Genomic DNA, 55,240 nt, shown 5'->3' with positions numbered 1-55,240 from the left:
CCGGCGCCTTCGGCCCGACGCCCAAGACCGCCAGCATCTCGCCCGACGTGAACGACCCGGGCGCGCGCAACGTGACCTTCGAAGAGCTGCGCGATTCCTACTACGAACAGGGCAAGGGCCTGCTGGAAGGCGGCGCCGACGTGTTCCTGGTCGAGACCATCTTCGACACGCTCAATGCCAAGGCGGCGCTGTTCGCCATCGACCAGCTGTTCGAGGACACCGGCGAACGCCTGCCGGTGATGATCTCCGGCACCGTGACCGATGCCTCGGGCCGGATCCTGTCGGGCCAGACCGTGGAAGCGTTCTGGAACAGCCTGCGCCACGCCCGGCCGATCACGATCGGTCTGAACTGCGCGCTTGGCGCGACGCTGATGCGCCCCTATATCGCCGAACTGGCCAAGGTGTGCGATGCCGCGGTGTCGTGCTACCCGAACGCGGGTTTGCCGAACCCGATGAGCGACACCGGCTTCGACGAAACGCCGGAAGTCACTTCGTCGCTAGTGGAAGAATTCGCCGCTTCCGGCCTGGTGAACCTGGTGGGCGGCTGCTGCGGCACCACCCCCGAGCATATCGCCGCCATCGCCGAGCGCGTGGCCGACAAGAAACCCCGCACCTGGCCCGGCCAGTACCGCGACGCCGCCTGAGCCGGAGCCTGACAACATGAGCGACAACCAACTGCCCCCGCGCCCGATGCGCCTGTCCGGCCTCGAGCCCTTCACCATCGACGACGACACGCTGTTCGTCAACGTCGGCGAGCGCACCAACGTGACCGGCTCCAAGGCCTTCGCGCGCATGATCCTGAACGGTCAGTTCGACGAGGCGCTGGCGGTGGCCCGCCAGCAGGTCGAGAACGGCGCGCAGATCATCGACATCAACATGGACGAGGCCATGCTGGACTCGAAGGCCGCCATGGTTCGCTTCCTGAACCTGATCGCCTCCGAGCCGGACATTGCGCGCGTGCCGATCATGATCGACTCGTCCAAGTGGGAAGTGATCGAGGCCGGCCTGCAGTGCGTGCAGGGCAAGCCCGTGGTCAACTCGATCTCGCTCAAGGAGGGCGAGGAACAGTTCCGCCACCACGCCGCGCTGATCCACCGCTATGGCGCCGCCTCGGTGGTGATGGCCTTCGACGAGAAAGGCCAGGCCGACACCTTCCAGCGCAAGACCGAGATCTGCAAGCGCAGCTACGACATCCTGGTCAATGAAGTCGGCTTCCCGCCGGAAGACATCATCTTCGACCCGAATATCTTCGCGGTCGCGACCGGCATCGAGGAGCACAATAACTACGCGGTGGACTTCATCGAGGCCACGCGCTGGATCAAGCAGAACCTGCCGTACGCCAAGGTCAGCGGCGGCGTGTCCAACGTGTCGTTCTCGTTCCGCGGCAACGACACGGTGCGCGAGGCGATCCACACCGTGTTCCTGTACCACGCCATCGGCGCGGGCATGGACATGGGCATCGTCAACGCCGGCCAGCTCGGCGTGTATGACCAGCTTGACCCAGAGCTGCGCGAGCGCGTGGAAGACGTGGTCCTGAACCGCCGCGAAGATTCCACCGACCGCCTGCTGGAGATCGCGGACCGCTTCAAGGGCGGCGGCGCGAAGAAGGAAGAAAACCTGGCCTGGCGCGGCACGCCCGAGCAGCCGGTGCCGGTGGGCGAGCGCCTGGCGCACGCACTGGTGCATGGCATCACCACCTTCATCGTCGAAGACACCGAAGAGGTCCGCCAGCAGGTCGAGGCGCGCGGCGGCCGCCCGATCGAGGTGATCGAAGGCCCGCTGATGGACGGCATGAACATCGTCGGCGACCTGTTCGGCGCGGGCAAGATGTTCCTGCCGCAGGTGGTCAAGAGCGCGCGCGTAATGAAGCAGGCGGTGGCGCACCTGCTGCCCTACATCGAGGAAGAGAAGCGCCTGCTGGCCGAGGCCGGCGGCGACGTCAAGGCGCGCGGCAAGATCGTGATCGCCACGGTGAAGGGCGACGTGCACGACATCGGCAAGAACATCGTGTCGGTGGTGCTCCAGTGCAATAACTTCGAAGTGGTCAACATGGGCGTGATGGTCCCGTGCAACGAGATCCTGGCCCGCGCCAAGGTCGAGGGCGCGGACATCGTCGGGCTGTCGGGCCTGATCACGCCGTCGCTCGAAGAGATGGCCTACGTGGCCTCGGAAATGCAGCGCGATGACTACTTCCGCGTGAAGAAGATCCCGCTGCTGATCGGCGGCGCCACCACCTCGCGTGTGCATACCGCGGTCAAGATCGCGCCCAACTACGAAGGCCCGGTGGTGTACGTGCCGGATGCCTCGCGCTCGGTCAGCGTGGCGTCGAGCCTGCTGTCGGATGAAGGCGCAACCAGGTACCTGGACGAGCTGAAGACCGACTACGACCGCATCCGCACCCAGCACGCCAACAAGAAGGCCACGCCGATGGTGACGCTGGCGCAGGCGCGCGCCAACAAGACCCCGATCGACTGGAGCAGCTACGTGCCGCCCAGGCCCAAGTTCATCGGCCGGCGCGTGTTCCGCAACTACGACCTGGCGGAACTGGCCAACTACATCGACTGGGGCCCGTTCTTCCAGACCTGGGACCTCGCCGGCAAATTCCCCGACATCCTCAACGACGAGATCGTCGGCGAGTCGGCGCGCAAGGTGTTCTCGGACGGCAAGGCCATGCTGTCGCGCCTGATCCAGGGCCGCTGGCTGACCGCCAACGGCGTGATCGCGCTGCTGCCGGCCAATACCGTCAACGATGACGATATCGAGATCTACACCGACGAGACCCGCAGCAAGGTCGCGCTGACCTGGCACAACCTGCGCCAGCAGAGCGAGCGCCCGGTGGTGGACGGCGTGCGCCGCCCCAACCGCTGCCTGGCGGATTTCGTCGCGCCCAAGGACAGCGGCATCGCCGACTATGTCGGCCTGTTTGCGGTTACCGCGGGCCTGGGCGTGGAGAAGAAGGAAGCCCAGTTCGAAGCCGACCATGACGACTACAGCGCGATCATGCTCAAGGCGCTGGCCGACCGCTTCGCCGAAGGCTTTGCCGAGTGCCTGCACGAACGCGTGCGCAAGGACCTGTGGGGCTATGACGCCGGCGAGCAGCTCAGCAACGAGCAGCTGATCGCCGAGTCGTACCGCGGCATCCGCCCGGCGCCTGGCTACCCGGCGTGCCCGGAGCACACCGTCAAGGGCCCGATGTTCGAGTTCCTCGACGCGGCCGAGATCGGCATGGGCATCACCGAGTCGCTGGCGATGACGCCGGCCGCCTCGGTGAGCGGCTTCTACCTGGCGCATCCGCAGTCGACCTACTTCTCCATCGGCAAGATCGGCCAGGACCAGCTCGACGACATGGCGGCGCGCCGCCACGAGGACCGCGCCACGCTGGAGCGCGCGCTGGCGCCCAACCTGTAACCGGGTGCGACGGCAGGGCGGCGGGGGCGGCGGCATGGCCCCGCCGCCAGCCCATTGATGCAGCAGGGAAAACCGCTGCAGGCGGGCGGCAAAGCCGTGCCGGGGCGGCGTGGCAGGCGCCTCACAACTCCTTACAGAGCCTTTCAACTCCTCACAGACCGGCGCAGCCCGGCTCCCTAGACTGAGGGCTCGATACACGCAATCACCAGCGTGATCACCGCGGCGAATGTTTCGCCGTGGGGCATCCTGAAAGGAGTCTGTCCATGAAGAAACTGCTGCTCTCCCTGTCCGCTCTGTCGATCGCTGCCGCTTCCTCGCTGGCCATGGCCCAAGGCACCGGCGTTTCCGTTGGCACGAAGGCCGATGTCGGCGCATCGGTGACCACACCCTCTCCCGCCGCTGCAGCGCAGGGTGGCCTGAACACTGCCGGCAGCGCCGCCACGGGTGCCGCAGGCGCGGCCGAAAAGGGTCTGTCGACCGCGGGCGCGGCCACCGAGAAGGGTCTGTCGGCAGCAGGCTCCGCCGCTGACAAGGGCCTGTCCACCGCCGGCGCGGCCGTCGACAAGGGGGTTGGCACCGCCGCCGACGCCACCGCCGGCGCCAAGGCAGACGCCGGCAGCAAGTCCAAGCGTGACAAGCATGACAAGCACGCCGCCAAGTCGACCAAGAAGGCCAAGGCCGACGCGAGCGTGGGCGTCAGCGCCGGCGCCGACGCGGGTGCCAAGGCGCAGTAACGTGCCGCGCTGGTCCACAGTCACTGGCCACTAGCGACTAGCCTCAGCCTCATGCCGGTGCCGGCGGCGCCAGCGCCCTCCAGGAAGTTTCAGCACTGACGCGCCGCAGCAAAGCGGGACGGATCACCTCCGTCCCGCTTTGCGTTTGTGCGCGGCGAGCCGGCGCGCCATGTGCCGTGCACGCGTTCTGTCCGCGCATCATGTCAGCCTGACACCGACAGCCCGCGCCCGCGCGCGGCACTACAATGACAATCAACGCAAGCGGTTCCGCCTGCACCCGACTGCACCGGGCATGTGCCGGTCTGTTCAACCCAGTGGAGCCCACATGATCCGCATCCTGATCGCTGACGATCACGAGATTGTGCGTGCCGGGCTGCGCCAGTTCCTTTCCGAAGAGCCCGACATCCAGGTGACAGGCGAGGCCGGAAGCGGCGACCAGGTCATGGCGCAGCTGCGCGATGCCGAGTTCGATGTGCTGGTGCTGGACATCTCGATGCCCGACCGCAACGGCATCGACGTGCTCAAGCTGATCCGCCAGCGCAAGCCCGAATTGCCGGTCCTGATCCTGTCGACCTACCCGGAAGACCAGTACGCGATCAACCTGATCCGTGCCGGCGCTTCTGGCTACCTGACCAAGGAAAGCGCCCCGGACGACCTGGTCAAGGCCATCCGCACGGTGGCCCAGGGCCGCCGCTACGTGAGCGCCACCGTGGCCGACCTGCTGATCGGCGGGCTCGACAAGCCGACCGAGCAGCCGGTGCACCAGATGCTGTCGGAGCGCGAGTTCCAGATATTCTGCAAGCTGTCGCGGGGGCAGTCGGTGTCGGTGATTGCCGACGAACTGTTTCTCAGCGTCAAGACCGTCAGTACCTATCGTTCCCGTATTCTCGAGAAAATGGGCATGAAGACCAACGCTGACCTGACCTATTACGCCATCAAGAACGGCCTGGTCGAATGACAGCCCGCGATGGGCCGCACCGGACGAGGACCAGCAATACATAACATGTCGGAGCAGGCTTCGAACACTTCCTACCGGGCGCTGAGCATACTGCTGATTGAAGACTCGGCGGTCCTGCGAGGCATGCTGCTCGAATACCTGAAGGATTTCCCTTTCATCGAGAACGTGGACTGGGCCGATACCGAAGCCATGGCCCTGCGGCTGCTCGCCGCCGGCAAGTACGATGTGGTCATCGTCGACCTGCAGCTGCGCCAGGGCAACGGCATCAATGTGCTGCGCGCGATGCAGCGCAACGGCACCGGCGCGGTGCGCATCGTCTACACCAACCACGCCCAGGTCAGCATGTACCGCCGCCAGTGCGCCGAGGCCGGCGCGGACTACTTCTTCGACAAGTCGCTCGAGCTCGAGCAGGTGTTCCGCGTGATCGAGGAGCACGCTGCGCCGGCGCCCTGAGCCGCGCCAGCCCATCACATTCCCTGCCTGCCGGTGCGCGTCAGGCGCGCGCCGGCTCCTGGTTTTCCGGCGCCTCTGCCGGCGCCAGCACCGCGTCCGTCAGCGGCACCTCGATGCGGATGCGCACGCCCGCCTGTGCCAGGGAATCGATCTGCATGCTGCCGCCCAGCGCGGTGACGCGCTGCTCCATGCCCAGCAGCCCGTGGTGGCCGGCGGTGCTGCCGGCGTCGAAGTCCGCCGGCAGGCCCTTGCCGTCGTCGCGCACGGTCAGCGTCAGCAGGTTGTCCTGGCAGGCCAGGCTGACATCGATGTGCCTGGCTTCAGAGTACTTGCTGGCATTGGTCAGCGATTCCTGCACGATCCGGTACAGCGCGATCGCGGCCTCGTCGCGCAGCGGCGGCAGGTCTTCCGGCACGCTGACATTGGTCTCCCAGTCATTGCGCGCCCCCACTTCCTCGACCAGCTGGCACACCGCCGCGCGCAGGCCCAGGTTCAGCAGCACCGTGGGGCGCAGGTCCTCGATCAGGCGGCGCTTGATCTGGATGCCCTGGTCCACGTGCAGCATCACACGCGTGAGGCGCTCGGCCGCCACCGGATGGTCCTCCTGCACCTTGCGGCGCACCCAGTGCAGGTCCAGCTTGATCGCGGTCAGGATGGCGCCCAGTTCGTCGTGCAGTTCGCGCGCCAGGCGTGTCTTTTCGTCCTCGGTCACGCGCTGCAGGTGGGCGGCCAGCGCCGACAGCTGGCGCGTGCGTGCGCGCACCTTGCGGTCCAGCCGCACGCTTTCCTCTTCCAGCTGGGTGCGCACCGCCTCGGCCATCGACAGGCGCTTGGCGTGGCCGACGCCCACCGCCATCATCAGGATGATGTTGATGGCGGTGAGCAGGCCGATGCCGTAGCGCGACAGCTGCACGTCGTTCTCGGCGCCTTCCAGCCGGTGCGAGACCGCGCCGGCCTCGCGCGCCTGCAACTGGTCCAGGCCGCGGCGCGCGTTGTCCATGGTCTCTTTGCCGTAGTCGGTGCGGATCAGGTCCAGCGCCACTTCCAGGTCGCGCTTGCCGTAGACCAGCGTCAGCGCCATCTCATTGAGCTTGCTGTTGATCAGCTTGGAGGTGTCGCTGAACTGTTTCAGGCCTTCGGGATCGTTGGCATAGCCGGCGCGGATCTGCGCCATCAGTTCGGCGATGCGCGGCAGGGCCTTGTAGTACGGCTCCAGGTAGCTTTCCTTGCCGGTCAGCAGGAAGCCGCGCTGGCCGGCCTCGGCATTGACCAGCTCGCCGTTGAGCGCGGCCAGCTCGGTCTGCACGCGCTGCGAGCGGATCACGTCGGTATAGCTTTCGCGCAGGCGGATATTGCCGGTTTCCGACGCCACCAGCACCGCCAGCGTCAGCAGGATGCCGCCCGCCAGCAGCAGCGTGTGGGGGAGAAAGGACTGCTTGAACATGGGCAATTCCTGTTTAGTGAAGGCGCGCCGCTCGCCCGCCGCAGCGCCAGGGAGCGCCCATGGAATCACGTCGATCGCCATGGGTCAACCTTGAAGCGGGCCCGCGCGGGCCTTGTCCGGGTGCTTGTAGGACTCGGCTGACAGCGGAATCGGCTCGCTGTCAGTATTGGTGCGCGGGCTGGCTTTCTACGATGAGGCTATGAGCTTGCACCCCTTGGCGCAAGCCCTCACATGGGCCCAGCCAGTGCGCCTGGCCTGGTCCGATTGCTTCGGGAGCCTAGCCATGCTGCAATATGCACTCGTATTTTTCGTCATCGCCCTGATCGCCGCGATCTTCGGTTTCGGCGGAATTGCCGCCGGCGCCGTGGAAATCGCCAAGATCCTGTTCTTCATCTTCCTGGTCGTGGCGCTGGTCGCCGCGGTGATGGGCCTGGTCCGCAGGGGGCGATGACACCGGCCGCGAGCCGTTTCCCGCCACCGCCGACCGAAACTGAGGAGACCGTATGCTGACGCAGAACCCGAAAGTCAGGAAGGAACTGAACCACCTGTCCGACAGTGCCGACAGTGCCATCCGCCACATCAGGCATGCTGCGCGCGACACGCGCGATGCGGCAGCGCCGGTATCCGGCGAGGTCAAGGCGCTGATCGCCCAGCTGGAGCACACCATCGAAGTACTGGCGCGCGAGGGCTCTGCCGAGAGCGTGCGCGCCGGGCAGCGCCTGCGCGAGCGGGCCACCGACATGGCCCATCGGCTGCGCGCCCAGACCACCGACGGCATGATGCGCGCCCGCGAGCGCATGGATGGTGCGGTAGAGCACGCCCAGCACCGCGTGGCCGAGTCGCCGTTGAAGGCTGTGGCGATCGCGGCGGCCGTGGGGGCGCTGATCGGGCTGCTGCTGGCCAATGGCCGGCGCCATTCAGAGGAGGAGTAGGCCCGCCCCTAGCCACCAGACCGATACCAGGATCCGCCTGCCACACCTGGCGGGTCCTGCAAGGGATTCCCCCCTTTCCGGAACCCTCGTCCGGAAGCCCGGCAGCCCACTGCGGTGCCGGGCGTTTTTTTGGGCGCGCGGCGATCCGTGCCGCACGCAACTGTGCCTGGTTCCGTCACACCCCCCACATCACATTGGCGCCCTCACGCTGGGAGGCACGCAGCATGTCCAGGAACGGGTAGGCGCGCTGGCCCAGGTGCAGCGGTTCTTCCTCGTCTTCGTCGTTGCCGGTGTCCGCTTCGACGGCCGAGCTGGCGGGATGGGTCTTGGCATCGGCGACCGCGGCTTCCAGCTTGTGGATCGCGGTTGGAAGCTCTTCTACGGTGATCACCCCTCGTTCCCCGAGGCGCTTGCCGATGATGCCCAGCAGCGTCATCGCCAGATCCTTCATCATGATCAGGTCCTGCGCGGCGTGGGATTTGAAGGTGATCAGCATGATGTGTTTTCCTTTCACGGAGAGGCGGGGGGCGTTCCCGGGGGCGGGAAGTCTCGCTGATTTTGGGCCCGGATTGTGGCCCGGGGCCATCCTCGCGCATGATGTCAGCATAGCACCTGATAAAATTCGGCGTTCCCGATTCCAATGCCTGTCACGCGGCGCGGCGCGGCGTTCACTGTTCCTTTGCCGTCACTTGCCGCCTTCCGGGCGACGGCGCCGCCCAAGGCGGTGCCTGAATACCTTGCCCACAGGGCTTCCGACATCCATGCTGCCTGTTCAGACCTCCAATCTTGCCGCCGCGTTCACTGATGCGGTGCGCGCGCTCGCCCCGGCCGATGCCACCCTGCCCGCCGTCACCTTCGAGCGGCCCAAGGTGGCCGCCCACGGCGACCTTGCCTGCAACGTCGCCATGCAGGTCGCGCGCGCGCTCAAGAGCAACCCGCGCGAGCTGGCCCAGCGCATCGTCGATGCCGTGCAGGCCGACGCGCGCGCGCAGGGCCTGGTCCAGGCCATGGAGATTGCCGGCCCCGGCTTCATCAACCTGCGCCTGACCCCGGCCGCCAAGGCCGACGTGCTGCGCGCGGTGCTGGCCGAGGGCGACCACTACGGCGCGCGCGAGCGCGGCGTGCACGGCCAGGTGCTGGTGGAGTTCGTCTCGGCCAACCCGACCGGCCCGCTGCACGTCGGCCATGGCCGCCAGGCGGCACTGGGCGACGCGCTGGCCAACCTGCTGTCGTGGCAGGGCTGGCACGTGCACCGCGAGTTCTACTACAACGACGCCGGCGTGCAGATCCAGACCCTGGCGCTGTCGGTGCAGGCGCGCGCGCGCGGCCTCAAGCCCGGCGACGCCAGCTGGCCCGAGGCCGCCTACAACGGCGACTACATCGCCGACATCGCCGCCGACTTCCTGGCCGGCAAGACCGTCAGCGCTTCTGACGGCGAGCCCGTGACCGCGTCGGGCAACGTCGAGGACATCGACTCGATCCGCAAGTTTGCCGTCACCTACCTGCGCAACGAGCAGGACATCGACCTGCAGGCCTTCGGCGTCAAGTTCGACCGCTATTACCTGGAGTCGTCGCTGTACAGCGACGGCCGCGTCGAAGCCGCGGTGCAGTCGCTTACGGCCAAGGGCAAGACCTACGAGAGCGAGGGCGCGCTGTGGCTGCGCACCACCGACGACGGCGACGACAAGGACCGCGTGATGAAGAAGAGCGACGGCACCTATACGTACTTCGTGCCGGACGTCGCTTACCACACCACCAAGTGGGAGCGCGGCTTCACCAAGGTCATCAACGTGCAGGGCAGCGACCACCACGGCACCATCGCACGCGTGCGCGCCGGCCTGCAGGGCCTGGACATGGGCATCCCGCAGGGCTACCCCGACTACGTGCTGCACAAGATGGTCACCGTGATGAAGAACGGCGAGGAGGTCAAGATCTCCAAGCGCGCCGGCTCCTATGTCACCGTGCGCGACCTGATCGAATGGTCCAACGGCGGCGACGAGACCATCCGCGGCTGCCTGGATACCGGCGTGGCCGACTGGCCGCAGCACTTCACCCGCGGCCGCGACGCGGTGCGCTTCTTCCTGCTGTCGCGCAAGGCCGATACCGAGTTCGTGTTCGATGTCGACCTGGCGCTCAAGCAGAACGACGAGAACCCGGTGTACTACGTGCAGTACGCCCACGCCCGCATCTGCTCGATCTTCGAGTCGTGGGGCGGCGCGGACTGGGAAGCCCGCCTGGCCGAGCTGGCCGGCGCCGACCTGTCCGCCGTGACCGGACCCGAAGCCAGCGCCCAGGCGCAGGCGCTGGGCCGCCGTCTGGCCGAGTTCCCGGACATGCTGTCGGGCGCCGCCGCCGAGCTGGCGCCGCATGCGGTCGCCTTCTACCTGCGCGACCTGGCCGGCGACTTCCACGCCTTCTACAACGCCGACCGTGTGCTGGTTGACGACGAGGCCGTCAAGCGCGCCCGGCTGGCGCTGCTGGCCGCCACGCGCCAGGTGCTGCGCAATGGCCTGGCGGTGATCGGCGTGTCCGCCCCGCGCCGCATGTAAGCAGGCGTCCGGCGCCCCCGCGCGGGGGTACGGGGCCATCCGGCCCCGGGGACGATGCCAGTGCTGCCGTTGGCGGCGCTGGCCCTATAATCCCGGCATCACCGAAGAGGACTTCATGCAACAGCAACGCAAGCGCGAGTCGCGCCATGTCCGCCGCAACCAGCAACGCGGCGGTACGTTCCTGGGCCTGGTGCTCGGGCTGATCGTCGGGCTGGCCATCGCCGTGGTGGTCGCCCTGTACATCACCAAGTCGCCGACCCCGTTCCAGCAGAAGAGTGCCCCGCGCCCGAGCGAGCCGGGCAATGTCACCAGCCAGCTGCCGCCGCCGGCCCAGCGCGCCGACGAGGGCCCGAGCGACCCCAACAAGCCGCTGTGGAGCAAGACCCCGGCCAAGCCGGTGGGCCAGGCGCCCGAGCCGGAACCGAAGCAGAACGGCCAGCATGGCCAGAACGGCCAGAACGGCCAGCAACCCCCGGTGGCCGTCGCCCGTCCGGCCGAGAAGCCGGTGGAAAAGCCCGTGGAGAAGCCGGCTGACAAGCCTGTCGCCAGCAAGCCGGCCGAGAAGCCGGTGGCCGACCCGATCGCCGAGATCGCCCAGGCCGATGCCAACAAGGTGGGCTACCTGCTGCAGGTGGGCGCGTTCCGCTCGTCGGACGACGCCGACCGCCAGAAGGCCAACCTGGCGATGCAGGGCTTCGAAGCCCGGATCACCGAACGCGATGTCAACGGCGTCAAGATGTACCGGGTGCGCCTGGGGCCGTTCAACCGCATCGAAGACATGAACAAGGCACGCGACCGGCTGCAGTCGTCCGGCTTCGAGGCCTCGGTGATCCGCTTCACCAAGCAGTAAGCCGGACCGCAGGGTCAGGCGTTATTCCGGTCGTGTCCGGCGGCACTGGCAGTAATCGCCGGTAACCGCCGCAACACGTTGTCACCAGAAGCAGCCGGCGTTTCGCTGAACCGGACGCCGCCGCCGCTGTCATACGCTCATCGTCCAACCGCAAGGCCGCACCAAGATGAAAAAACTCGCCGCACTGTTCGCCATGTTCGCCGCCGTGGGCGGCCTGCTGATGTCCGCCCCGTCCCGGGCGGCGCCCGCCGAGGGCAAGGAATACCAGGTCCTGAAGGCGGCCCAGCCGGTCGCCGCGGGCAAGATCGAGGTGACCGAGTTCTTCTGGTACGGCTGCCCGCACTGCTACGATTTCGAGCCGGACCTGGAAGCCTGGGTCAAGAAGCAGGGCGGCAACGTGGTCTTCAAGCGCGTGCCGGTCGCGTTCCGTGACGACCTGCTGCCGCACACCAAGATCTTCTATGCGCTGGAAGCCATCGGCAAGCTCGACGCCATGCACAACAAGGTCTTCAACGCCATCCACGTGGACCGCAAGCGCATGACGGACCCCAACGAGATCGCCGAAGTCATGGCCAGGAACGGCGTGGACCGCAAGGCCTTCCTGGATGCCTACAACTCGTTCACGGTGACCACCAACTCGCAGCGCGCCAACAAGATCGCCGACGCCTACAAGATCGACGGCGTGCCGACCGTGGTGGTGCAGGGCAAGTACGTGACCTCGCCGTCGATTGCCGGCAACAAGCAGGGCGCGATCCAGACCATGGATTACCTGGTGGATCAGGTTAAGGCGAAGAAGATGTAATCTGCTGGCGACCTTCGCAAGCCGAGGGTTATCCAACACCTGTAGCAAGCCAAACGGCTGGTATCCTGTACCAGCCGTTTTTTATTTCAGACTGCAACCCTGCCTTCATGCGTCCCCTCAAAGTCTTCCTCACCGGCGCCTCCAGCGGCCTGGGCCAGGCTCTCGCGCGCGAATACGCGTCGCAAGGCGCCATCCTCGGGCTGGTGGCGCGCCGCGAGGACGCGCTGCGCGAGTTTGTCGCCACGCTGCCCAACCCGGGCGCGGTGCGCGTCTACGGCGCCGATGTGCGCGATGCCGACGCCATGGCGCGTGCCGCTGAAGACTTCGTCGGCCATTTCGGCTGCCCGGACGTGGTGATCGCCAATGCCGGGGTCTCGGTCGGCACCGTCGCCAGCGAGCGCGAGGACCTCGACGCCTTCCGCCAGGTGATGGATACCAACTGGTTTGGCGTGCTGACCACCTTCCAGCCGTTCATGCATGCGATGCAGGCGCGCGAGCCCGGCCACTTCGGGCGCCGCGGCACGCTGGTGGGCATTGCCAGCGTCGCCGGCGTGCGCGGGCTGCCGGGCGCGGGCGCCTACAGCGCGTCCAAGTCGGCGGTGATCAAGCTGCTGGAAAGCCTGCGGCTGGAGCAGCGCGCGCACGGCATCCGCGTGGTCACGATCGCGCCCGGCTATATCCGCACGCCGATGACCGCGCACAACCCGTACCGCATGCCGTTCCTGACCGATGCCGACGTGTTCGCGCGCAAGGCCGTGCGGGTAATCGCGGCAGGACGGCGGTTCCGCGTGATTCCGTGGCCGATGGGCGTGGTGGCGGCGCTGCTGCACGTGATGCCGCGCTGGCTCTACGATGCGCTGGCCGCGGGCGCGCCGCGCAAGCCGCGGCGCGCCGACCCGCCGCAGGAGCCCTGACCATGTGGCGCGACGCCATCGGCCAGCAGCATGCCGCCGCCAGCGGGGTGGTGCGGATCGCGTCGCTGGTGCCGTCGGTGACGGAGTTGCTGTTCGCGCTCGGGATGGCCCGGCAGATGGTGGCGCGCACCGGCTTCTGCATCCACCCGGAGCCGGCCGTGCGCGCGGTGCCCAAGGTGGGCGGCACCAAGGACGTGAACGTGGCGCGGCTGCGCGAGCTGGCGCCCACGCACGTGGTGGTCAATATCGATGAGAACCGGCGCGAGACCGTGGACGAGATCCGCGCATTCGTGCCCAATGTGATCGTCACCCATCCGTGCGCGCCGGAAGACAACCTGGGGCTGTACCAGCTGCTGGGCGGGATCTTTGGCTGCCACGCCGAGGCCGAGGCGCTGTGCACGGCGCTGCAGGTGCAGCTGGACGCGATCCGCGTGCGCCCGTGGCCGGCGCGCCGCGTGCTGTATGCGATCTGGCAGGACCCGTGGATGACGGTGTCGCGCGATACCTATATCAGCCGCATGCTGGCATTGGCCAACTGGCACACCTGGCCCGAGGGCAGTGCCGCATTGCAGGCCTGCGTGGGCGGCGACTGCAGCCGCCCCAACGCGCCCGGCGAGCGCTATCCCACCTTCCGCTGGAGCGACGCGCTGGTGCGCGAGCTCGACCTGGTGCTGCTGTCGACCGAGCCCTACCGCTTCACCGAAGACCACGCCGACGCGCTCGAGCGCCAGCTTGGCAAGCCGGTGCTGCTGGTCGACGGCGAGATGCTGTCCTGGTATGGCAGCCGCGCCGTCGACGGGGTGCGCTACCTGGCGGCGCTGGCGGCCGCCAACTAAGCCAGTCAGGCCGCGCGGAAGCGGATCACGCCGTCATCGCCGGTTTCCCGCGCCAGCTCGCCGCGGTGCCACAGGCAGTGCAGGTGGGCCAGCGACTCGCCCATGGCGAAGGTCATCTGGTGGATGTCGAACTGGCGCTTGAAGATCACGCTGACGATGTCGTGCGCGCTGCAGGCCTTCTCGCCGCAGGCTTCGAGCGTTTCGGCGAGGCGGTCGGCATGGTGCTCGCGCAGCTGCATGATGCGGGTATGCAGGTTGCGGAAGGGGCGGCCATGCGAGGGCAGGATCAGCACGTCCTGCGGCAGCGGTTCGTACTTGCCGAGCGAATCCAGGTAGAGCTGCAGCGAATTGCCTTCGGGCTCCATGTCGAACACGCTGACATTGGTCGAGATGCGCGGCAGCACCATGTCGCCGGAGATCAGCACATTGGTGGCGGCGTTGTACAGCGCCACGTGCTCGGGCGAATGGCCGAAGCCGGTGATCACGCGCCAGGCCGAGGTCGCCGCATCGGTGCCGATCCGCACCGTGTCGCCCTCCATCATGCGGCGGTACTGCGCCGGCAGGTCCGGCACCAGCGACGGGTAGTAGGTCTTGCGCGCGCGCAGCTTTTCCTGGCTGTCGGCATCGGTCAGGCCGTGCAGCGCGAAGTGCGCGGCGGCGGCGTCGCCGCCCGCGCTGGAGCCGGCACCGGTGCCGCTGCCCATCACGCGCGCGCTCATGTAGTCGCCCAGGCTCATCCACAGCCGCACGCCGAAGCGCTTGCACAGCCAGTGCGCCAGGCCGACATGGTCGGGGTGGCTGTGCGTCACCAGCACGCGCACCACTGGCAGGCCTTCCAGCTCATTGGCGAAGATGGTTTCCCAGTGGCCCTTGATGATGTCGTTGGTGATGCCGCAGTCGATGATGGTCCAGCCGTCGCGGCCGTCCAGGCGGTCGCGCAGCAGCCACAGGTTGATATGGTCGAGCGCGAACGGCAGCGGCATGCGCAGCCAGTAGACGCCGGGGGCGACTTCCTGCTTGGAGCCGGGCTCGGGCATGGTATCGCCGAACGGGTATTGGAGCTGGTGTTCGAGTGCGTTCATGAGGAGTCTCGTGGTCGAAGCCTGGCGCGGGGCGCGGGCTTTCTCGTTCTGCCGGCACGCCAAGCATCGAGCAGGGGCGTGCAAGCACCGGTTGCCAGCCGATCTGGTTGACGCTAACGTAAACGTCAATCATACGGGTTCGTTTCCATCTTAAGCGAAAACTTGACTTCACAACGAACGACCGTTCACTTTCTTTGGGCAGGCTATGTCAGCGACGCCAGCGGCGGCTTCCGCCACCTACACCATCACCGACCTTGCGCGTGAATTCGACATCACGCCCCGGGCCATCCGTTTCTACGAGGACCAGGGCCTGCTGTCGCCGGAGCGCGAAGGGCCGGGCGGGCGCAAGCGTGTCTACAACGGCCGTGAACGGACCCGGCTGAAGCTGACGCTGCGCGGCAAGAGGTTGGGGCTTACTCTCAATGAGATCCGCGAGATCCTTGACCTCTACGAGTCACCACGCGACACAGCCCCGCAGCTGGAGCGCTTCCTGCACTCGCTCGCGGCGCACCGGCGCACACTGGAGCGGCAGATGGAAGACCTGCAGGCACAACTGGCCGAGATCGACCAGCATGAGCGCCAGTGCAGGGCCTTGCTGGCCGCCCAGACCGGCAAGCAGCAGCCGGCCACGGAAGGCGGCGATGCGCCGGCCCGGACCTCGGCCGCCTGAAGCGCCACTTCCACCGGCATCCGTGCCGGATGGGATTGACGTTTACGTAAACGTCAATAGAATACCCGGACAGCGCGCGCAGCCTGTTGCTGCCGGCGACCCAACGTTTTCACACCGGAACTCCGCCATGACGTCATCCAACGCCAGTGCCGTACCCGCTGAACCAGGATCGCTGTCCGCCGCGCGCGCCGACGCCATCGCCACCAGCTTTTCCCGCCAGGGGCTGATGACCACCTTTGGCGCGACCCTGCGGCGGGTGGAGCGCGGCGAGGTCGAGCTGGCGATGCCGTGGTCCGACGGCGTGACCCAGCAGCACGGCTTCTTCCACGGCGGCGTGGTGGGTGCGCTGGCGGACAGCGCCTGCGGCTATGCCGCGCTCACGATGGTGGGCGAAGATGAGGCGGGCCTGACCGCCGAGTACAAGATCAACCTGCTGTCCCCCGCCCAGGGCGAACGCCTGGTGGCGGTGGGGCGGGTCCTCAAGCCCGGGCGCACGCTGATCGTGGCGCAGGGCGATGTCTATGTCGAGCAGGACGGCCGCCGCAAGCAGGTGGCCACCATGCTGATGACGCTGTGCGTGGTCAAGACTCTGGGCCACGTCTGAACTGACGGCTCCGGCCATCCATCCGGAACCCGACACACATACCGATTCCAAACAGGAGACCATCATGACCGAACTGCCAGGCCTGAAATTCGATCTGGGCGAAGACATCGAGATGCTGCGCAACTCCGTGCGCGACTGGGCCCAGGCCGAGCTGGCCCCGCGCGCCGCCGAGATCGACCGCACCGACCAGTTCCCGATGGACGCCTGGAAGAAGATGGGCGACCTGGGCGTGCTGGGCATCACCGTGGCCGAGGAATACGGCGGCGCCAATATGGGCTACCTGGCGCACATGATCGCGATGGAAGAGATCAGCCGCGCCTCGGCGTCGGTGGGCCTGTCCTACGGCGCGCACTCCAACCTGTGCGTGAACCAGATCCACCGCAACGGCACCGCCGCGCAGAAGGCCAGGTACCTGCCCAAGCTGGTCTCGGGCGAATGGATCGGCGCGCTCGCCATGAGTGAGCCCAATGCCGGCTCCGACGTGGTCAGCATGAAGCTGCGCGCCGAGCTCAAGGGCGACCGCTACGTGCTCAACGGCACCAAGATGTGGATCACCAACGGCCCCGACTGCGATGTGCTGGTGGTCTACGCCAAGACCGAGCCCGAGCTGGGCGCGCGCGGCATGACCGCCTTTATCGTCGAGAAGGGCATGAAGGGCTTCTCGGTGGCGCAGAAGCTGGACAAGCTGGGCATGCGCGGCTCCCACACCGGCGAACTGGTGTTCCAGGACGTGGAAGTGCCGGTCGAGAACATCCTGGGCGCCGAGAACGGCGGCGCCAAGGTGCTGATGAGCGGGCTGGACTATGAGCGCGCGGTGCTGTCCGGCGGACCGGTCGGGATCATGCAGGCGTGCATGGACGTGGTCACCCCGTATATCCACGACCGCAAGCAGTTTGGCCAGAGCATCGGCGAATTCCAGCTGATCCAGGGCAAGGTGGCCGATATGTACACCACGCTGCAGGCGGCGCGCAGCTACCTGTACACGGTCGGCAAGAACCTGGACGCGCTGGGCAGCGGCCATGTGCGCCAGGTGCGCAAGGACTGCGCCGCGGTGATCCTGTACACCGCCGAGAAGGCCACCTGGATGGCGGGCGAGACCGTGCAGATCCTGGGCGGCAACGGCTATATCAACGAATACCCGGCCGGCCGCCTGTGGCGCGACGCCAAGCTGTACGAGATCGGCGCCGGCACCTCGGAAATCCGCCGCATGCTGATCGGCCGCGAGCTGTTCGCCGAGACCATGTAAAGCGCAAGGGGGGCGCCGAAATCACCCGGAGCCCCCGCCCGAACCCCATTACAATCTCAGTACCCGTCGCAAGACCTCTCGCCGCACTTTCTCCCCGGCCCCCGTCGACCCATGTCCCACTTCCCCAAACTGCTCTCTTCGCAGATTGCCTTCGATGTGGCGAGAACGATGCTCGACGGGTTCGACAAGCATTACCGCCTGTTCCGCGAGGTCAGCCACCAGGCCAAGCTGAAGTTCGAGGCCGGCGACTGGCACGGGCTGCAGCAGATCCAGCGCGACCGCATTGCGTTCTACAACGAGCGCGTGCGCGAATCGAGCGTGATCCTGGAAGACGAGTACGACGCCGAGAACATCGAGGACGAGATCTGGCAGCAGATCAAGCTGCACTACATCGGCCTCCTGACCAACCACCACCAGCCCGAGCTGGCCGAGACCTTCTTCAATTCGGTCTGCACGCGCATCCTGCACCGCTCGTACTTCAACAACGATTTCATCTTCGTGCGCCCGGCGATCTCGACCGAGTACATCGAGAACGAGGAATCGCCCACGCGCCCGACCTTCCGCGCCTACTACCCGGGCAGCCGCGAGGGTATGGCCGCGTGCTTCGAGCGTATCGTGCACAACTTCCAGCTGGAGTCCCCGTTCGAGGACCTGCAGCGCGACATCGGCTACGTGGTGCGAGCGGTCAGCGAGCATTTCGGCGACCTGCGCATCGCGCCGAATTTCCAGGTACATACGCTGTCGTCGCTGTTCTTCCGCAACAAGTCGGCCTTCATCATCGGCCGTATCCTGAACGGCGACCGCACTTTCCCGCTGGCGATCCCGATCGTGCATGGCCCCGGCGGCAAGCTGGCGCTGGACACGGTGCTGCTCAAGAAGGAACAGCTGCTGATCCTGTTCTCGTTCACGCACTCCTATTTCATGGTCGACATGGAGATCCCGTCGGCCTACGTGACCTTCCTGCGCGACATCATGCCGCGCAAGCCGCGCGCCGAGATCTATACCTCGCTGGGCCTGCAGAAGCAGGGCAAGAACCTGTTCTACCGCGACTTCCTGCACCACCTGCAGCATTCGTCGGACAAGTTCATCGTTGCACCCGGCATCCGCGGGCTGGTGATGCTGGTGTTCACGCTGCCGTCGTACCCCTACGTGTTCAAGGTCATCAAGGACTTTTTCCCGGCGCCCAAGGAAACCACGCGCGAGCTGGTCAAGTCCAAGTACCAGTTGGTCAAGCAGCACGACCGCGTCGGCCGCATGGCCGATACGCTGGAGTACTCCGACGTGGCCTTCCCGCTCTCGCGCTTCGACGAGGCGCTGGTGCGCGAGTTCGAGCAGCACGCGCCGTCGATGATCGAATACCAGCGCGGCAAGGACGGCGGCGAAGAGATCGTGGTGCGCCACGTCTATATCGAACGCCGCATGACGCCGCTGAACATCTACCTGACGGAGGGCACTGACGCGCAGGTCGAGCACGGCGTGATCGAATACGGCAACGCCGTCAAGGAGCTGATCGCAGCGAACATCTTCCCGGGAGACATGCTGTACAAGAACTTCGGCGTCACGCGCCACGGGCGCGTGGTGTTCTACGACTACGACGAGATCGAGTACCTGACCGACTGCAACATCCGCCACGTGCCGCAGCCGCGCAACGAGGAAGAGGAGATGTCGGGCGAGGTCTGGTACACGGTGCGTCCGCACGATATCTTTCCCGAGACCTTCCGCACCTTCCTGCTGGGCGACACGCGCGTGCGCGCGGCGTTCCTGCGCCATCATGCGGATTTTTTCGAACCTGCCATGTGGCAGAGCCATAAGGACCGGCTGCTGGCCGGACATGTTCATGACTTCTTTGCCTATCACAGTTCAGAGCGATTCATTTACCGCTACGGCGAAGCCGGCGGCGCGCAGGGCGCCGTTGCCGATCCTGGTCCCGCAAGGAGGGTCGCATGACTGACGCCATCGCCCAGCTGTTCCGCAACAACCGCGAGTGGGTTGACCGGGTCAACGCCGAAGACCCCACCTTTTTCATGCGCCTGGCCAACCAGCAGGCGCCCGAGTACCTGTGGATCGGCTGCTCCGATTCGCGCGTGCCGGCCAACCAGATCCTGGGCCTGGCCCCGGGCGAGGTGTTCGTCCACCGCAATATCGCCAACGTGATCGCGCACAGCGACCTGAACGCGCTGTCGGTGATCCAGTTCGCGGTAGAGGTGCTCAAGGTGCGCCATATCACCGTGGTGGGCCACTACGGCTGCGGCGGTGTCAAGGTCGCGCTCAAGCGCGAGCGCATCGGCCTGGCCGACAACTGGCTGCGCCATGTGCGCGACGTGGCTGACAAGCACGAGGCCTATCTCGGCACGCTGCTGCGCGAGGACGACGCCCATACCCGGCTGTGCGAGCTCAATGTGATCGAGCAGGTCAACAACGTCTGCCAGACCACCGTGATCCAGGACGCCTGGACCCGCGGCCAGGCCGTGACCGTGCATGGCTGGGTCTACGGCGTGTCCGACGGCCTGCTGCGCGACCTGGGCATGGCCGCCAGCAACAACGACGAACTGCATGAGCAGCTGGCCGCGGCCTACCGCCAGTACGGCGACCCGCCGCAGGCGTCGATCCGCTGACCGGACGCACCCGACACCGCTTCTTCATACACCGATCCAGGAGACCCGACATGGAAGAGATCGTCATCGTTTCAGCCGCCCGCACGCCGATGGCTGCGTTCCAGGGCGAATTCGCCAGCGTCACCGCGCCGCAGCTGGGCGCCGTGGCCATCCGCGCCGCCGTCGAGCGCGCAGGCCTGAAGCCCGAGCAGGTGGAAGAAGTGGTGTTCGGCTGCGTGCTGCCGGCCGGCCAGGGCCAGGCCCCGGCGCGCCAGGCCGCGCTGGGCGCGGGCCTGCCGCTGGGCGTGGGCTGCACCACCGTCAACAAGATGTGCGGCTCGGGCATGCGCGCGGCCATGACCGTCTACGACGGGCTGATCGCGGGCTCGTTCGATGTTGCCATTGCCGGCGGCATGGAGAGCATGACCAATGCGCCGTACCTGGTGCCGAAGGGCCGCGGCGGCTACCGCATCGGCCACGGCATGATCTACGACCACATGATGCTGGACGGCCTGGAAGACGCGTATGACAAGGGCCGCGCCATGGGCACCTTCGGCGAGGACTGCGCCGCCAAGTATGGCTTTACGCGCGAGCAGCAGGACGAATTCGCGATGGAAAGCGTGCGCCGCGCCCAGCAGGCCACCGAGAACGGCGACTTCCGCTGGGAGATCGCGCCGGTGACCGTGTCCGGCAGGGGGGGCGACACCGTGATCGACACCGACGAAGGCCCGCGCCGCATCAAGCTCGACAAGATCCCCTCGCTCAAGCCCGCCTTTGCCAAGGACGGCACCATCACGGCGGCCTCGTCGTCGTCCATCAACGACGGCGCCTCGGCGCTGGTGATGATGCGCGCCTCCACCGCGAAGCAGCTCGGCCTGCAGCCGATCGCGCGCATGCTCGGCCACACCACCCACGCGCAGGCGCCGGGCTGGTTCACCACCGCGCCGGTGGAAGCGATTTCCAAGCTGTACCGCAAGCTGGACTGGACCACCGACAGCGTCGACCTGTTCGAGATCAACGAGGCCTTCGCCGTGGTGCCGATGGCGGCCATGCACGACCTCAAGATCCCGCGCGACAAGGTCAATATCCATGGTGGCGCCTGCGCACTGGGGCACCCGATCGGCGCTTCGGGCGCGCGCATCATGACCACGCTGATCGGCGCATTGCGCAAGACCGGCGGCAAGCGTGGGGTGGCGAGCTTGTGTATCGGTGGGGGTGAGGCGACTGCGGTGGGGATCGAGATCCTGTAACGCGCTCCTTCCCGCTTGTTTTCTCCCCTCTCCCGCAAGCGGGAGAGGGAGCAAGACAGAGGCAGTTTGCTGAACCCGTGGCCGGGCGAGTCATTTCGCGCTCCGGCCAGCCCGACAAAGGAGCACAGCCTTGCCAACCGTCCTGATCCTCGGTGCCTCGCGCGGCATCGGCCTTGAATTCGTACGCCAGTACCGTGCCGACGGCTGGCGCGTCATTGCGGCGGCGCGTACGCCCGAAGGCGTCGGCGCATTGCAGGCGCTGGGCGCCGAAGCCCATCAGGTCGACCTGTCCGATGCCGGCGCGGTCGCGGGCCTGGGCTGGAAGCTCGACGGCGAAGCCCTCGACGTGGCGATCTACAACGCCGGCGTGCTGGGACCCCGCACCGAAGGCGCGCAACCGGTCACGCCGCAGGAATTCGACCGGGTGATGCATGTCAACGTGTTGGGCCCGATGATGGCGCTGCCGCTGCTGCTGCCCTATGTCGAAGCGGGCCAGTCCGGCCACGGCGGCGTGCTGGCGGTGCTGTCTTCGCGCATGGGCAGCATCACCGCGATGGAGCACAGCACCAGCTGGCTGTACCGCGTCAGCAAGGCCGGCGCCAATGCGGCGCTGCGCGCGGTGTCGCTCGATGCGCGCCACGCCACCTGCGTCGCGCTGCACCCGGGCTGGGTCAAGACCGACATGGGCGGCCAGGAAGCCGACCTGACCGTGCAGCAGAGCGTCAAGGGCATGCGCCAGGTGCTGGCCGGCGTCAAGCGGCGCGACAACGGCACCTTCCACAACTACGACGGCACGCCCATCCCCTGGTAAGCGCGCCCGCACACTGAGCATCGAACCGACATGCTGCTGACCCCCGAACAGGAAATGATCCGAGACGCCGTGCGCCAGTTCGCGCAGGAAGTGATCGCGCCGCAGGCCGCGCAGTGGGACCGCGACAAGACCTTCCCCAAGGACGTGCACCGCGAACTCGCGGCGCTGGGTGCCTACGGCGTGGCGGTTCCGGAGGAATATGGCGGCGCCGGACTGGACTACCTGTCGCTGGCGCTGATCCTGGAAGAGATCGCGGCCGGCGATGGCGGCACCTCCACCGTCATCAGCGTCAACAACTGCCCGGTGTGCAGCATGCTGATGTCGTTCGCCAGCGAGGCGCAGAAGCAGCAGTGGCTGGTGCCGCTGGCGCGCGGCGAGATGCTGGGCGCGTTCTGCCTGACCGAGCCGCACGTCGGCTCGGATGCGTCGGCGCTGCGCACCACTGCGGTACGCGATGGCGACCACTACGTGCTCAACGGCGTCAAGCAGTTCATCACCAGCGGCCAGAACGCCCACGTGGCGATCGTGCTGGCCGTGACCGACAAGGCCGCAGGCAAGCGCGGCATCAGCGCCTTCATCGTGCCGACTTCGACCCCGGGCTACGTGGTGGCGCGGCTGGAGGACAAGCTCGGCCAGCACTCGTCGGACACCGCGCAGATCCTGTTCGAGGACTGCCGCGTGCCGGCGGCCAACCTGCTCGGCGACGAGGGCGGCGGCTACAAGATGGCGCTGTCGGGACTGGAAGGCGGGCGCATCGGCATCGCCTCGCAGAGCATCGGCATGGCGCGCGCGGCGTTCGAGGCGGCGCTGGCCTATGCCAAGGAGCGCGAGAGCTTCGGCCAGCCGCTGTTCCAGCATCAGGCGGTGCAGTTCCGCCTGGCCGAGATGGCCACCCGCATCGACGTGGCGCGCCAGATGGTGTGGCACGCCGCCGCACTGCGCGACGCCGGCCGCCCGTGCCTGAAGGAAGCGGCCATGGCCAAGCTCTTTGCCAGCGAGATGGCAGAGCGGGTGTGCTCGGATGCGATCCAGGTGTTCGGCGGCTACGGCTACGTCAGCGACTTCCCGGTGGAGCGCATCTACCGCGACGTGCGCGTATGCCAGATCTATGAGGGCACCAGCGATATCCAGAAGATCCTGATCGCGCGCGCGCTGGCCTAGCGATGCGCGTACGATGGGGCGTGGGCCGCGAAGGCGGCACGCTTCCCTGATCCCAGTACCGGCAACCACAACAAGAAGGGCCCCGACATGACCGCAGCGATCGACTTCTACTTTGATTTCTCTTCGCCCTACGGCTACTTTGCCAGTACCCGCATCGACGACCTGGCGCAGAAGTACGGGCGCATCGTCGCCTGGCATCCCATCCTGCTGGGCGTGGTGTTCAAGACCACGGGCGCCTCGCCGCTGCCGCAGCTGCCGCTCAAGGGCGATTATTCGTGGCGCGATTTCGAGCGCACCGCGCGCTTCCACGGCATCGAATACAAGCGCCCCACGCATTTCCCGCTGCCCACCACGCACGCCGCGCGCGCCATGCTGTGGCTGCAGAACCACCACGGCGACGACATCGCCGCGGCCTTTGCCAAGTCGGTGTACCGCGCGCTGTTCGTCGACGACATCAATATCGCCGAGCCGGCCGAGATCATGAAGCTGGCCGAGCCGCTGGGCGTGGACGTGCAGGCGCTGGATGCCGGCGCCACCAGCTACCAGATCAAGGACCAGCTCAAGGCCGAGATCGACGTGGCGATGGCCAAGGGCGTGTTCGGCTCGCCCTTCGTCATCATCGACGGCGAGCCGTTCTGGGGCTTCGACCGCTTCGACCAGGTCGAGGCCCACCTGAAGAGCCGCCGCCAGACTGAACTCCGGGCCGTGCCGAGCCTGGACACCAAGGAAAAGAAACCCGCATGACTGCAGCAACCCGTGGCCATTCCGGCCGATTCGATTGCGTGATCTTCGACTGCGACGGCGTGCTCGTCGACAGCGAGCCCATCGTCAACCGCGTGCTCAACCAGATGCTGAACGAGCTTGGCATCGAGATCTCGCTGGAAGACTCCACGCGCCTGTTCCTCGGCCGCGCCGTGCGCGAAGAGCTGGAGATGATCGAGCGCATGCGCGGCGCGCCGCTGCCCGAGAACTGGCTGTCGACCTGGCTGGCGCGCCGCAATGCGGTGCTGGAAGCGGAAGTCGCCGCGGTCGCCCATGTGCGCGAGGCGATTGGCAAGATCGCCGCCACCGGCATGCCGGTGTGCGTGGCGTCGGGTGCGGACCGCGTCAAGGTCAAGCTGCAGCTGACCAGGACCGGCCTGGTCGAGCTGTTCCAGCAGGATGAGCGCGAGCATATCTTCTCCGCCACCGAAGTGGCGCGCAGCAAGCCCGCGCCCGATGTGTACCTGCTGGCCGCGCGCACCATGGGCGTTGAGCCGGGGCGCTGCGCCGTGGTGGAAGACAGCCCGACCGGCGTGACTGCGGGCGTTGCCGCCGGCATGACGGTGTTCGGCTACGCCGAGCGCAACGATGCCGCGCTGCTGCGCGAGGCCGGCGCGGGCACCATCTTCACCGATATGCGCGACCTGCCGGAGCTGGTGGGATGACGGCGAAAGCGGCAGGCCGCCTGCCCAAGGCCGGACCGGTGCCGTGCCCGTGTGGCAGCGCGGACTATGCCGCCTGCTGCGGCCGCTTCCATCGTGGCGAGGCACTGCCGCCCAATGCCGAGGCGCTGATGCGCTCGCGCTACAGCGCCTATGTGCTGAACGACATGGAATGGCTGCGGCAGACCTGGCATGCATCGACCTGCCCGGCCGACCTGTTGCCGGATACCGCCACGCGCTGGCTCGGGCTCACGGTGAAGGCGCATGCGCAGCAGGACGATGCGCATGCCGAAGTGGAATTCGTGGCGCGCTACAAGGTAGGCGGGCGCGCCATGCGGCTGCACGAACGCAGCCGCTTTGTACGCGAGCCGCGCGCGCCTGGCGAGGCACCGCGCTGGCTCTATGTGGATGGCGACATGATCGGGGAGACATCATGAGCATCGAGAAGCGGAACGAGCCTGAGTACCTGCTGTATTGCTTTGCCCAGTCCGGCAATGCCTACAAGGTGGCGCTGCTGCTGGAAACCGTCGGCGTGCAGCGCGGCCAGCAGCTGTGGCAGCCGCGCTTCGTCGATTTCTTCAACGGCGAGACCCGCACGCCCGAATACCGCGCCATCAACGTGATGGGCGAGGTGCCGGTACTGGAGTTCGGCGGCCAGCGCCTGTCGCAGTCCGGTGCCATCCTGGAAACGCTGGCCACGCGCCTCGATGCCTACGGCCCGCGCGACGAGGCCGAGCGCGCCGAGGTGCTGCGCTGGCTGCTGTTCGACAACCACAAGTTCACCTCCTACACCGCCACCTACCGTTTCATGCGCACCTTTGCCAGGTCGCCTGACCCGGCCGTGCTGGAGTTCTTCCGCGCGCGCTGCGAAGGCGCGTGGAACGTGCTCAATGCGCACCTGGCCGGGCGAGCGTTCCTGCTGGGCGAGCGCGTCACCATCGCGGACTTCTCGCTGGCGGGCTACGTCTTCTTCGACGACGAGATCGGCGTGCACTGGCGCAAGGAGTATCCGCATATCCACGCCTGGGCCGAGCGCATCCGTGCGCTGCCGGGCTGGAAGCACCCCTACGACCTGATGCCGGGGCACCCGCTGCCCAGGCACGCAGGCTGAGCCCGGCCGCTGGCAGGACGGCGAAAACCAATATCAAGCAGGAAGAGACACAGATGCCCACCCTGGAAACCAAACTCAACGCCCGCTCCGAATCCTTCAAGGCCAACGCCGAGTCGATGCAGGCCCTGGTGGCCGACCTCAAGGCCAGGATCGCGAAGCTGGCCGAAGGCGGCGGCGAAGACGCGCGCAACAAGCACCTGTCACGCGGCAAGCTGCTGCCGCGCGAGCGCGTGCAGCAACTGCTCGATCCCGGCACGCCGTTCCTGGAGCTGTCGCAGCTGGCCGCCTACGACATGTACGACGATGCCGCGCCGGGCGCGGGCATCATCACCGGCATCGGCCGCGTGGCCGGGCAGGAGTGCGTGATCGTCTGCAATGACGCCACCGTCAAGGGCGGCACCTACTACCCGATGACGGTCAAGAAGCATGTGCGCGCGCAGGAGATCGCCGAGGAGAACAACCTGCCGTGCATCTACCTGGTGGATTCCGGCGGCGCCAACCTGCCCAACCAGGACGACGTGTTCCCCGACCGCGACCACTTCGGCCGCATCTTCTACAACCAGGCCAACCTGTCCAAGCAGGGCATCCCGCAGATCGCGGTGGTGATGGGATCGTGCACCGCCGGCGGCGCCTACGTGCCGGCGATGAGCGACGAGTCCATCATCGTCAAGAACCAGGGCACCATCTTCCTGGGCGGCCCGCCGCTGGTGAAGGCCGCCACCGGCGAGGAGGTCAGCGCCGAGGACCTGGGCGGCGCCGACGTGCATACGCGCCTGTCGGGCGTGGCCGACTACTTTGCGCAGAACGACCATCACGCGCTGAGCCTGGCGCGCAATATCGTGCAGCACCTGAACCGCCGCAAGCCGGACCAGATCCGCCTGCACGAGCCGGTCGAGCCGCTCTACCCGGTGGAAGAACTGTACGGCGTGATCCCCACCGACACGCGCAAGCCCTACGACGTGCGCGAGGTGATCGCGCGCCTGGTCGACGGCTCCGAGTTCGACGAGTTCAAGGCGCGCTACGGCACCACGCTGGTGTGCGGCTTCGCGCGCATCTGGGGCTACCCGGTCGGCATCGTCGCCAACAACGGCATCCTGTTCTCCGAATCCGCCCTGAAGGGCGCGCACTTTATCGAGCTGTGCTGCCAGCGCAAGATCCCGCTGGTGTTCCTGCAGAACATCACCGGCTTCATGGTGGGCCGCAAGTACGAGAACGAAGGCATTGCCCGCAATGGCGCCAAGATGGTGACCGCGGTCGCCACCGCGCAGGTGCCCAAGTTCACGGTGATCATCGGCGGCTCGTTCGGCGCCGGCAACTACGGCATGTGCGGGCGCGCCTATTCGCCGCGCTTCCTGTGGATGTGGCCGAACGCGCGCATCTCGGTGATGGGCGGCGAGCAGGCCGCCAGCGTGCTGGCCACGGTGCGCCGCGACGGCATCGAAGGCAAGGGCGGCAAGTGGAGCGCGCAGGAGGAAGAGGCGTTCAAGCAGCCGATCCGCGACCAGTACGAGCACCAGGGCCATCCGTACTACGCCAGCGCGCGGCTGTGGGACGACGGCGTGATCGACCCGGCGCAGACCCGCACCGTGCTGGGCCTGGGTCTTTCCGCCAGCCTGAACGCACCGATCGACGAGATGAAGTTCGGCGTGTTCCGCATGTAATCCCGGCCACGCCGCTACTGACCCCATTACCGCCTTCCACCCCATGCGCAGCGTCGCCCGCCTGCTTCGCAGCCCAGCCCTGGTCACGGCGCTTGCCTTGCTGGCGCCGCTGTCCGGGCATGCGCAGAGCGCGAACGGCAACGGCAATCCTGCGCCGCGCATGCGCTTCCAGGAGCAGGTGGTGATGCTGCCTAAGGCGGCGATCCCGTCGCGCATCGACCTGGAGGCCACGGTATTCAAGCCGGCTGGCGACGGGCCGTTCCCGCTGGTGGTGATCAACCACGGCAAGGCGCCGGGCCGGCCCGCGATGCAGGGGCGCGCGCGCTTTCCGGCGCAGAGCCTGGAATTCCTGCGCCGCGGCTACGCCGTGGTGCTGCCGATGCGGCAGGGTTTTGCGCGCTCGGGTGGCGCCTATGTGGGCGGCAGCTGCGACATCGAGACCAACGGCATGATGCAGGCCGACGATGTCGTTGCCACGCTCGACTTCATGGCCACGCAGCCCTATGTGGACATGGACCGCATTGTCGTGATCGGCCAGTCGCACGGGGGCCTGACCACGATGGCGTTCAGCACCATCGGCTATCCGGGGGTGCTGGGCGTGGTCAATTTCGCGGGCGGGCTGCGCAACCTGAACTGCCCGGACTGGGAAGAGCGCCTGGTCGATGCCTTTGCCAGCTATGGCGGCCTGGCGCGCTACCCGTCGCTGTGGGTGTACGGCGACAACGACAGCTACTGGCCGGTGCCCTTGCCCGGCCGCATGTTCAACGCCTTCAAGGCGCGCGCCACCGGTCCCGCGGCCAGATCGCGGCTGGTGGACGTGGGCGAGTTCGGCAACGACTCGCATCGCGTCTTCAGCGCACGCGAAGGCATCCCGGTGTGGTTGCCTGAAGTCGGCAACTTCTTCCGCTCGCTGGGGCTGCCGTTCGACGCCGGCACCTGAACCGCACCAGACAACTTAATCCGCCAACGGAGCGAACCATGGAATTCACCGCCCTGACCGTCAATATCGCCAGCCACGTCGCCACCGTCACGCTGAACCGGCCCGATGTGCGCAACGCCTTCAACGAGACCGTGATCGCCGAGCTGACCGGCGCCTTCCGCGCGCTGGGCGACATGGACGAGGTGCGCGCCATCGTGCTGGCCGGCAACGGCCCGGCCTTCTGCGCCGGCGCCGACCTGAACTGGATGAAGAAGATGGCGGGCTATTCCGACGACCAGAATCGCGCCGATGCGCTGACCCTGGCGCAGATGCTGCACACCATCTGGTCGTGCCCGCGCCCGGTGATCGCGCGCATCCAGGGCGACACCTACGCCGGCGGCATGGGCCTGGTGGCCGCCTGCGATATCGCGGTGGCCGCCGAGCACGCGCACTTCTGCCTGTCCGAGGCGCGCCTGGGCCTGCTGCCCGCCACCATCAGCCCGTATGTGATCCGCGCGCTGGGCGAGCAGGCCGCACGCCGCTACTTCATCACCGCCGAGCGTTTCGATGCCGCCGAGGCGCTGCGGCTGGGCTTTGTGCATGCGGTGGTGCCGGCCGAGGCCCTGGACGCCAAGGTCGCTGAACTGGCGACCGCGCTGGTGGCCAACAGCCCGAACGCCGTGCGCGAAAGCAAGCGGCTGGTGCAGGACATCGCCGGGCGCGTGATCGACAACGACTTGCTGGCCGATACCGCGGACCGGATTGCGAAGATCCGGGCGTCGGAAGAGGGGCGTGAAGGGGTGAAGTCGTTCCTGGAGAAGCGCTCGCCGTCGTGGCGCCCCGCTTGAGTCACACATCCGGCCTGTCGCAGTGAAAAAAGACACCGGCAGGTTGCGTGGAGATCGCGGCACGCTAGCGACAAGAACAGCGCTTCACCCCGATAACGTTCGGCAAATCCGGCCAAAGCACTGCTAACGTAAAAATATCGCCTTCGTTGCCAAGCCCGAGAAGACATTCCTAACATGGCCCTCCCCAACCTGTCCGCCACCGTCGCACTGCCCGGCCTCGCCGGCAGCGGCGCGCGCGCGGACGGTCAACAAAGGAGGGCTATCTTGGATCACCTGTCCCTTTCCCCAGGCAGCGACGCGCAGGCACTCGGCCAGCGCAGCCGCAACGCCGTCTGGCATCCATGCACGCGGCTGCGCCCCGACGACGACGCGGTGCCGCTGGCGATCGTGCGCGGCGTTGGCCCGTGGCTGCATGATGCCGACGGCCGCCGCTATTTCGACGCCACCAGCTCCTGGTGGGTCAACCTGTTCGGCCACGCCAACCCGCGCATCAACGCCGCGCTGGCCAGCCAGCTGGAAACGCTTGAGCACGTGATGCTCGCCGGCTGCACCCACGCTCCGGCGGTGGAGCTGGCCGAGCGCCTGTCGGCGCTGACCGGCGGCGCGCTCGGCAATGTCTTCTACGCTTCGGACGGCGCTTCGGCGGTCGAGATCGCGCTGAAGATGAGCTTCCACTACTGGCGCAATACCGGCCTGCCGGCCAAGCGCGAGTTCGTCTGCCTGCGCCATGGCTACCACGGCGAGACCGTGGGCGCGCTCGCGGTGACCGACGTGGAAGTGTTCCGCGATGCCTATGATCCGCTGATCCGCCGCGCACACGTGGTGATGTCGCCCGACCCACGCCAGGCCGCACCCGGCGAGAGCGCTGCGGACGTGGCCGCCCGCGCCCTGGCGGAGCTGGAAACCCTGCTGCGCGAGCGCGCCGGCCAGATCGCCGCGCTGATCGTCGAGCCGCTGGTGCAGGGCGCCGCCGGCATGGCAATGTACGACCCGTCGTATCTGGATGGCGCGCGCGCACTGTGCGACCGCTACCGGATCCACCTGATCGCCGACGAGATCGCGGTGGGCTGCGGGCGCACCGGCACCTTTTTCGCGTGGGAACAGTCGCGCGCCGGGGAGGCGCCGCTGCCCGCGCACCTGTGGCCTGACTTCCTGTGCCTGTCCAAGGGCATCAGCGGCGGCTACCTGCCCCTGTCGCTGGTGCTTTCGCGCCCGGAGATCCAGCGCGCCTTCGTCGCCGACGAGCTGGCCCGCAGCTTCCTGCATTCGCACTCCTACACCGGCAACCCGCTGGCCTGCCGCGCCGCGCTGGCCACGCTGGACCTGTTCGCGCAGGACGACGTGCTCGCGCGCAACCGCGAGCGCGCGCACTGGCTTGCCGACGGCATGGCCGCGCTGGCCGCCGACGCGCGCCTGCGGCACGTGCGCCAGCGCGGGCTGATCTGGGCCGCCGATGTGCGCGATGACGTCGCCGGCGCCGACTTTGCCGCGCGCTTCCATCACGCCGCGCGCGAGCGCGAGCTGCTGGTGCGTCCGATCGGCAATACGGTGTACGTGATGCCGCCCTACGTCTTCGATGCCGCGCAGGCACGCTGGCTGGGCGAGCAGATGCTGGCCACGCTCGACGATGTAACCACCGATGTGACCACGAGCGGGGAGGTGCGCCATGCTGCTTGAACAACTGAGGCAGGCCGCCGAACAGCGCCACGCGCTGGCCCTGACGCGCCGCCGCCGCGTTGCCCACACTGCCTGCGCGCCGCATCAGGCCGTGGGCGAAGACGGGTCCGAGCCGGAATCGCTGCTGACCTTCTGCAGCAACGACTACATGGGGCTGGCCAACCACCCGGATGTGATCGCCGCGCTGGTGGAAGGCGCGCAGCGCTATGGCGCGGGCAGCGGGGCCTCGCACCTGGTCAGCGGGCATTCGCTGGCGCACACGCAGCTGGAAGCGGAACTGGCGCGCTGGCTCGCCCCGCATATCCCGCATGCGCGCACGCTGTATTTCTGCACCGGCTACATGGCCAACATGGCGGTGCTGACCGCGCTGGGCACGGCGGGCGCCACGCTGTTCTGCGAGTCGCTCAACCATGCCTCGCTGATCGATGGGGCGCGGCTCGCGCGCGCCGACGTGCAGCGCTACCCGCATTGCGACACCGCCGCGCTGGAAGCGCTGCTGGCGGCCAGCACCAGCGAGCGCAAGCTGATCGTGACCGACAGCGTGTTCAGCATGGACGGCAATGTCGCGCCGCTGCGCAAGCTGCTGGAACTGGCCGAGCGCCATGACGCCTGGATCATCGTCGATGACGCCCACGGCTTCGGCGTGCTGGGCGAGCAGGGCCACGGCGTGCTGGAAGCGCTCGGGCTGTCGTCCGAGCGGCTGATCTATATCGGCACGCTCGGCAAGGCCGCCGGCGTGGCGGGCGCCTTCGTTGCCGCGCACGAGACCATCATCGAACACCTGGTCAACACCGCGCGGCCGTATATCTACACCACGGCCGCGCCGCCGGCAGTCGCGCATGCGCTGCTGGCCAGCCTGGCGATCATCGAAGGAGAAGAGGGCACGCAACGCCGCGCGCAACTGACGCGCTGCATCGCCATGCTGCGCGAGGGGCTGGCCCAGCTGGCTGCCATCGCGGGCTGGACGCTGGGCGACAGCGAGACCGCGATCCAGCCGCTGATCGTCGGCGACAATGGCGCCGCGCTGGCGCTGTCGGCCACGCTCGAGGCGGATGGCATCCGCGTCGGCGCGATCCGGCCGCCGACCGTGCCGGAAGGCACCGCGCGGCTGCGCATCACGCTGTCGGCCGCGCACACCGAAGACGATGTGCGGCGCCTGCTGGATGCCCTGAGCGCCGCCGTGGCGCAGCGGGAGGTCGCATGAGCACGCGTGCGCCTTTCGCCTGCTTTATCACGGGCACCGATACCGGCATCGGCAAGACCCACGCCAGCGCCACGCTGCTGCATGCGCTCCATGCCGCCGGCTACCGCACCGCGGGCATGAAGCCCGTGGCCAGCGGCAGTGAGTGGCGCGACGGCCATTGGCACAACGACGACGTGGCGCAGCTGCGCGCCGCCAGCTCGGTGGCGGTGCCGCTGGGCCAGACCTGCCCGTTCCTGCTGCGCACCCCGTGCTCGCCGCACCTGGCCGCCGCGCACGAGGGCGTGCGCATCACGCGCGCGCCGGTCCGTGCCGCCTTCGACGCGCTGCGCCGGCAGGCCGATGCGGTGGTGGTTGAGGGCGTGGGCGGCTTCAACGTGCCGCTCGACGCAGGCGCGGTGCGCTGGAACACCGCCGACCTGGCGGTGATGCTGGCGGTCCCGGTAGTGATGGTGGTCGGCATCCGGCTCGGCTGCCTGAACCACGCCATGCTGACCGCCGAAGCCATCCGCGCGCGCGGCCTGCCGCTGGCGGGCTGGATCGCCAACCGGGTCGACCCGGACATGCTGCTGGCCGACGAGAACATCGCCACGCTGCACGCGTCGCTGGACGCGCCTTGCCTGGGTGAATTGCCCTGGCAACTGGCGCCCGCCGCGGCAGCTGGCCGGCTCGACCTTGCGCCGCTGTTCGCCGCCGCTACCCAATACCAAGCCGAGGCCGCCGGCCTTGCTGCCTGAACCAGAATTCGCATCGATCATGACTCAAGCTCACACCGCTACCACCGTTACTACCGTTTCCGTCGATTCCCTGCGCCAGAGCGCGCGCTCGCACGCACTGCCCGATGACGCCGCGTGGCGCGTCGATGACGTTGCCGCGCTGTTCGCGCTGCCGTTCAACGACCTGCTGTTCCGCGCCCAGCAAGTGCACCGCGAGCACTTCGACGCCAATACCGTGCAGCTGTCCACGCTGCTGTCGATCAAGACCGGCGGCTGCGAAGAGGATTGCGGCTACTGCCCGCAGAGCGCGCACCACGATGCCGGCGTGAAGGCCGAGAAGCTGATGGCGCTGGACGAGGTGCTGGACGCCGCGCGCGCGGCCAAGGCCAATGGCGCCACCCGCTTCTGCATGGGCGCCGCCTGGCGCAGCCCCAAGGACCGCCACCTGGAGCCGGTGATGGACATGGTGCGCGAAGTCAAGGCGATGGGCCTGGAGACCTGCGTCACGCTCGGCATGCTCAAGGCCGAGCAGGCGCAGCAGCTCAAGGAGGCGGGGCTGGACTACTACAACCACAACCTGGATACCTCGCCTGAGTTCTACGGCAAGATCATCACCACGCGCACCTACCAGGACCGGCTCGACACCATCGGCCATGTGCGCGACGCCGGCATCAATGTCTGCTGCGGCGGCATCGTCGGCATGGGCGAGGGGCGCGAAGCGCGCGCCGGCCTGATCGCGCAGCTGGCGAATATGGACCCGTATCCGGAGTCGGTGCCCATCAACAACCTGGTCCAGGTCGAGGGCACGCCGCTGGCGGGCACCGAGGCGCTGGACCCGTTCGAGTTCGTCCGCACCATTGCCGTGGCACGCATCACCATGCCGCGCGCCATGGTGCGCCTGTCCGCCGGCCGCGAGGCCATGGACGAAGCGTTGCAGGCGCTGTGCTTCATGGCCGGCGCCAATTCCATTTTTTACGGCGAAAAGCTGCTGACCACCGGCAACCCGCAGGCCGACCGCGATCGCGCCCTGCTGGCCCGCCTCGACATCCGCGCAGAGGGCTACGCGGGATGACGAGGTAAGGAAGCCCACCGGTAGTCAGCTGGCTCGCCGTCCTGTCGAAAAACTAGGAGGAGCCATGTTCAACAAGATCCTGATCGCCAACCGCGGTGAAATCGCCTGCCGCGTGGCCGCCACCTGCCGCCGGCTCGGCATCCGCACCGTCGCGGTGTACTCGGATGCCGACGCCGACGCGCGCCACGTCGCCTTCTGCGACGAGGCCGTGCATATCGGCGGCGCGGCCGCGCGCGACAGCTACCTGCGCGCCGACCACATCATCGAGATGGCGAAGGAAGCCGGCGCCCAGGCCATCCACCCGGGCTACGGCTTCCTGTCCGAGAACGAAGCCTTTGCCGAGGCCTGCGCCGCGGCGGGGCTGGTCTTCATCGGCCCGCCGGCGTCCGCCATCCGCGCGATGGGCAGCAAGAGCGCGGCCAAGCAATTGATGGAGAAGGCCGCGGTGCCGCTGGTGCCCGGCTACCACGGCGAGGACCAGGGTCCGGCGCTGCTGCGCCGCGAGGCCGACCGCATCGGCTACCCGGTGCTGCTCAAGGCCAGCGCCGGCGGCGGCGGCAAGGGCATGCGCGTGGTCGAGTCGGGCGACGCCTTCGAGGCCGCGCTGACCTCGGTCAAGCGCGAGGCGTCGGCCAGCTTCGGCGATGACAAGGTGCTGGTGGAGAAGTACCTGACGCGCCCGCGCCATATCGAGATCCAGGTGTTTGCCGATACCCACGGCAACTGCGTCTACCTGTTCGAGCGCGACTGCTCGGTGCAGCGCCGCCACCAGAAGGTGCTGGAAGAAGCCCCCGCGCCAGGCATGACCGAGGCGCGCCGCCGCGCCATGGGCGAAGCGGCGGTGGCCGCGGCCAAGGCGGTCGGCTATGTCGGCGCCGGCACGGTGGAGTTCATCGCCAACCAGGACGGTTCGTTCTACTTCATGGAGATGAACACGCGCCTGCAGGTGGAGCACCCCGTCACCGAGATGATCACCGGGCAGGACCTGGTCGAATGGCAGCTGCGCGTCGCCGCCGGTGAAGCGCTGCCGCTCACGCAGGACCAGCTGCGCATCGACGGCCACGCCCTGGAAGCACGCATCTACGCCGAGAACCCCGACAAGCAGTTCCTGCCGTCCACCGGCACGCTGCGCTTCCTGCGCACGCCGCCGGCGGTGCAGTTCATGCGCGGTGAGGATGTGCACGGCCCGGCCGGCATCCGCATCGACGCCGGCGTGCGCGAGGGCGACACCATCAGCCCGTTCTACGACCCGATGATCGCCAAGCTGATCGTCTGGGGCAAGGACCGCGACGAGGCACTCTCGCGCATGCGCCAGGCGCTGGCGGCCTACCACGTGGTGGGGTTGTCGACCAACGTGGCCTTCCTACAGCGGCTGGTGTCGTCCCAGGCGTTCCGCACGGCGGACCTCGACACCGGCCTGATCGAGCGCAACGAGAAGGTCCTGTTCCCGCCGCCGGCGCCGGTCGGCCTGGAAGTCATCGCGCTGGCGGTGGCGGCGCTGTTCGACCGCGAGGCCCGCGAGCGCCGCATCGACGCCGCCGACCAGCATTCGCCGTGGACCCATGGCGGCGCGTGGCGGCTGAACGGCGGCGTGTCGCGCACGCTGCGCTTCGGCTATGGCGAGCAGGTGCTGGAGGTGATGCTGAGCACCAACGAGCGCGGCAGCACGCTGATCTATGCGGACCAGGCGGCGCCCTTTGCCTGCACCTGCCAGGCCGACGATATCCGCATCAACCTCGGCACCCGGCGCGCGCACGGGCAGGTGCATGCCGATGGCGAGACCTTCCACGTCTTCTATGCCGGGCGGCATGTGAGCCTGGCCTGGCTCGATCCGCTGGCCCATGCCGGCGAGACCGAAAGCGAAGGCGGCAAGCTCACCGCGCCGATGCCCGGGAAGGTCATTGCGGTGATGGTCGAGGCTGGCAGCACCGTCACGCGCGGCACGCCGTTGCTGGTGATGGAGGCCATGAAGATGGAGCACACCATCAGCGCACCGGTGGACGGGGTGGTGAGTGAGGTGCTTTACGGGGTCGGGGAGCAGGTGGTGGAGGGGGCGCAGCTGCTGGCGTTCGAGGGGAAGTCGGGGGCTTGAAGCGCGACAGGGGGCAGGGGCGCGGTTACCGTTGCCCCAACCAACCCCAAGCCCGTTCCTCTGCCAAAATACGCCTTTAACCCCACCAGAATTCCCCTGGAGACAAAATGAAGTTGCAGTTGTACGTCCCCGATGGCCGCTACGACCCCTGGATCGCAGGCTTCGCCGAGGCACTGCCCGAAGCGCAATGCGTGACGTGGGAGGACAGCCGTGGCGAACCGGCCGACTACGCCGTGGTCTGGCGCCCGCCGGTGGAGATGCTGCGTGGCCGTACCGACCTGAAGGCGGTGTTCAACCTGGGCGCCGGCGTCGACGGCATCCTGCGCCTGCGCGATGAAGCCCCTGACGCCTTGCCCGCGGGCGTGCCGATCGTGCGGCTCGACGATGCCGGCATGGCCGCGCAGATGGCCGAGTACGTCACCCACGCTGTGCTGCGCTATTTCCGCAAGATGGACGCCTACGAGGCCCAGCAGCGCGCCGGCAACTGGAAATTCCTGAAGCCGCATCGCCGCGCGGACTTCACCGTCGGCGTGATGGGGGTGGGCACGCTCGGCACGCATATCGCCCGCACGCTGGCGGGCTTCGGCTTCCCGGTGCGAGGCTGGAGCCGCACCGCGCGCGCCATCGAAGGCGTGAGTGGCTTCTACGGCGATGCCGGGCAGGCGCCGTTCCTCGATGGCCTGCGCGTGCTGGTCAATGTGCTGCCGCTGACACCGCAGACCGAGAACATCCTCAACGCGGGGCTGTTCGCGCGGCTGGCGCAGGGCGCGTATGTGATCAACGTCGCGCGCGGGCAGCACCTGGTCGAGGAAGACCTGCTTGCCGCGGTGCAGTCGGGGCAGGTTGCGGGTGCCACGCTCGACGTGTTCCGCACCGAGCCGCTGCCTGCCGAACACCCGTTCTGGCAGGAGCCGCGCATCACCGTCACGCCGCATATCTCGGCGCTCACGTTGCGCGAAGACAGCATCGCGCAGATCGCCGGCAAGATCCGCGCGCTGCGCGCGGGCCAGCCGATCGCGGGCGTGGTCGACGTGCAGCGGGGCTACTGAGCGCCCGACCAATACGAATCAAAGACAGGAGACAGCCATGACCATGCCGAACTACGTGAAGATCGTTGAAGTCGGTCCGCGCGACGGCCTGCAGAACGAGAAGGCGATGGTGCCGACCGAGGTCAAGGTCGCGCTGATCAACCAGCTGACCGATGCCGGCTTCGTCAATATCGAGGCCGCGTCGTTCGTGTCGCCCAAGTGGGTGCCGCAGATGGCCGACGGTGCCGACGTGATGGCGCGCATCCAGCGCCGGCCCGGCACACTGTTTTCGGCGCTGACGCCGAACATGAAGGGGTTTGAAGGCGCGATCGAGGCCGGTGCCGACGAGGTCGTGATCTTCGGCGCCGCCAGCGAGGCGTTCTCGCAGAAGAACATCAACTGCTCGATCGCCGAGTCGATCGCGCGCTTTGCGCCGGTGGCAGCGGCAGCCAAGGAGAAGGGCGTGCGCCTGCGCGGCAGCATCTCGTGCGCGCTGGGCTGCCCGTACCAGGGCGAAGTACCGGTGCACGCGGTGGTCGACGTGGTGCGGCGCATGCGCGAACTGGGCTGCGACGAGATCGACATTGCCGACACCATCGGCGTGGGCACCCCCGTGCGCGTGCAGGAAGTGATGCGCGCCGCGGCGGCGGAGTTTGCGCTGGACCGCCTGTCGGGCCATTTCCACGATACCTACGGGCAGGCGCTGTCCAATATCCTGGCCAGCCTGGAAGTGGGCATCTCGATCTTCCATGCGTCGGTGGCGGGGCTGGGCGGATGCCCGTACGCCAAGGGCGCGACCGGCAACGTGGCGACCGAGGATGTGCTGTACATGCTGCACGGCATGGGCATCCACACCGGCATCGACCTGGAAGCGGTGGTGCGCACCGGCGACTATATCTCGCAGGCAATCGGCCGCGCCAACAGCTCGCGCGTGGGCCGTGCCTTGCTGACCAAGTGGGCCGCCGCCAGCGATGCGGCGCCTGCCTGCGCGTAAGTGCGGATCAGGCGCGGGCCACAGAACAAGGAGAAGTACGCATGACGGTGAATGACGAAGCGCTGCCCGAGTCCGCGCAGCGCGTGGCCGACCTGCTGGCCGGGCTTGGCCATGACCGGCCCGTGGTGATGCTGCCGGCCACCGGCAAGACCTCGGCCGAGGCCGCGGCGGGGCTGGGCTGCAGCGTGGCCGAGATCGCCAAGTCCATCATCTTCCGGCGCGTGGCCGACGACGCGCCGGTGCTGGTGATCGCCAGCGGCAGCAACCGCGTCGACGAGGCCAAGGTGGCCGCGCGCGTAGGCGCGCTGGGCAAGGCCGACGCGCGCTTCGTGCGCGAGAAGACCGGCTACGCCATCGGCGGCGTCTGCCCGATCGGCCATGCGGTGGCGCCGGTGATGCTGCTGGACCAGGACCTGTTCCGCTATGACAGCTTGTGGGCCGCGGCGGGGCATCCCCATGCGGTCTTCAACCTGACGCCGCACCAGTTGCAGCAGATGACGGGCGCCGAAGTGGCCGACGTCGCGGCAGGCTCGGTGGCATGAGTCCCGACCTGCGCCCCGGCCTGACCTTCAGCTGGCAATACACGGTGCCGCCCAAGGCCACCGTGCCGCGCCTGTACGACGATATCCCGGGCTGCCCCGAGATGCCCGACGTGCTGGCCACCGGCTATATGGTCGGCATCATGGAATGCGCCTGCCTGCAGATGCTGCGCGAGCACCTGGACTGGCCGCGCGAGCAGTCGCTCGGCACGCTGGTCAGCTTCTCGCACCTGGCGCCGACGCCGCCGGGCATGACGGTCACGGTCAAGGGCGAACTGGTCGAGGTGGACGGGCGCCGCCTGCGCTTCCAGCTGAGCGCCTGGGACGGCGAGGACAAGATCTCCGAGGGCGTGCATGAGCGCCACCTGATCGACGCCGGCCGCTTCAACGAAAAAGTGGCGGCCAAGGCCGCGCGCGCGGCGGGCTGAGTGGCGAGCGAGCGCAACGCCATGGCCCTCACACCTGCCGAGCTGGCCGCTCAGGCCGACGCCGCGCAGCGGGCCTCGCCGGTGTCGTCGCCATGCCGCAACGTCTGCCGCATGGATCCGGCCACCGGCTACTGCGCGGGCTGCCTGCGCACCATCGAAGAAATTGCCGGCTGGTCGTCCGCCGGCGATGAAGACAAGCGCCGCATCTGGGCGCAGCTGCCGCAGCGCGCCGCATGGCTGGCAGGCGAGGAGACATCCCCTTGAGCGAACGCCCGGTCCCGCAGTTGCCGGCCACCATGCGCGTGTTCGAGCGCGGCTGGCTGTCGGCAAACAATATCCTGTTCGTTGAGGGCGACGATACGGTGCTGGTCGATACCGGCTACGTCACCCACGCGCCGCAGACGGTGGCGCTGGTGGCGGCCGCCTTGCAGGGCCGGCCGCTCGCACGCGTGATCAATACCCATCTCCACTCCGACCACTGCGGCGGCAATGCCGCGCTGCAGGCACGCTGGCAGCCGCGCACCGCGATCCCCGCGGCCGAGGCCGCAGCCGTTGCCGCGTGGGATACGGAAGCGCTCAGCTACAAGGCCACCGGCCAGCAGTGCGACCGTTTCACCTTCGACAGCGTGCTGAACGACGGCGACACGCTGCGCCTGGGCGGCATCGACTGGCAAGTCGTGGCCGCCCCCGGCCATGACCCGCATGCGGTGATGCTGTTCGCGCCGGCCGAGCGCATCCTGGTTTCCGGCGATGCGCTGTGGGAGAACGGCTTCGGCGTGATCTTCCCCGAGCTGGATGGCGAGAGCGGCTTCGCCGAGCAGGCGGCGGTGCTGGAACGGATCGCGCAACTGGACGCGCGGCTGGTGATCCCGGGCCACGGCCGGATGTTTACCGATGTGGCGGCGGCGGTCGAACGCGCTCAGGGGCGCCTGGCCTACCTGAGCGCCGACCCGGCGCGCAATGCCAGCCATGCGGTCAAGGTGCTGGTGAAGTTCAAGTTGCTGGAGCAGCAGTGCATGGCCCAGGACGCGCTGGTGGCATGGATGGAAGCCGCGCCGCTGATGGTGCGCATCCGCCAGCGCTTCATGCCGGGGCTGGAGATGGCCGAGATCTGCGCGCAGACGGTGCGCGCGCTGGCGGGAGTGAAGGCGCTGGCGGTGGAGGGGGCGTGGGTGGTGAATCGGGATTGATTCACCACGCCTGCCTGCATCCTCAGAATGACGTCCTGAACCCCACCTTCACACTGCGCCCGGCCAGCGGCGCGATGTCCCGCAGGATCGACGCCGAGTTGCGCGCATCCTGGTTGGTCAGGTTGTCGCCGCGCAGGTACACCAGCGTCTGCGTGCCCGACACCTTGAACTTGTAGGTCAGCGCCAGGCTCAGCAGCGTATAGGCATCGGTCGGCGTGTCGTTGGTCGGCACGCGGGTCTGCTTGGCGGCGTAGGTCACGTCGACGCGCGCGCCCCACGGGCCCGCGCCATACACCAGTGCACCGCCCAGGCGCAGCGGTGCCAGCCGCGGCAGCGGTTCGCCGGTATCGCGGTTCTCGCCGCGCACGTAGTCGGCGCGGGCCTCGAAGTCCAGCGTGTCGCTGGTGGTCAGCATTTTCTGCAGCAAGCGCGTCTTGCCTTCCACCTCGAAGCCGTACAGCGTGGCCGGCACACCCAGGTACTGGAACTCCGGCAGCGCGTCCGGGCTGCCGGCGGCGACCACGTCGCCCGCCTCGTCACGCGTGCGGCCGGTGGCGTTCAGCGCCAGGTAGTTGGCGAAGCGGCTGTAGTAGCCCGACACGGCGGCGCTGTGCGCGCCGGACTTGAAGCGCACGCCCAGGTCGATAGAGGTGGCCCGTTCCTTGTTGGCATTGGGATCGCCCAGCTCCCACGCGCCGGTGGCCACGTGGGGGCCGTTGGCATACAGCTCGTAGAAGGTCGGCGCGCGCTCGGTGTATGACAGGTTGCTGGTCAGCGACCACAGCGGGTTGACCTTGTAGAGCAGGCCGGCCGACGCGCTGGTGGCGTTGAAGCTGCGGCTGGCATCGGTAAAGCGGTCGTTGCCGTTGGCGCTGGCCTTGATGCTGCTGTGGTCCAGGCGCCCGCCCAGGTTCAGCTTGAGGTCGCCGGAAGCGGTCAGCGGCAGTTCCTCGAACACGAACAGCGCCGCGTTATCCGTATTGGTGCTCGGCACGAATGCCTCTTCGCCCAGTGCCGAGAAGTCGGTATGGCCGAACTGCGTGCCGATCACGCCCGTCATGTTGCCGATCTTTGCGTGCCTGGCCTCCAGGCGCGCATCCCAGCCGCGGTTCTTGAAGATCGTGCCGGTCTCGCCGCCCTCGATCTCCTTGTGTTCGTAGTCGGTGTAGCCGAACTTGCCCTTGACCGATTCGAGCCAGCCGGCGGTGTTGCCGGCCAGGTTGCGTGCCTCGCCTTCCAGCGCAAAGCGGTCCTGCCGCATCTTCAGCCGCACGTCGTCCTCGGCGGGCGTGCCGTACTCATTGCGGTAGGCGCTGTAGTTGGCGCCGACGAAGCCATCGGCCCAGGTGTAGGAGCCGCCCATCGCGCCGCCTTCCTGCTGCGCGCTGGTGTTGGGCAGGCGGCCATAGGCTTCGGTCTCGCCTTCGGGCAGTGGATCGGCGGTGCGCAGACGGTCGCTGCGGGCGTAGCCGGGGATGCGCAGGTCGCTGGTCTTGCGCGCGAAGGCGTCGGCGTGGACGGCGAACTTGCCGTTGCCGGCCTCGATCAGCGCGCTGGCGTTGCGCGCCTGGTCGCCGCCCGCGGTGGCGCTGGCATCGACCGCGCCGCCGATGCCTTCGATCGGCTCCTTCGGAATCCGGTTGTCGATCACGTTGACCACGCCGCCGATGGCGTTGCCGCCGTACATCAGCGCCGCCGGGCCGCGCACGACCTCGATGCGCTCGGCCACGAGCGGGTCCACCGGCACGGCGTGGTCGTAGGACAGCGTGGAGGCGTCGACGGTGGTGCCGCCGTTCTGCAGCACCTTGATGCGGTCGCCGTCCAGGCCGCGGATCACCGGCCGGCTGGCATTGGGGCCGAAGTAGCTGGACGAGACCCCGGGCAGTTTGTCGAGCGTGTCGCCCAGCGTGCTGCCCTGGCGCACGGCCAGGGCGTCGCCGCCGAGCGTCGATACTGGCGCCACCATGTCGTTGAGGTCGCTTCCGAGCGGGTTGGCGGTGACCACGACTTCGCGCAGCGTGGTGCCGGCTGGCGCGGTGGCGGTGGCGGTGGCGGTGGCGGTGGCCGTGGCGGGTGCGCTGTCGGCGGCAGGTGCCGTGGCCTGTGCCAGCGCGGCGGGCGCGACGAAGGCGGTGGCCATGGTGGCGGTGAGGGAAGCGGCAAGGGCCGCCAGCGGGGTCAGGCGCGGTGCGCTGGTTGGTACGGTGTAACGATTCTTCGACATGGCGCGCGGAGCGAGGCAATGGCAATCGGCCCGGCTGGCACGGCAGCTGCCCGGCACCGCGCCGGCCACCCGCGATGGGCGTGGCCGCGCAGCCGCAATGGGCAGGCGTTCAGCTCGGAATTGGTCAGGCCGGGTGCGCGGCGAGGGCCGCTTCCCGGATCAGGCGAGGGCGATGGCCGGCGCCGGCGGCGCGCGCGATTGGAAGGGGTGGGTGGCGGGCAGGTCGGGCCAGCGCCAGGCCAGGTTGGCCGGCTTGACCGGCTTGCCAAAGGCAAGCTGCGGCAGCGGCAGCTTGCCGCACAGGGTGTCGGCAACCGTGGCGCCATCGAACAGCACGCACGAGTGGCCGCTGAATTTCTGCGCCAGCGGGTGCGGCTCGGGGTCGTTGGCCGAGGCGGCGTCGGCCGTTGTCACGGAGGCCGACGGCGCAAGCAGGCCGCCATGCACGATGCGGTGGGTCAGCCCGGCGTGCTGCGCCAGCAGCAGGCATAGCGCCAGCCACAGCGCGGACCAGAGGCCCGGGCCATGCGCGCGCAGGCGGGCGAACCAGTCAGTGCGCATGCGGATGGCCGGCGTGGTTGCCGTGGTGGTGGTCGGGATCGCCGCAGCCGCAATCATCGCCATGGCCATCGCCATGGTCATGATCGTGGTCGTCGTCGAAGTCGTCGACCCAGGCGGGGAAGGGATCCGCATAGCCCGCCCAGGCTTCCGCGCCCGCGGCCATCTCGGCATCGGTCAGCAGGCAGGCGTCGAGCCGGGCCTGCAGCGCCGCATGGTCCAGGTCCAGGCCGGTCAGCACCAGTTCCTGGCGGCGGTCGCCGAAGGCTGCCGGGGCACCATCGACCTGCATGTCGGCTTCGACTTCGGCGCGTTCGGCGCTGTCGGCCGGCCATTCCGCCGGATCCAGCGCGGCCCACCAGGCGCCGGCGCCGCCATGGCGGCAGACGCCGCCGGACTGGTTCCAGTCGCCCGCCGTATCCATGCGGCTGGCCAGCCAGAACAGGCCCCTGGAGCGCAGCACGCTGCCGTGCTCGCGCAGCCATTCGGTATGGATCAGGTCGGCGAAGCGCTGCGGGTGGAACGGGCGGCGGCGGCGGTAGACCAGCGTGGAGACGCCGCTGGCGTCGGCAGCCGGCAACTCGCCGCGCAGCGCGGCGAGCCAGCCCGGTGCGTCCGCGGCGGCTTCAAAGTCGAAGCGGCCGGTGCCTTGCACGCGCTCGGGCGCGACCTTGCCGAAGCTGGCTTCGACGATATCGGCATGCGGGTTCAGCGCCTGCAGCACGGCGCACAGCCGCGCCAGTTCAGCCGCGCTGGCGAGGTCGGCCTTGTTCAGCACGATCACGTCGCAGCATTCGACCTGCGCCACCAGCACTTCAGCCACGGTCCGGTCATCGTCCGTGGCCTGCGCCAGCCCGCGGTCGGCCAGGAACTCGGCCTCGTTGAGGTCGCGCAGGAAGGTGGCGGCATCGATCACCGTCACCAGCGTGTCGGGTTGCACCGCCGCGTCGGGCCCGGCGCCATGCTCGGCCTCGAACAGGAAGCCTTCGGCAATCGCGAGCGGCTCGTCCAGGCCGTCGGCTTCGATCAGCAGCGCGTCAAAGCGGCGCTCGGCGGCAAGCCGGGCGGCTTCGCCGAGCAGGGCGTCGCCCGCGGGCAGCACCGTGGCCTCGCAACCGGGCGGCAGCGGCGCCGGCGCCTGCCCATGCTGCGGCCCGCAGACCAGCACGGCCAGGCGCCGGCCCGCGCTGTGCGCAAGCAGGTGGTTCAGCAGCGTGGTCTTGCCGGCGCCGGGGAAGCCGGACAGCACGGTGACGGGCAGGCGATCAGCCATGGCAGGAGAGGTGGAAGTGACGAGGGACTACGCAGCCCAGGCGAGGGGCGCGTTGTTGCAACAAGGTTGCGAATTTACCAGAAAGGCCGGGGCGGCAACAGCCGGATGATTCTCAATGGTAGGCCGTGGCGACGGCACGACAAGGCGGACGCGGCCCGCCAAAGCAAACGGCCCGGGTAACCGGGCCGTCACGTTACGCCTGCCGCACCGGCCGTGCCGGCGCGTGGCGTATCAGTCGCCGAACAGCTTCTGGCGCAGTTCGCGGCGTTGCTGCGCTTCCAGCGACAGCGTGGCGGTGGGACGGGCCAGCAGGCGCGGCACGCCGATCGGCTCGCCGGTTTCCTCGCACCAGCCATAGTCGCCGGACTCGATGCGTTGCAGCGACTGCTCCACCTTCTTCAGCAGCTTGCGCTCGCGGTCGCGCGTGCGCAGTTCCAGCGCATGCTCTTCCTCGATGGTGGCACGGTCGGCCGGATCCGGCACGATGACCGTTTCGCGCAGGTGTTCCGTGGTCTGGTCAGCGTTCTTCAGGATTTCGTCGCGCAGCTGCTCAAGACGGTGCTTGAAGAAGGCGAGCTGCGCTTCGTTCATGTAATCCTTGTCGCTCATCTTCAGGATTTCAGCTTCAGTCAGAAGTTTGTTGCTGCTCATGGTTGCTGCTGATTCTCTTGTTGATGCGGCCGGCGGCGTCTGGGTCCGCTCGGGTGCGCTGTCCGCGCGCTTGCGCGCCACGGCTGTTTCACTCTGGCTGGCTGCAGTCTTGCTGCTTCGCGGGCCTCCCTTCGTTGCGCCCGCTTCGGCGTTCGCCGTACTGCCGCGGGGAGCGGGCGCGGCCTTCACAGGCTGCGCCTTGAGCGTCTCTGCCGCTGCAGTACCAGTCTTGCTGCGGCTTTCTTTGGTCTTCGTTGCGGCTGTCATGGGGACACCTCTCTCTCGCGTCAGTCAGTGACGGCGCGCGTCGGGGCACCCCAGGCGGAAAAAGGCGGTCTCCGCACGAAGCACTGCGACCGCACCTGCCGGCGGCCTGCCTCATGCTGACGACAACCGCCGCCCTGCAAGTCCACCAGATCCGATGGACCAAATGCCGGCAGCGGGAAAAAGGTGCGCCACCGGTATCAAATCCGGCCTATTGTACTTGAACAAATTTTTCCGAGATACGGGGAAAACCGGCTGGCGCTTCGGTATTTCCCCGGTACCCCGAACGGGGGGCGGCCGCGGAGCGGGGTTCGAGGGGGCGTCGCCGATGGGGCGACTGGTGCACTCAGGCCAGGCAGTTCTCCAGGCCCTTGAGGATGGCGTCGCGGGGCAGGTCCACGCCGATGAACACCATGCGCGTGCCCGGGGTCTCTTCCTCCCACTTGGCGCCGATGTCGCTGCCCATCAGCTGGTGGACCCCCTGGAACACCACCTTGCGGTCCACACCGTCCATATATAGTACGCCCTTGTAGCGCAGCAGTTTTTCCCCGTATACGGCCAGGATGCCGGACAGGAATTCCTCCAGCTTGCCGTAGTGGAAGGGCTTGTCGCTGCGGAAGACGAACGACGCAATGCGGTCGGTATGGTGGTGGTGATGGTGGTGGTCGTGCGCGTGGCCATGGCCGTGCGCATGGTCGTGCCCGTGGTCATGGCCGCAGTCGTCGCCGCAATGCTCGCCATGCTCATGGTCATGATCGTGGTCATGGTCGTCGGCGCGCAGGAATTCCGGGTCGATCTCCAGCTTGGCGTTCAGGTTGAAGCCGCGCAGGTCGAAGATGGTGTCGATCGGCGCCTCGCCGAAGTTGACCAGGCGGATCGGCGCGCGCGGGTTCATGTGCAGCAGGCGGTGGCGCAGCTCGGCCACGTCGGCTTCGGTCACCAGGTCGGACTTGGTGATGAAGATGGCGTCGGCAAAGCCAACCTGGCGCTGCGCCTCTTCCTGCTTGTCCAGCTGCAGGTGGGCATGCTTGGCGTCGACCAGCGTGATCACCGCGTCGAGCAGGTAGCGCGAGGCGATTTCCTCGTCCATGAAGAAGGTCTGCGCCACCGGGCCCGGGTTGGCCACGCCCGTGGTCTCGATCACCACGCGGTCGAAGTCGATCTCGCCGGCGTCGCGGCGCGTCAGCAGCGTCGACAGCGCCTGCACTAGGTCGCCGCGGATGGTGCAGCAGATGCAGCCGTTGCTCATCTGCACGATCTGCTCGCGGCCGTCCTGCACCAGGATCTCGTTGTCGATGTTCTCTTCGCCGAACTCGTTCTCGATCACGGCGATCTTCATGCCGTGCTGCTCGTTCAGGATGCGCTTGAGCAGGGTGGTCTTGCCGCTGCCGAGAAAGCCGGTCAGGATCGTGACCGGGGTCAGTTTGGACATTGTTGTTCTCCGGGTATGAGAGATTGCCGTTCAGTGCGAAGCGCCGCCTGGCGAGGCGGGCGCACGCTTGCCGCACTCGGCGCAGACGCCGTTCACGGTCAGTTCGACATGTTCGATGGCAAAGCCGCTGGGCACGCGCGGCGCGGCCGGCTGCACCGGTGCGCTGGCATCGTCCAGGCAGAAGGTGCGGTCGCAGCGGGTGCAGTGGAAATGGCTGTGCTGGCGGTGCTCCTGCGCGCGCGCGGCCTCGTGTTCGACCAGGCTGAAGCGGAACACGCGGTCGTTGCCGGCACGCTTCTGCGCCACGCCCTGTTCCACCAGCCAGTCCAGCACGCGGTAGACGGTGACGCGGTCTATGGTCTCGCCCGGTTCGGGCAGGCGGTCGATCACGGCCTGGTGCGTCAGCGCCTCTTCGCTGCCGATCAGGCAGGCCAGGATGCACAGCCGCGGCTGGGTCACGCGCGCGCCCAGCTGGCGCAGGCGCTCGTGGGCGGCTTCCAGGGACTCAGGGGTGGGGATCGCCGGTTCCGGTACAGCGGCCGGCCGGTCCGGACTGGGACGGGTCATGGGCGGATTTAACCATAGGCCCCCGGTTGATGCAATTCAGTTGCGTCAGCGGGCCGAATGGCGAAGCCGGCGCAGCCACGCCGATGAGGCGGTTTGCGCCTATGATCGGCACAGGACGACCCTTAGAAGCGGAGACGACCCATGCTGAATGACGCCAGCGCGCTGCTGTTCCCGAACTTCGAACCCTTCCGGCAGCGTGTCGGCGAGGTCGAGATCGCCGGCGTGCGCGGCGGTTCGGGACCGCCGCTGCTGCTGTTGCACGGGCACCCGCAGAGCCACCTGATCTGGCACCGGGTGGCGCCGGCGCTGGCCGATCACTTCACGGTGATCGCCACCGACCTGCGCGGCTACGGCAGCAGCTCGGCCCCGCCCGGCAATGCCGGCCACGAGCACTACAGCAAGCGCACCATGGCGCAGGACCAGGTGTCGCTGATGACGGCATTCGGTTTCGAGCGCTTTGCGCTGTGCGGCCACGACCGCGGTGCCCGCGTCGCGCACCGGCTGTGCATGGACCACCCGGACGCGGTCAGCCGCGCCATGCTGCTGGACATCGCGCCCACGCTGGCGATGTACGAGCGCACCAGCATGGCCTTTGCCGCCGCCTACTGGCACTGGTTCTTCCTGATCCAGCCGGCGCCGTTCCCCGAGACGCTGATCAACGCCGAGCCCGATTTCTACATCGAGAAGCTGATGGGCCTGCGCCACGCGGGCCTGACGCCCTTCGCCCCCGATGCCATGGCTGCCTACACCGCGGCGATGCGCGACCCGGCGCGCGTGCATGCCATGTGCGAGGACTACCGCGCCGCCGCCACCATCGACCTGGAGCACGACCGTGCCGACCGCGAGGCCGGGCGCCGGCTGGCGCTGCCGCTGCGCGTGCTGTGGGGCGAGCACGGCGTGGTGGCGCGCTGCTTCGAGCCGCTGGCGCTGTGGCAGGAGGTGGCCACCGACATCAGCGGCCAGGCGCTGCCGTGCGGGCACTACATCCCGGAAGAGGCCGCCGAACCGCTGCTTGAGGAAATGCTCGGTTTCTTCCGTTAGGCCGCACCGGGTGTCACAAACACATGCCTTTGCATCCGATCTCTGCCATATCTTTCCCATTTCCCGCCATATGCGGCTGATTGCAGGCGGGTTAGCCCCTATACCTGCATATTGTCTGTAGTTGCTAACATCAAGGCCCGCCCTTGCCGTTTACGGCAGGGCAGCCGAGCCAGCCGGCATGGTCCAAGAGCGCGGCCACAGCGACCGCGCCAGATGCGCCCCGCACAAGCAGGGGCCGGGCCGGCGGCAACGCATTGCAAGACGGGTATTGAAGGGAACCAGGAGAAGAGAGCATGAAACGAGTGGTAAAGATGGTCGCGGGCGCGCTGGCAGTCAGTGCGCTGGGTGTGGCGACGGGCGCGTACGCGCAGGAATTCCCGGGCGGCAAGCCGGTGTCGGCCGTGGTGCCGTTCTCTGCGGGCGGCCCGACCGACAAGGTCTCGCGCGAACTGACCGCGATCATGTCCAAGCACCTGGGCACGACCATCGTGATCGAAAACCTGGGCGGCGCCGGCGGCACCATCGGCGCCAAGAAGGTGGCCCAGGCCAAGAACGACGGCCACACCCTGCTGATCCACCATATCGGCATGGCCACGGCCCCGGCGCTGTACCGCAACCTGGGCTTCGATCCGCTCAAGGACTTCGAGATGATTGGCGAAATCGCCGACGTGCCGATGATCCTGGTCGGCAACAAGCAGCTGCCGCCGAACACCTTCAAGGACCTGCTGCCGTACATCAAGGCCAACGCCGGCAAGCTGTCGCTGGCCAATGCCGGCATCGGCTCGGCCTCGCACCTGTGCGGCCTGCTGTTCCAGAGCGCGATCCAGACCGAGCTGACCACCGTGCCGTACAAGGGCGCTGCGCCGGCACTGACCGATATCCTGGGCGGCCAGGTCAACCTGCTGTGCGACCAGACCACCAATCTTGCCGGCCATCTCAAGGCCCACTCGGTCAAGCCGTACGCGGCCATGCAGGCACGCCGCGTGGAAGCGTTCAAGGATGTCCCGACCGCGGCCGAGCAGGGCATGCCGGGCGTGGAAGTGAAGGTCTGGCACGCCATGTACGCGCCCAAGGGCACGCCCAAGCCGGTGATCGACAAGCTGTCGGCGGCGCTGCAGAAGGCCGTGGCCGACCCGGCTTTCCGCGCCAAGATGGCCGAGCTGGGCGCCGAAGCGGTGTCGGCGCAGCGCGCCACGCCGGATTCTCTGCGCAACTACCTGAGCGCCGAAATCAACAAGTGGACGCCGGTGATCAGGAAGGCCGGCGTATACGCCGACTGATCAGGCGGTGTGATACATAAGGCGCGCGGGCCCTGGCCCGCGCGTGCCGGACAAGGGCCATGCGGCAACGCATGGCCCTTCTTGTTTTCTGGCGGGGCGTCCGGCAGCCTGCCGGCAGGCATCCTATATTGGGTCAGACCGGGCGGCGCTTCCCGAAGCACGCCACAGGCCTTGAAACCGGCCGGGGGCGTCGCCAACTACGGTCCTGACATATTCACGGAAGCCACCATGGAACAGTATCACGGCACTACCATCGTCAGCGTCCGCCGCGGCAATCAGGTCGCACTCGGCGGTGATGGTCAGGTCACGCTCGGCAATATCGTGATGAAGGGCACCGCGCGCAAGGTGCGCCGCATCTACAACGGCAAGGTCCTGGTCGGGTTTGCCGGCAGCACCGCCGACGCCTTCTCGCTGCTGGACCGCTTCGAGGCCAAGCTGGAAAAGTACCAGGGCAACCTGACCCGTGCCGCGGTCGACCTGGCCAAGGACTGGCGTTCGGACCGCGCCCTGCGCCGGCTGGAAGCCATGCTGATCACCGCCGACCGCGACACCACGCTGGTCATCACCGGCAACGGCGACGTGCTCGACCCCGAGGGCGGCATCGCCGCGATCGGCTCGGGCGGCGCGTACGCGCAGTCTGCCGCCAAGGCGCTGGTCGAGAACACCGAAATGGCCCCCAAGGACGTGGTCGAGAAGGCGCTGACCATTGCCGGCGAGCTCTGCATCTACACCAACACCAACTTCGTCATCGAGACGCTGGAATAAGCGCAGGCCGGCCACCGCGCAGGCCGGCGCGCCCCCACTGAACGGATACCATGTCGCACACCATGACCCCGTCGGAAATCGTTTCCGAACTCGACAAGCACATCATCGGCCAGAACAAGGCCAAGAAGGCCGTGGCGGTGGCGCTGCGCAACCGCTGGCGCCGCCAGCAGGTGGCCGAGCCCCTGCGCCAGGAAATCACTCCTAAGAACATCCTGATGATCGGCCCGACCGGGGTCGGCAAGACCGAGATCGCGCGCCGCCTGGCCAAGCTGGCCGACGCGCCCTTCATCAAGATCGAGGCCACCAAGTTCACCGAGGTGGGCTATGTCGGCCGCGATGTCGACACCATCGTCCGCGACCTGGCCGAGATGGCGATCAAGCAGACGCGCGAGTCCGAGATGAAGAAGGTGCGCACCAAGGCCGAGGACGCGGCCGAGGACCGCCTGCTCGACGTGCTGCTGCCGCCGGCGCGCGATATCGGCTTCGCGCAGCCGGAAGAGAAGGATTCCAACACGCGCCAGGTGTTCCGCAAGAAGCTGCGCGAAGGCTCGCTCGACGACAAGGAAATCGAGCTGGAACTCTCCGCCGGCATGCCGAGCATGGACATCATGGGCCCGCCGGGCATGGAAGACATGACCGAGCAGATCCGCACCATGTTTGCCGGGCTGGGCCAGGGCAAGAAGGCGCGCCGCAAGATGAAGGTCAAGGAAGCCTTCAAGCTGCTGATCGACGAAGAGGCCGCCAAGCTCGTCAATGACGAGGAGCTCAAGCACAAGGCCATTGCCAATGTCGAGCAGAACGGCATCGTGTTCCTGGACGAGATCGACAAGATCGCCAGCCGCAGCGATGTCGGCGGCGGCGAGGTGTCGCGCCAGGGCGTGCAGCGCGACCTGCTGCCGCTGGTGGAAGGCACCACGGTGAACACCAAGTACGGCATGATCAAGACGGACCACATCCTGTTCATTGCTTCGGGCGCGTTCCACCTGTCCAAGCCGAGCGACCTGATTCCCGAGCTGCAGGGCCGCTTCCCGATCCGGGTCGAGCTGGAGTCGCTGTCCGTGCAGGACTTCGAGGCGATCCTGACGCAGACCGATGCCAGCCTGACCAAGCAGTACCAGGCGCTGCTGAACACCGAAGAGGTCAACCTGGTGTTCGCGCCGGACGGTATCCGCCGGCTGGCCGAGATCGCCTTCTCGGTCAACGAGAAGGTCGAGAACATCGGCGCGCGGCGCCTGTACACGGTGATGGAGCGGCTGCTGGAGGACCTGTCTTTCCACGCCACCAGGTCGTCGGGCGAGACTGTGACGATCGATGCGGCATATGTTGACGAGCGGCTTGGGGATCTGGCCGGGAACGAGGATCTGTCGCGTTACGTCCTGTAAAGGGGCCGGGATACGATGCAAGGCGCACCGTGGTGCGCCTTTTTTGTGGGTATTCGGGAGCTCGTGATTTTTGGATGGGTGCCAAGCGCGACACCCAACCGTAATGGCACCAAGCCAAAAACCACCGTGCGCGAAGGCCTCACATGCCCATCACCCGCACGGGACGTATTTCATGTCCATGCGTTTCCACCTGCCACACCCCGGTAACCATCGTAAGCATTGGTAAGCCCGCTGGCGCGCCCCTGCCGGCCGATGCGACCCTTGCGCACCTTGACGGTCGATTGACCGGTGCGGGAGCCACCGCATCCCCATCAACTCACTGGCAGGAGAAATCAGATGGTCAACTACAAGACCCGGCGCGTAGTGCTCGCCACGGGCGGACTGCTGGCCGCACTGGCGGCGGCAACCGCGTTCCTGTGTGTGCGTCCGGCCATTCCGGCTGCCGAAGCCGCGCAATCGGGCACGGTCGGTGCGGCCGCTGCCGCGGCGGCGGCGCTGGCGCTGGACTCGGGCGCGCTGTTCACGCTGGCAGACCGCCATGCCGGCGACGCCATGCGCATCGCACAAGGCAGCACGCCACAGGACAGCGCCGAGGGCCTGGACTGGGACTATGTCCAGCTGCGCCTGTAACCTGGATGGCGCTTGCCATTGGGCATGTGAAAGGCCGCGCACAGGCGCGGCCTTTTCGCTTATCGCCGCGGCAATTACCGCGACACCGGCCGCTTGCCCAGCTTGCGCTGCAAGGTGCGCCGGTGCATGTTCAGCGCCCGTGCCGTGGCGGAGATATTGCCGTCATGCTCGGCCAGCACGCGCTGGATATGCTCCCATTCCAGCCGCGCCACCGACAGCGGCACCGGCTCTTCCAGCGCGGCCTGCGCCGCATCTTCGGACACGCCCGCCATCAGCGCGGTCAGGATCGAATCGACATTGGCCGGCTTGGCCAGGTATTCGTCCGCGCCTTGCTTGACCGCCGCCACCGCGGTGGCGATGCTGGCGTAGCCGGTCAGGATCAGGATGCGTGCGTCCGGCAACGCCTGGCGCAGCGGCGACACCAGCTGCAGCCCCGATTCGGCGGGCACGGTGCTGCCGGCGTCCGGCGGCGGCTCCAGGTGCAGGTCCAGCGTGACATAGGCAAACTCGATGCGTGATGCCAGCGCCAGTGCGGTGCGGCCGTCGTGCGCCACCTGCACGGCATAGCCGCGTCGCGTGAGCGCGCGGGCCAGGGTGCCGGCAAAGACTTCGTCGTCGTCGATGACCAGGAAGGGCGTGCCAGCCGGTGCGGTGGCTTCGGGTACCGGGGTGAGGGTGTCGGTCATGGGGTTCGTGGTGCCGTGGCGGCGGCGGATGCGGAAAGGGTGGACAGCGCGGGCAGGCGCAGCTCGGCAACGGTGCCGCCGCCGGCGCGGTCATGCCAGGCCAGCTCGCCGCCCATCTGCCGGGCGGCGCTTTGCGCCAGGTACAGGCCGATGCCCTGGCCGCCGTGCTGGCTGGCCACCGGGGTTTCGCCCAGCTGGCCGCGCAGCATCTCGGGAATGCCGTCGCCGTGGTCGGCGATGCGGAACGACAGCCACGGCGCGGTATTGCCGGGCGCCATGGCGATCTGCAGCTGCAGCGGCTCCTGGCCGCGGCCGGCGGCTTGCTGGCTGCGCGCGGCGTTATCCAGCAGGATGGTCAGGATCTGGCCCACGCGCGCGGTTTCCACCGCCTGCGCGCCGGCGCCCGGCGTGGCGCTGGCCTGCAGGCTGGCGTTGGGGTGGCGCAGCTGCCAGCGCTCGGCAAAGGCCGGCAGCCAGCCGTCGATGCGCTGCGGCGCCAGCGTGGCCGGGTCTTCGCGCAGGCGCGCGAGCGTGGTGCGGCACAGCGCCAGCTGCTGCTCCATGGTCTGCAGGTCGGGCAGGTAGCTGTTGATTGCGGAGGTGCCGCGGCCCGCGTCGGAGGCATCGGCACGCAGCTCGCCGGCGATGACCGCCAGCGTGGCCAGCGGCGTGCCGATCTCATGCGCGACCGCGGCGGCCTGGCCGTTCAGGTCTTCCACGCGCGCCTCGCGCAGCAGCTGCTCGCGTGCCAGGTTCAGCTGCGCCTCGCGCTGGCGCAGCACGCCGGACAGGCGCGCCACGAACAGCGCGATCATCACCGCGCTGGCGACGAAGTTCAGCCACATGCCGGCCAGGTGGTAGTTCACCGCGTTGTCCGGGTTGTGCAGGTCCAGCGGCACATATTCGAACAGCAGCAGCGTGTAGCAGGCGAGCGCGTACAGCGCCAGCGCGATCACCTGGCGCCACGGCAGGATGGCGGCGGCAATGGCCAGCCCCGGCAGGTAGAACGAGACAAAGGGGTTGGTCGCGCCGCCGGTATAGAACAGGATGGCCGACAGCGCGGTCAGGTCCACCAGCAGCTGGCCCATCAGCTCGGCCTCGCCGGGGGCGCTGTTGCGCCGCGTGTGCTGGCGCAGGCGCAGGCCGGTCAGCAGGTTGAACAGCGCCTGCAGGCCGAACACCACCAGCAGCGGCCCGTAGGGCAGGCGGATGCCGGCGATGGGCTCGCAGCTCAGCACGGTCAGCGCCTGTCCCGCCAGCAATGCCCAGCGCAGCCAGAACAGCCGGCGCAGCGTCACCTGGCCATGGCGGGCGGAGGTGCCCGCCGGCAGTGGCGACAGGAAGGGGAGGTCGGGCAAGCGGGTCACGGCTGCGGCGGTGGTCATGGCGCGAGTGTATCAATGCGGCCGCGGGGCACCGGTGCGTGCGACACCTTGCCGCATTGGCGCCGCGCCGGTCGGGCTGCCAGACTAGCCGGCTGTGCGCCGCATGGCGGGGTTGCCTGGGGCATGCACGGGCGGGCATCGCCATGGTCTAATGTTTGCTTTCAGGAGAGCCTTTCATGCAAGCCAAATTCCGCTCGGCCACCCTGGCCGCATCGGTCGCCCTCGCCGCCGCGCTGGCGTCCGGCGCCGCGCTGGCCCAGGTCGATGTCAGCAACGCCTGGGTGCGCGGCACGGTGCCGACCCAGACTGCCTCCGGCGCCTTCATGGTGCTGCACGCGCACGACAACGCGAAGCTGGTCGGCGTGTCGTCGCCGGTGGCCGCGGCCGAGCTGCACGAGATGAAGATGGAAGGCAACGTGATGCGCATGCGCCAGGTCAAGTCGCTGGACCTGCCAATGATGAAGGACGTCGAGCTGAAGCCGGGCGGCTACCACGTGATGCTGATGGACCTGAAGTCGCAGCTCAAGAAGGGCGACACCGTGCCCATCACGCTGAAGATCGAGCAGGGCGGCAAGGTGATCGAGCAGAAGGTCACGGCCGAAGTGCGCGACATGGTGCCCGCTGCCGCCGGCGCGAGCGGCGGCCACGGCGAACACAAGCACTGAGCGCCTGACGGGGCCCGGCCTCGTCCATCCACCCATCCCGCCATCATGGCCAACAAGCAGCACGGCACCCGGCAGAAGCTGGTCTTTCGCGGGGACACGCGCCCCGCCAGGCCACCTGCTGTTCCCGCGCAGCGCCGTGATGCCCAGCCCCCGGCGCCAGCCTGTATAGACCGGGGACATAGGTAACACCTGTTCGGGGACATGGGTAACACAACTAGACTGGCTGGCAGTGTCTTTTG

55 protein-coding genes (1 of these 55 cut by a window edge) are annotated in these 55,240 nt (G+C 67.9%); 44 read left to right on the top strand and 11 right to left on the bottom strand.

The genetic code is table 11. The features are described from left to right. The 5 genes from AC3WVS_RS25060 to AC3WVS_RS25040 all read left to right on the top strand — a co-directional run. Positions 1-644, top strand: partial view of a homocysteine S-methyltransferase family protein gene (locus tag AC3WVS_RS25060; RefSeq protein ID WP_316152324.1) — the 3' portion only. It extends 418 nt beyond the left edge of the window; 644 of the gene's 1,062 nt are visible here — the last part of the coding sequence; the start codon falls outside the window, past its left edge; its stop codon occupies positions 642-644. A gap of 16 nt (positions 645-660) precedes the next feature. Further along, positions 661-3,408 (top strand): methionine synthase, encoded by a 2,748-nt coding sequence (gene metH, locus AC3WVS_RS25055; RefSeq protein WP_492320768.1) that lies wholly within the window; start codon positions 661-663, stop codon positions 3,406-3,408. Between the two features lie 263 nt (positions 3,409-3,671). After that, complete coding sequence (locus AC3WVS_RS25050; RefSeq protein WP_492320767.1) at positions 3,672-4,142, top strand: hypothetical protein; 471 nt, start codon at positions 3,672-3,674, stop codon at positions 4,140-4,142. Between the two features lie 325 nt (positions 4,143-4,467). Continuing rightward, positions 4,468-5,100 (top strand): response regulator, encoded by a 633-nt coding sequence (locus AC3WVS_RS25045; protein ID WP_010812886.1) that lies wholly within the window; start codon positions 4,468-4,470, stop codon positions 5,098-5,100. Positions 5,101-5,145: 45 nt separating this feature from the next. Next, on the top strand, positions 5,146-5,553 hold the full coding sequence (locus tag AC3WVS_RS25040; RefSeq protein WP_035820351.1) for a response regulator: 408 nt from the start codon (positions 5,146-5,148) through the stop codon (positions 5,551-5,553). A gap of 40 nt (positions 5,554-5,593) precedes the next feature. On the opposite strand, the gene AC3WVS_RS25035 is transcribed toward AC3WVS_RS25040, so the two are convergent. Further along, on the bottom strand, positions 5,594-6,997 hold the full coding sequence (locus AC3WVS_RS25035) for a sensor histidine kinase (protein ID WP_492320766.1): 1,404 nt from the start codon (positions 6,995-6,997) through the stop codon (positions 5,594-5,596). 283 nt (positions 6,998-7,280) lie between these two features. On the opposite strand from AC3WVS_RS25035, the gene AC3WVS_RS25030 reads away from it, so the two are divergent. Together AC3WVS_RS25030 and AC3WVS_RS25025 are read left to right on the top strand one after the other, a co-directional pair. Next, a complete protein-coding gene (locus AC3WVS_RS25030) occupies positions 7,281-7,448 on the top strand; it encodes a DUF1328 domain-containing protein (RefSeq protein ID WP_010812883.1) in 168 nt (55 codons plus the stop codon). A gap of 52 nt (positions 7,449-7,500) precedes the next feature. Beyond that, positions 7,501-7,929, top strand: a complete 429-nt coding sequence (locus tag AC3WVS_RS25025; protein ID WP_492320765.1) for a DUF883 family protein — start codon at positions 7,501-7,503, stop codon at positions 7,927-7,929. A gap of 175 nt (positions 7,930-8,104) precedes the next feature. On the opposite strand, the gene AC3WVS_RS25020 is transcribed toward AC3WVS_RS25025, so the two are convergent. Then, positions 8,105-8,425 (bottom strand): DUF1840 domain-containing protein, encoded by a 321-nt coding sequence (locus AC3WVS_RS25020; protein ID WP_035820355.1) that lies wholly within the window; start codon positions 8,423-8,425, stop codon positions 8,105-8,107. A gap of 265 nt (positions 8,426-8,690) precedes the next feature. Here AC3WVS_RS25020 and argS point away from each other — a divergent pair, with 265 nt between their 5' ends. The 5 genes from argS to AC3WVS_RS24995 all read left to right on the top strand — a co-directional run bounded on the left by argS (position 8,691) and on the right by AC3WVS_RS24995 (position 13,880). Further along, positions 8,691-10,478 (top strand): arginine--tRNA ligase, encoded by a 1,788-nt coding sequence (argS, locus tag AC3WVS_RS25015; protein WP_492320764.1) that lies wholly within the window; start codon positions 8,691-8,693, stop codon positions 10,476-10,478. Positions 10,479-10,593: 115 nt separating this feature from the next. Next, positions 10,594-11,328 carry an SPOR domain-containing protein gene (locus tag AC3WVS_RS25010; protein WP_492320763.1) on the top strand — a complete coding sequence of 245 codons (735 nt, stop codon included), beginning with the start codon at positions 10,594-10,596 and terminating at the stop codon, positions 11,326-11,328. A 166-nt stretch (positions 11,329-11,494) separates the two neighbouring features. Next, positions 11,495-12,130: a thiol:disulfide interchange protein DsbA/DsbL gene (locus tag AC3WVS_RS25005; RefSeq protein ID WP_492320762.1), complete on the top strand. Its 636-nt coding sequence runs from the start codon at positions 11,495-11,497 to the stop codon at positions 12,128-12,130. Positions 12,131-12,237: 107 nt separating this feature from the next. Next, positions 12,238-13,044, top strand: coding sequence for an SDR family oxidoreductase (locus AC3WVS_RS25000; protein WP_492320761.1), 807 nt, complete (start codon positions 12,238-12,240; stop codon positions 13,042-13,044). 2 nt (positions 13,045-13,046) lie between these two features. After that, entirely contained in the window at positions 13,047-13,880 is an 834-nt protein-coding gene (locus AC3WVS_RS24995) for a helical backbone metal receptor (RefSeq protein ID WP_492320760.1), read from the top strand. A 5-nt stretch (positions 13,881-13,885) separates the two neighbouring features. Here AC3WVS_RS24995 and AC3WVS_RS24990 read toward each other — a convergent pair whose 3' ends face one another. After that, entirely contained in the window at positions 13,886-14,962 is a 1,077-nt protein-coding gene (locus AC3WVS_RS24990; RefSeq protein ID WP_492320759.1) for an MBL fold metallo-hydrolase, read from the bottom strand. Positions 14,963-15,167: 205 nt separating this feature from the next. On the opposite strand from AC3WVS_RS24990, the gene AC3WVS_RS24985 reads away from it, so the two are divergent. The 26 genes from AC3WVS_RS24985 (at position 15,168) to AC3WVS_RS24860 (ending at position 40,198) form a co-directional block, all read left to right on the top strand. Beyond that, the gene (locus tag AC3WVS_RS24985; RefSeq protein WP_492320758.1) at positions 15,168-15,632 is read left to right on the top strand and encodes a MerR family transcriptional regulator; all 465 of its coding nucleotides are present in this window, start codon (positions 15,168-15,170) and stop codon (positions 15,630-15,632) included. 127 nt (positions 15,633-15,759) lie between these two features. Next, positions 15,760-16,236, top strand: coding sequence for a PaaI family thioesterase (locus tag AC3WVS_RS24980; protein WP_492320757.1), 477 nt, complete (start codon positions 15,760-15,762; stop codon positions 16,234-16,236). A 64-nt stretch (positions 16,237-16,300) separates the two neighbouring features. Further along, complete coding sequence (locus AC3WVS_RS24975; protein ID WP_492320756.1) at positions 16,301-17,482, top strand: isovaleryl-CoA dehydrogenase; 1,182 nt, start codon at positions 16,301-16,303, stop codon at positions 17,480-17,482. 111 nt (positions 17,483-17,593) lie between these two features. Continuing rightward, on the top strand, positions 17,594-19,429 hold the full coding sequence (gene aceK, locus AC3WVS_RS24970) for a bifunctional isocitrate dehydrogenase kinase/phosphatase (RefSeq protein ID WP_492320755.1): 1,836 nt from the start codon (positions 17,594-17,596) through the stop codon (positions 19,427-19,429). Then, entirely contained in the window at positions 19,426-20,097 is a 672-nt protein-coding gene (can, locus tag AC3WVS_RS24965) for a carbonate dehydratase (protein ID WP_492320754.1), read from the top strand. Before aceK ends, can begins: the two co-directional genes overlap by 4 nt. 50 nt (positions 20,098-20,147) lie before the next feature. Beyond that, positions 20,148-21,326: an acetyl-CoA C-acetyltransferase gene (locus tag AC3WVS_RS24960; protein WP_492320753.1), complete on the top strand. Its 1,179-nt coding sequence runs from the start codon at positions 20,148-20,150 to the stop codon at positions 21,324-21,326. 130 nt (positions 21,327-21,456) lie between these two features. Then, positions 21,457-22,137 (top strand): SDR family oxidoreductase, encoded by a 681-nt coding sequence (locus AC3WVS_RS24955; protein WP_492320752.1) that lies wholly within the window; start codon positions 21,457-21,459, stop codon positions 22,135-22,137. Between the two features lie 30 nt (positions 22,138-22,167). Beyond that, a complete protein-coding gene (locus tag AC3WVS_RS24950) occupies positions 22,168-23,298 on the top strand; it encodes an acyl-CoA dehydrogenase family protein (RefSeq protein WP_492320751.1) in 1,131 nt (376 codons plus the stop codon). A gap of 87 nt (positions 23,299-23,385) precedes the next feature. Next, positions 23,386-24,042, top strand: a complete 657-nt coding sequence (locus AC3WVS_RS24945) for a 2-hydroxychromene-2-carboxylate isomerase (protein WP_010813261.1) — start codon at positions 23,386-23,388, stop codon at positions 24,040-24,042. Further along, a complete protein-coding gene (locus AC3WVS_RS24940) occupies positions 24,039-24,725 on the top strand; it encodes an HAD family hydrolase (protein WP_492320750.1) in 687 nt (228 codons plus the stop codon). The genes AC3WVS_RS24945 and AC3WVS_RS24940 overlap by 4 nt, the downstream gene beginning before the upstream one ends. After that, positions 24,722-25,159 (top strand): YchJ family protein, encoded by a 438-nt coding sequence (locus AC3WVS_RS24935; RefSeq protein ID WP_010813263.1) that lies wholly within the window; start codon positions 24,722-24,724, stop codon positions 25,157-25,159. The genes AC3WVS_RS24940 and AC3WVS_RS24935 overlap by 4 nt, the downstream gene beginning before the upstream one ends. Continuing rightward, entirely contained in the window at positions 25,156-25,833 is a 678-nt protein-coding gene (locus tag AC3WVS_RS24930) for a glutathione S-transferase family protein (RefSeq protein WP_492320749.1), read from the top strand. Before AC3WVS_RS24935 ends, AC3WVS_RS24930 begins: the two co-directional genes overlap by 4 nt. Positions 25,834-25,886: 53 nt before the next feature. Further along, positions 25,887-27,494 carry a carboxyl transferase domain-containing protein gene (locus AC3WVS_RS24925; protein ID WP_492320748.1) on the top strand — a complete coding sequence of 536 codons (1,608 nt, stop codon included), beginning with the start codon at positions 25,887-25,889 and terminating at the stop codon, positions 27,492-27,494. A 43-nt stretch (positions 27,495-27,537) separates the two neighbouring features. Beyond that, positions 27,538-28,434 carry a dienelactone hydrolase family protein gene (locus AC3WVS_RS24920; RefSeq protein ID WP_492320747.1) on the top strand — a complete coding sequence of 299 codons (897 nt, stop codon included), beginning with the start codon at positions 27,538-27,540 and terminating at the stop codon, positions 28,432-28,434. A gap of 38 nt (positions 28,435-28,472) precedes the next feature. Further along, positions 28,473-29,261: an enoyl-CoA hydratase/isomerase family protein gene (locus AC3WVS_RS24915; RefSeq protein ID WP_492320746.1), complete on the top strand. Its 789-nt coding sequence runs from the start codon at positions 28,473-28,475 to the stop codon at positions 29,259-29,261. A gap of 264 nt (positions 29,262-29,525) precedes the next feature. After that, positions 29,526-30,938, top strand: a complete 1,413-nt coding sequence (gene bioA / locus AC3WVS_RS24910) for an adenosylmethionine--8-amino-7-oxononanoate transaminase (RefSeq protein ID WP_492320745.1) — start codon at positions 29,526-29,528, stop codon at positions 30,936-30,938. Continuing rightward, positions 30,928-32,142 carry an 8-amino-7-oxononanoate synthase gene (gene bioF / locus AC3WVS_RS24905; protein WP_492320744.1) on the top strand — a complete coding sequence of 405 codons (1,215 nt, stop codon included), beginning with the start codon at positions 30,928-30,930 and terminating at the stop codon, positions 32,140-32,142. The genes bioA and bioF overlap by 11 nt, the downstream gene beginning before the upstream one ends. Beyond that, entirely contained in the window at positions 32,139-32,876 is a 738-nt protein-coding gene (gene bioD, locus AC3WVS_RS24900; RefSeq protein WP_492320743.1) for a dethiobiotin synthase, read from the top strand. Before bioF ends, bioD begins: the two co-directional genes overlap by 4 nt. 19 nt (positions 32,877-32,895) lie before the next feature. Next, positions 32,896-33,927, top strand: a complete 1,032-nt coding sequence (gene bioB, locus AC3WVS_RS24895; protein ID WP_492320742.1) for a biotin synthase BioB — start codon at positions 32,896-32,898, stop codon at positions 33,925-33,927. 64 nt (positions 33,928-33,991) lie between these two features. Next, on the top strand, positions 33,992-36,019 hold the full coding sequence (locus tag AC3WVS_RS24890; RefSeq protein WP_492320741.1) for an acetyl/propionyl/methylcrotonyl-CoA carboxylase subunit alpha: 2,028 nt from the start codon (positions 33,992-33,994) through the stop codon (positions 36,017-36,019). Between the two features lie 107 nt (positions 36,020-36,126). Beyond that, complete coding sequence (locus AC3WVS_RS24885) at positions 36,127-37,068, top strand: 2-hydroxyacid dehydrogenase (protein WP_492320740.1); 942 nt, start codon at positions 36,127-36,129, stop codon at positions 37,066-37,068. 37 nt (positions 37,069-37,105) lie between these two features. Then, complete coding sequence (locus tag AC3WVS_RS24880) at positions 37,106-38,041, top strand: hydroxymethylglutaryl-CoA lyase (protein ID WP_010813274.1); 936 nt, start codon at positions 37,106-37,108, stop codon at positions 38,039-38,041. 41 nt (positions 38,042-38,082) lie between these two features. Next, entirely contained in the window at positions 38,083-38,583 is a 501-nt protein-coding gene (locus tag AC3WVS_RS24875; RefSeq protein WP_010813275.1) for a YbaK/EbsC family protein, read from the top strand. After that, positions 38,580-39,008: a thioesterase family protein gene (locus tag AC3WVS_RS24870; RefSeq protein ID WP_492320739.1), complete on the top strand. Its 429-nt coding sequence runs from the start codon at positions 38,580-38,582 to the stop codon at positions 39,006-39,008. Before AC3WVS_RS24875 ends, AC3WVS_RS24870 begins: the two co-directional genes overlap by 4 nt. 21 nt (positions 39,009-39,029) lie before the next feature. Beyond that, positions 39,030-39,272 carry a DUF1289 domain-containing protein gene (locus AC3WVS_RS24865; protein WP_492320738.1) on the top strand — a complete coding sequence of 81 codons (243 nt, stop codon included), beginning with the start codon at positions 39,030-39,032 and terminating at the stop codon, positions 39,270-39,272. Next, complete coding sequence (locus tag AC3WVS_RS24860; protein WP_492320737.1) at positions 39,242-40,198, top strand: MBL fold metallo-hydrolase; 957 nt, start codon at positions 39,242-39,244, stop codon at positions 40,196-40,198. Before AC3WVS_RS24865 ends, AC3WVS_RS24860 begins: the two co-directional genes overlap by 31 nt. A gap of 22 nt (positions 40,199-40,220) precedes the next feature. On the opposite strand, the gene AC3WVS_RS24855 is transcribed toward AC3WVS_RS24860, so the two are convergent. The 6 genes from AC3WVS_RS24855 to AC3WVS_RS24830 form a co-directional block, all read right to left on the bottom strand. Beyond that, entirely contained in the window at positions 40,221-42,422 is a 2,202-nt protein-coding gene (locus AC3WVS_RS24855) for a TonB-dependent receptor (RefSeq protein ID WP_492320736.1), read from the bottom strand. A 159-nt stretch (positions 42,423-42,581) separates the two neighbouring features. Next, the gene (locus AC3WVS_RS24850; RefSeq protein ID WP_492320816.1) at positions 42,582-43,040 is read right to left on the bottom strand and encodes a hypothetical protein; all 459 of its coding nucleotides are present in this window, start codon (positions 43,038-43,040) and stop codon (positions 42,582-42,584) included. Further along, positions 42,973-44,253 (bottom strand): GTP-binding protein, encoded by a 1,281-nt coding sequence (locus tag AC3WVS_RS24845; protein WP_492320735.1) that lies wholly within the window; start codon positions 44,251-44,253, stop codon positions 42,973-42,975. The genes AC3WVS_RS24850 and AC3WVS_RS24845 overlap by 68 nt, the downstream gene beginning before the upstream one ends. Positions 44,254-44,484: 231 nt before the next feature. Then, positions 44,485-44,904, bottom strand: a complete 420-nt coding sequence (gene dksA / locus AC3WVS_RS24840) for an RNA polymerase-binding protein DksA (RefSeq protein WP_010813282.1) — start codon at positions 44,902-44,904, stop codon at positions 44,485-44,487. A gap of 610 nt (positions 44,905-45,514) precedes the next feature. Beyond that, a complete protein-coding gene (locus AC3WVS_RS24835) occupies positions 45,515-46,600 on the bottom strand; it encodes a CobW family GTP-binding protein (RefSeq protein ID WP_492294151.1) in 1,086 nt (361 codons plus the stop codon). Between the two features lie 30 nt (positions 46,601-46,630). Then, entirely contained in the window at positions 46,631-47,167 is a 537-nt protein-coding gene (locus AC3WVS_RS24830; RefSeq protein WP_492320734.1) for a Fur family transcriptional regulator, read from the bottom strand. A 141-nt stretch (positions 47,168-47,308) separates the two neighbouring features. Between AC3WVS_RS24830 and AC3WVS_RS24825 the strand changes: the two genes are divergently transcribed. The 5 genes from AC3WVS_RS24825 (at position 47,309) to AC3WVS_RS24805 (ending at position 52,265) form a co-directional block, all read left to right on the top strand. Beyond that, on the top strand, positions 47,309-48,208 hold the full coding sequence (locus AC3WVS_RS24825; protein WP_010813285.1) for an alpha/beta fold hydrolase: 900 nt from the start codon (positions 47,309-47,311) through the stop codon (positions 48,206-48,208). A gap of 293 nt (positions 48,209-48,501) precedes the next feature. Next, on the top strand, positions 48,502-49,488 hold the full coding sequence (locus AC3WVS_RS24820) for a tripartite tricarboxylate transporter substrate-binding protein (RefSeq protein ID WP_492320733.1): 987 nt from the start codon (positions 48,502-48,504) through the stop codon (positions 49,486-49,488). Positions 49,489-49,716: 228 nt separating this feature from the next. Beyond that, the gene (gene hslV, locus AC3WVS_RS24815) at positions 49,717-50,253 is read left to right on the top strand and encodes an ATP-dependent protease subunit HslV (protein ID WP_010813287.1); all 537 of its coding nucleotides are present in this window, start codon (positions 49,717-49,719) and stop codon (positions 50,251-50,253) included. Positions 50,254-50,303: 50 nt separating this feature from the next. After that, entirely contained in the window at positions 50,304-51,635 is a 1,332-nt protein-coding gene (gene hslU / locus AC3WVS_RS24810) for an ATP-dependent protease ATPase subunit HslU (RefSeq protein WP_492320732.1), read from the top strand. Between the two features lie 336 nt (positions 51,636-51,971). Beyond that, complete coding sequence (locus tag AC3WVS_RS24805; RefSeq protein WP_436220631.1) at positions 51,972-52,265, top strand: hypothetical protein; 294 nt, start codon at positions 51,972-51,974, stop codon at positions 52,263-52,265. A 74-nt stretch (positions 52,266-52,339) separates the two neighbouring features. On the opposite strand, the gene AC3WVS_RS24800 is transcribed toward AC3WVS_RS24805, so the two are convergent. Together AC3WVS_RS24800 and AC3WVS_RS24795 are read right to left on the bottom strand one after the other, a co-directional pair. After that, positions 52,340-52,951, bottom strand: a complete 612-nt coding sequence (locus AC3WVS_RS24800; protein ID WP_011614398.1) for a response regulator transcription factor — start codon at positions 52,949-52,951, stop codon at positions 52,340-52,342. Then, complete coding sequence (locus AC3WVS_RS24795) at positions 52,948-54,336, bottom strand: ATP-binding protein (RefSeq protein WP_492320731.1); 1,389 nt, start codon at positions 54,334-54,336, stop codon at positions 52,948-52,950. Before AC3WVS_RS24795 ends, AC3WVS_RS24800 begins: the two co-directional genes overlap by 4 nt. Before the next feature lie 176 nt (positions 54,337-54,512). Here AC3WVS_RS24795 and AC3WVS_RS24790 point away from each other — a divergent pair, with 176 nt between their 5' ends. Next, entirely contained in the window at positions 54,513-55,001 is a 489-nt protein-coding gene (locus tag AC3WVS_RS24790) for a copper chaperone PCu(A)C (protein WP_492320730.1), read from the top strand. The last annotated feature ends 239 nt before the right edge of the window (positions 55,002-55,240 follow it).

Source organism: Cupriavidus sp. CPT47-8839-RL05A (genome assembly GCF_058792255.1).
This window is presented reverse-complemented; position numbering and strand designations above follow the sequence as displayed.

What these genes read in the sequence shown, in the direction of transcription:
- AC3WVS_RS25000 (WP_492320761.1), top strand. Translation starts at nt 12,238, where the DNA reads ATGCGTCCCCTCAAAGTCTTCCTCACCGGCGCCTCCAGCGGCCTGGGC.
- AC3WVS_RS25010 (WP_492320763.1), top strand. Translation starts at nt 10,594, where the DNA reads ATGCAACAGCAACGCAAGCGCGAGTCGCGCCATGTCCGCCGCAACCAG.
- AC3WVS_RS24790 (WP_492320730.1), top strand. Translation starts at nt 54,513, where the DNA reads ATGCAAGCCAAATTCCGCTCGGCCACCCTGGCCGCATCGGTCGCCCTC.
- argS (WP_492320764.1), top strand. Translation starts at nt 8,691, where the DNA reads ATGCTGCCTGTTCAGACCTCCAATCTTGCCGCCGCGTTCACTGATGCG.
- AC3WVS_RS25050 (WP_492320767.1), top strand. Translation starts at nt 3,672, where the DNA reads ATGAAGAAACTGCTGCTCTCCCTGTCCGCTCTGTCGATCGCTGCCGCT.
- AC3WVS_RS24855 (WP_492320736.1), bottom strand. Translation starts at nt 42,422, where the DNA reads ATGTCGAAGAATCGTTACACCGTACCAACCAGCGCACCGCGCCTGACC.
- AC3WVS_RS24850 (WP_492320816.1), bottom strand. Translation starts at nt 43,040, where the DNA reads ATGATTGCGGCTGCGGCGATCCCGACCACCACCACGGCAACCACGCCG.
- AC3WVS_RS24930 (WP_492320749.1), top strand. Translation starts at nt 25,156, where the DNA reads ATGAGCATCGAGAAGCGGAACGAGCCTGAGTACCTGCTGTATTGCTTT.
- AC3WVS_RS25020 (WP_035820355.1), bottom strand. Translation starts at nt 8,425, where the DNA reads ATGCTGATCACCTTCAAATCCCACGCCGCGCAGGACCTGATCATGATG.
- AC3WVS_RS25025 (WP_492320765.1), top strand. Translation starts at nt 7,501, where the DNA reads ATGCTGACGCAGAACCCGAAAGTCAGGAAGGAACTGAACCACCTGTCC.
- AC3WVS_RS24980 (WP_492320757.1), top strand. Translation starts at nt 15,760, where the DNA reads ATGACGTCATCCAACGCCAGTGCCGTACCCGCTGAACCAGGATCGCTG.
- AC3WVS_RS24865 (WP_492320738.1), top strand. Translation starts at nt 39,030, where the DNA reads ATGGCCCTCACACCTGCCGAGCTGGCCGCTCAGGCCGACGCCGCGCAG.
- AC3WVS_RS24960 (WP_492320753.1), top strand. Translation starts at nt 20,148, where the DNA reads ATGGAAGAGATCGTCATCGTTTCAGCCGCCCGCACGCCGATGGCTGCG.
- dksA (WP_010813282.1), bottom strand. Translation starts at nt 44,904, where the DNA reads ATGAGCAGCAACAAACTTCTGACTGAAGCTGAAATCCTGAAGATGAGC.
- AC3WVS_RS24795 (WP_492320731.1), bottom strand. Translation starts at nt 54,336, where the DNA reads ATGACCACCGCCGCAGCCGTGACCCGCTTGCCCGACCTCCCCTTCCTG.
- AC3WVS_RS24880 (WP_010813274.1), top strand. Translation starts at nt 37,106, where the DNA reads ATGACCATGCCGAACTACGTGAAGATCGTTGAAGTCGGTCCGCGCGAC.
- AC3WVS_RS25035 (WP_492320766.1), bottom strand. Translation starts at nt 6,997, where the DNA reads ATGTTCAAGCAGTCCTTTCTCCCCCACACGCTGCTGCTGGCGGGCGGC.
- AC3WVS_RS24885 (WP_492320740.1), top strand. Translation starts at nt 36,127, where the DNA reads ATGAAGTTGCAGTTGTACGTCCCCGATGGCCGCTACGACCCCTGGATC.
- AC3WVS_RS24975 (WP_492320756.1), top strand. Translation starts at nt 16,301, where the DNA reads ATGACCGAACTGCCAGGCCTGAAATTCGATCTGGGCGAAGACATCGAG.
- aceK (WP_492320755.1), top strand. Translation starts at nt 17,594, where the DNA reads ATGTCCCACTTCCCCAAACTGCTCTCTTCGCAGATTGCCTTCGATGTG.
- AC3WVS_RS24875 (WP_010813275.1), top strand. Translation starts at nt 38,083, where the DNA reads ATGACGGTGAATGACGAAGCGCTGCCCGAGTCCGCGCAGCGCGTGGCC.
- hslV (WP_010813287.1), top strand. Translation starts at nt 49,717, where the DNA reads ATGGAACAGTATCACGGCACTACCATCGTCAGCGTCCGCCGCGGCAAT.
- hslU (WP_492320732.1), top strand. Translation starts at nt 50,304, where the DNA reads ATGTCGCACACCATGACCCCGTCGGAAATCGTTTCCGAACTCGACAAG.
- AC3WVS_RS25040 (WP_035820351.1), top strand. Translation starts at nt 5,146, where the DNA reads ATGTCGGAGCAGGCTTCGAACACTTCCTACCGGGCGCTGAGCATACTG.
- AC3WVS_RS24950 (WP_492320751.1), top strand. Translation starts at nt 22,168, where the DNA reads ATGCTGCTGACCCCCGAACAGGAAATGATCCGAGACGCCGTGCGCCAG.
- AC3WVS_RS25005 (WP_492320762.1), top strand. Translation starts at nt 11,495, where the DNA reads ATGAAAAAACTCGCCGCACTGTTCGCCATGTTCGCCGCCGTGGGCGGC.
- bioD (WP_492320743.1), top strand. Translation starts at nt 32,139, where the DNA reads ATGAGCACGCGTGCGCCTTTCGCCTGCTTTATCACGGGCACCGATACC.
- AC3WVS_RS24805 (WP_436220631.1), top strand. Translation starts at nt 51,972, where the DNA reads ATGGTCAACTACAAGACCCGGCGCGTAGTGCTCGCCACGGGCGGACTG.
- AC3WVS_RS24995 (WP_492320760.1), top strand. Translation starts at nt 13,047, where the DNA reads ATGTGGCGCGACGCCATCGGCCAGCAGCATGCCGCCGCCAGCGGGGTG.
- AC3WVS_RS24870 (WP_492320739.1), top strand. Translation starts at nt 38,580, where the DNA reads ATGAGTCCCGACCTGCGCCCCGGCCTGACCTTCAGCTGGCAATACACG.
- AC3WVS_RS24945 (WP_010813261.1), top strand. Translation starts at nt 23,386, where the DNA reads ATGACCGCAGCGATCGACTTCTACTTTGATTTCTCTTCGCCCTACGGC.
- AC3WVS_RS24985 (WP_492320758.1), top strand. Translation starts at nt 15,168, where the DNA reads ATGTCAGCGACGCCAGCGGCGGCTTCCGCCACCTACACCATCACCGAC.
- can (WP_492320754.1), top strand. Translation starts at nt 19,426, where the DNA reads ATGACTGACGCCATCGCCCAGCTGTTCCGCAACAACCGCGAGTGGGTT.
- AC3WVS_RS24845 (WP_492320735.1), bottom strand. Translation starts at nt 44,253, where the DNA reads ATGGCTGATCGCCTGCCCGTCACCGTGCTGTCCGGCTTCCCCGGCGCC.
- AC3WVS_RS24890 (WP_492320741.1), top strand. Translation starts at nt 33,992, where the DNA reads ATGTTCAACAAGATCCTGATCGCCAACCGCGGTGAAATCGCCTGCCGC.
- metH (WP_492320768.1), top strand. Translation starts at nt 661, where the DNA reads ATGAGCGACAACCAACTGCCCCCGCGCCCGATGCGCCTGTCCGGCCTC.
- AC3WVS_RS24990 (WP_492320759.1), bottom strand. Translation starts at nt 14,962, where the DNA reads ATGAACGCACTCGAACACCAGCTCCAATACCCGTTCGGCGATACCATG.
- bioB (WP_492320742.1), top strand. Translation starts at nt 32,896, where the DNA reads ATGACTCAAGCTCACACCGCTACCACCGTTACTACCGTTTCCGTCGAT.
- AC3WVS_RS24920 (WP_492320747.1), top strand. Translation starts at nt 27,538, where the DNA reads ATGCGCAGCGTCGCCCGCCTGCTTCGCAGCCCAGCCCTGGTCACGGCG.
- bioF (WP_492320744.1), top strand. Translation starts at nt 30,928, where the DNA reads ATGCTGCTTGAACAACTGAGGCAGGCCGCCGAACAGCGCCACGCGCTG.
- AC3WVS_RS24835 (WP_492294151.1), bottom strand. Translation starts at nt 46,600, where the DNA reads ATGTCCAAACTGACCCCGGTCACGATCCTGACCGGCTTTCTCGGCAGC.
- AC3WVS_RS24915 (WP_492320746.1), top strand. Translation starts at nt 28,473, where the DNA reads ATGGAATTCACCGCCCTGACCGTCAATATCGCCAGCCACGTCGCCACC.
- AC3WVS_RS25030 (WP_010812883.1), top strand. Translation starts at nt 7,281, where the DNA reads ATGCTGCAATATGCACTCGTATTTTTCGTCATCGCCCTGATCGCCGCG.
- AC3WVS_RS24800 (WP_011614398.1), bottom strand. Translation starts at nt 52,951, where the DNA reads ATGACCGACACCCTCACCCCGGTACCCGAAGCCACCGCACCGGCTGGC.
- AC3WVS_RS24925 (WP_492320748.1), top strand. Translation starts at nt 25,887, where the DNA reads ATGCCCACCCTGGAAACCAAACTCAACGCCCGCTCCGAATCCTTCAAG.
- AC3WVS_RS24940 (WP_492320750.1), top strand. Translation starts at nt 24,039, where the DNA reads ATGACTGCAGCAACCCGTGGCCATTCCGGCCGATTCGATTGCGTGATC.
- AC3WVS_RS24820 (WP_492320733.1), top strand. Translation starts at nt 48,502, where the DNA reads ATGAAACGAGTGGTAAAGATGGTCGCGGGCGCGCTGGCAGTCAGTGCG.
- AC3WVS_RS25045 (WP_010812886.1), top strand. Translation starts at nt 4,468, where the DNA reads ATGATCCGCATCCTGATCGCTGACGATCACGAGATTGTGCGTGCCGGG.
- AC3WVS_RS24935 (WP_010813263.1), top strand. Translation starts at nt 24,722, where the DNA reads ATGACGGCGAAAGCGGCAGGCCGCCTGCCCAAGGCCGGACCGGTGCCG.
- AC3WVS_RS24825 (WP_010813285.1), top strand. Translation starts at nt 47,309, where the DNA reads ATGCTGAATGACGCCAGCGCGCTGCTGTTCCCGAACTTCGAACCCTTC.
- AC3WVS_RS24830 (WP_492320734.1), bottom strand. Translation starts at nt 47,167, where the DNA reads ATGACCCGTCCCAGTCCGGACCGGCCGGCCGCTGTACCGGAACCGGCG.
- AC3WVS_RS24860 (WP_492320737.1), top strand. Translation starts at nt 39,242, where the DNA reads ATGGCTGGCAGGCGAGGAGACATCCCCTTGAGCGAACGCCCGGTCCCG.